Source organism: Sphingomonas sp. (genome assembly GCF_965227385.1).
Taxonomy (GTDB): Bacteria; Pseudomonadota; Alphaproteobacteria; order Sphingomonadales; family Sphingomonadaceae; genus Sphingomonas.
On the sequence record NZ_OZ245750.1, the window covers coordinates 3,039,539 to 3,094,984 of the forward strand.

A 55,446-nucleotide genomic window follows, 5' to 3' on the forward strand; every position below is an offset into this window, starting at 1 on the left:
GACGCCGGCGCCTCAGTCCGCAAGGTCCAGCCCGTCCGCACCACGCGCCGCCATCACAACACCCGCGCGATCAGCTCATCTGACGTCATCGGTGACGTATCGGAGACGCGCACCGGCTGTATCGGATCGCCGGTCCGAAGAACAAACTGGTCCTTGCCAGTCGCGAGACGCAGCCGTGTGGCGACAGCATAAGCGTGCTCGAAAGATGCAAGGCGCGCTCGCAAGGGCGAGAAGTACGACGTGGGCATGTCCCTATTCTCCAACAGGCGCATCAACAGCCTGAGCGTCCAGTGCGCTACCGATCGCCACCAGGGCCGCAGCCAGGTGGTCCTCGACCTCTACAGTAGGGATGGTCAATTCCTGCGCCACGACAGAGATTTTCCGGCCGAGCATGCAATGAAGCCAGAACACCGTCCTGGTACGGGCGGGCAACGCCTGGAACGCGGCGCGGTAGCGCGCCGCAATGTCATCACGGTTCATCACACTATCCACAAGGGAGGGGCAGATTGCCGCGCCAGGCTCGACTCAATGCGCTCGCCCGAGGCATTACTGGGTCACCGCCGCACGGATCAGCCGACTGCCGGCACCATTCCGCCAGCTGACGCCGTCACCACGGAAAGACCGGAAGTGCGCTGGATTGCGGTCCGTCGCAGTCGAGCAGCACATAGGCGCAGCCGTGCCGCCGGCCGAAAGCGAGAATCGCATGAAGCTCGGCCGGCAGCGGGTCGCCCCGCCCAGGCACCCGGGTCGGCAGGAACCAGCCGCAAGGCGTTATGGAAACCGCCAGCGGCTGATCAACCGCCGGCCACCCTGCCCACTCGCTCAGTTGCTCAGCCGTGGCGCAACGGACATGCATGGTGCCCAGCACGACGTAATGGCCGACCTGCATGTCGCTCTCCATGATCCAGGCACCCGAAATAATGGCAGCTCAGCCGTGCCGCGCCGCCAGCCACCACGCCCGAAGGCGTCAGTTGGCGCGCTCGAGCAGCTTGCGGGCCTTGCCTTCAAGATCGAGCCGGTCATCTTGATGTGCTTTACCGCGGGCAATGGCCGTGATGCCCTGAACGAAGTCGTAGAGCGATTCCGGCGGATGACCCTCCTCGGCCAGCACTGTGGCAATCACCTTGCCGGCATCTGATTTGGAGAAGCCGCGATTGCGCAAAAAGACTGAACGGTCCTCGTCGGTACGAGCGACGATGCGTTCGCGGGCGGTCTTGATCCCGCTGATGAACCGCGCCGGCGAGGAGTCCGCGAACTGGGCCAGCGCCGGCTCGGCCTGATGGGCGAAGCGGTTCGCCGCGAACTTCGAGTGACGAATGTTGATTTCCTCGAAATTCTCGACGCCCCACAGATTTCGGTTCATGCAGACCGCGCGGAGATAGAAGGTAGCGATGCCAAGCGTCTTGGAGCCCACCTCCGAATTCCAAGAGTAGAAACCGCGGAAGTAGAGATCCGGGTCGCCATTCGGCAGCTTGCCGGCCTCGATCGGGTGCGTGTCGTCGACGAGGAACAGAAACACGTCGCGGTCGGATGCATAGAGGGTGGTGGTGTCGCGCGAGACATCGACATGCGGGTTATAGTGCATCGTGCTCCAGTCGAGCACGCCGGGCACCTTCCAGCGCGTGTCGCCCGTTCCATTGCCGGCAATGCGCATCACCGCCGCGACGAGCTCATGGTCCCAGATGCGGCCATAGTCGGGCCCAGTCACCGCCCGCAGCTCGGCCCGGCCATCGCTCGTCTCGAGCAGCTTCACCTGCTCGCCGCGATGCGCGATGAGACCATGCTGCATGTTGATGCCGGCGAGCGCGGCAGGGAGCGTTCGGAGATAGGAAGCCGGCGCGCCGACGAGGCTGCAGAGCTGGCCGAACGACCAGTTGGTCGGCGCGACCGGTTCGCCCCGGTCGGGAACATGGAGCGTCAGCCGCTCGGGGTCGTCGCTGCGCGCCTCGACCCGCACTGCCCGGCTTTCGACAATGCGCGTGGTGGCGCTTTCCGCACGGGCGCGAACGCGGTCGTACAAGCTGTCGAGCGAGAGGAAACGCTCGTCATCGGGCCGCGAGAACCATTCAGACGAAACGCGGCTCACATTGTGGCCACGGCTGATATCGACCTTGTACGGCGCTGAGGCGGGGTGGCCGACGGGAGCGAGCATGTTCATGGAAGGATCTCCTGAATGTCATGAGATCCACACGCCGGACCTCGCATCCTTCCTTCCCCCTCCCCTCTGGTCGTCGCGGCGAACATATGGTGGGGGCGGCGGCGATCGTTCCACCGAGAAACGCATCCTGAGGCATTCTATAGCGTGCTGCCGACGTCTCGATCACGATGTGACCGGATGTGAAACAGGTCTGGATGGCTGCTGGATGAGGGACAGCGGAAACGCCGTCGTCCGCCGGACTGTGTCAGGCGACCCACCGGCGAGCGCTGGAATTGAGCAACAAAGCAGGTTCTCCGCCGGCAAGCGGTTCAGCCCGGACAGCGTTCGCGCAACGATAGTGTTTCCGAAGGGGCAAGCGGCTCCGTGGGCGCGACACACGCATCGTAGCGCAGCTTAAGCGCTCCGTGCTTTCGAGCTGCGGCAGCCTTCATCGTCACGTTCACGAACCGCCTCAAGTGCCGCATCGGCGGCTCCTGCGGTGACCTTGGAGTCTCCCGCCGGCTTTACAAGGATCGGCCCGCGCTGAATGAAGCGACCGTTCTTTCTGGCTGCGTTTTGTGCCGGGTGATTGCGCATTAGTGATGACTAGCCATAGAGAAAGTCCTGACTGTGGGCGGCGTCAGGCCCCGGTATCGCCTTTGCCCCACCCGACCGACGAACCGCTTCAATCAAGTCCCGGCGAGCCATTTCGCTCCTGGCCTTGCTAACCGGTACCAGCTGCACCACCGCCTGCCCGTGACGCGTGAGGATGACGTCGTCACCCGCCTCGGTACGGCGAACGAGTTCGGTTAGCTGGCTCTCGGCATCGCTGAGCGGCACTTGCACGCGTTCATCCCCGAACTCCAATATGTGATTTAGTTTGATCCAAATGATGGTTCAAGTCGAGCCACAGGTGAGCGGGGTGTGCTCTATGCGGCAGCGCGAACGAATAGTCGCATGCGACAATGAGTGCTAGAAATGGATGAACCGGCCGCCGGGAGCGAGTTGCTGGATAAGATCGAATTCGTCGCGGTTCGAAGTGAGCACCGGCAGCCCCGCTTTGGCAGCGGTGAGAAAAATGAGCGCATCGTTCAACGCTTCCTTGCGCTGGTGCCGCTGGTAATTTTGGATCCGCGCTAGCGTGCCGGCGATGAGTCCAGCTTCGACCCATATCTCCGGGTCGGGCGTCAGCAGCCGCGTGGCCGGGATACTGGCGATTAGGCCTGCATAGTGATCCCGGAGGGTCTTCCATCCAGAATGCTCAGGGTCGGCATTTGCTACGCCGGTGCTCAGTTCCGCGACGCAGACTGTGCAGTGAAACAACAGGCCCCTTTCAACAAGAGCCTCGGCCGCAGCGGGCAAGGTGCCCGCCGCGGAGCGGATATAGACATTGGTATCGGCCATGATCGCCGCACGGCCTTCACCAGCAAGGTCGGCAGCGGCGACAAGCTCATCTTCTGGCCGCCGCGAGAACTGCCGGATCGTCTTCTCTGACTTAATGCGCCGCAGATGCGATCGCAGATCAATAGTCAAGCTGATGATCCGCCCCGAGCTTACCGCGAGTCTTCTTCAGGAAGCTCGCCGCCGGATCTGGCTGGGCCAGCATAGCCAGGGCAAGCAGGCCAAGCTCGGTTGGCCTGGTCGCACCGCTTTCCCGCTTTGCCGCTTCGAGCAACGCCTTGGGGGCCCGGAAGCTCACATGCTCCGTCGAATCTCCATCGAGCAGCCCGGCCCTTCGCGCGTCTTCCATAATGACCGACGCGCTCGAAATGTGGCCACTTGCCGCCGGGTGACCCTTGGACGCTTTGCGGGCCGTTGCGGGGGGTGCTGCATGGGCTGCCATATTCGACTCCTTTGTGTGCAATATAACCAGGTCTGTCACACAGACAAGAATCATGCGGCCCCAACTGCTGGATGCGCATCCATGATGGCGGTAACGATCGCCTCCGCGCGCTGCGCCGGCACGAACAGCCGTGTCTTGTAGGCGATGATCTCGGTGAAGCATCCGAGCGACTTGAGCCATTCCCGGCGCTCGGGCGGAAAGTCCCTGATCTCCAATCGCACATCGTCATTCACATGGGAGCGTGCGAGCCGCGCGAGTTCCAAGCCAGGTATCGCAACGCCTTCGCGGTTCTGGCCGGCGGCGACGATCTCCGCCGGGGACAGCTTGATCGCCATCGACACGCCAAAGGCTGCCGCCAGCTTCTCGAACCCAGCGGGCGTCACGATGCGACCGATAATGGCCGCGCCCTGCATATCGGAAATGCGCCAGACCCTTACATCGTCATCGGGCAGACGGTTCCAGACCGGGAGCAGCAGTCCGGTCGCGATATTGATCGTCTGCACGTCCAGATGCGCGACGATCTCCTCGCATTCGCGCTGCCATAGCTGCTGCGCCAAGTCCTCCCCAACCTCCTGCCAGCTTGACTCGGCAAGCCGTTCATCCCTGACGCGCTCGCTTCCGTTCGGCCTCACCAGGCGCCAGACCGGGATTGACCGCCCCTCGTCGTCAAGGATCGACCAGGACGGCACGCGTAGCGCCACTCGACCCGAGCGCTCGTTGCGCAGATATGCAATGCTGGCGATGCCCGCGCACTCGGCAAGGACTCGCTTGAGCGGCGTTGCGCGCCGGCGTTGATGAAGCTCGAGCCGGCACAGCTTGGTCTCAGCGCCGGTCACGGGGTCGCGCCGCAACAACTGCTCTTCGAGGACGGAGACCCGCTCGGCGATGATGGTCTCGACACCGACATCGAACGTCCCCGCTTCCCGCGCGGCGTCGATGCGCGCTTCGATTAGCGCCAGATATTCCTCAAAAATGGCGTTCTGCGTGTTGATTCGGAGCGCCAGCAGACGGTTCAACCAGCGCTGGATCGGCGGAAGATTATCGAGCAGCGCGCCACCCTCACTTTCCACCAGCTTGAGGCCAGTCATCTCGACGAATTCGGCAAGGCTGGTGCTCATCAGCTTGCCGCGGTGAAGCAGATGATACCACTGCGTCAGCGCGTCGCGCGCATAGTCGCTTTCCAGATTGTCCGCCGGATCGAAAAGGTTCTGCCCACCCGTCTGGCGCTGACCGCGGGTCAGGGCACCCAGGCTGTCGAGCCGGCGCGCGATCGTGCTGATGAAGCGCCGCTCGCCGCGGCAATCGGTTGTCACCGGCCGAAAAATCGGGGCGCTGGCCTGATTGGTTCGGTGTGATCGTCCGAGCCCCTGTATTGCGCTCGATGCGCGCCAGCCGGGCTCAAGCAGGAAATGGACGCGGCGACGGTTAGCCGACGCGCAATTACGGTCGGCATGATAGCTGCGGCCGGTACCTCCGGCGTCCGAGAATATCAGCACCTGCTTGCGGCCGGACATGAAGGCGTCGGCTTCGCCAAGATTGGATCGCGGGCTGCGGCGCTCAACCCGCTGTCGGCCACCGGCATCCGTGAGCAAGCGCTGGGTGCGGCCGGTGACCTCGGCGACATCGTCGGGACCAAAATGGCGGATGATCGCGTCGAGCGCGCATGGAATCGCCGGCATCGCGCACAATCGTTCGATCAGGTCATCGCGGGCGCGGATCGCTTCCTGCGAATGAACGGGGTTTCCGGCGTCATCGCACATCAGTTCCGAGCGGGGTTCGCCATCAGTGCCCGTGAACACCCGCAGCATGCGAGTCGGGAAGGCAGTCTTCAGATAATCGATCATATATTCGCGGGGGGAGAGCTCGATATCGAGCATCGCGCGCTCGTCGGCGTCGAGGCCGGCAAGCCGGCGATCAAGCATCGCCTCGGCGGTCGTCACCAGCTGGACGATCACATGCTGGCCCGCCTCGCGATGCCGCTCAATCGCGTGCAGCAGCGTCGGCAGCTTCATCGCGAGGAGCACCTGGCCAAAGAAGCGCTGCTTAGCGCTCTCGAAACGTGACAGTGCGGCGCCCTTGGCCTGCCCGTTCAAGGCCTTGCCGCTCATCCGATCGACGATGTTGGTCGCTTCGAGCACAGCGTCGAGGTGACGGTGGATCACGCTCCAGGCGTCGGCATAGGCATCGTAGACGGCGATCTGATCCGACGAGAGCGGATGTTCGAGTGGGTTGTATTCCACGCCCTGGAACGTGAGTGCCCGCGCCGTGTAGAGCCCAAGCGCCTTGAGATCGCGCGCCACGATCTCCATTGCCGCGATCCCGCCGCTGGCGATTGCCGCCATAAACGCGTCGCGACTCTCGAAGGCCGTGCCCTGCCCCCACAGGCCGAGGCGCGTGGCGTAGCACAGGTTGGCGGGATCGGTTGCGCCAGTCGCCGAGATGTAGAGGACGCATGCACGCGGCAGCAAATTCTGCAGGCGCACGCCGGCGAGGCCCTGCTCGGAGCCCTTCTGGGTCCCGCGACGGGTCTCGGTTCCGGCGGCATTGGCGAGTTCATGCGCCTCGTCGAACGCGATCACGCCCTCGAAGTCCTTGCCAAGCCACTCGACGACCTGATGCAGCCGCGCCCTCGCATCGTCGCGCTGGGACCGGAGCGTCGCATAGGTCAGGAACAGGATGCCGCTCTGCATGGTCACCGCCCCCCCGAACGGGAATGCATCCAGCGGCTGGATGTCGATCGGCAACCCGCCAAGCGCCGCCCAGTCGCGTCGCGCGTCCTCGATCAGCGCACTGCTCTTCGAGATCCAGACGGCGCGCCGGTGGCCGCGGCACCAGCGATCGAGAATACAGGCGGCGACCTGCTGCCCCTTGCCCACGCCGGTCCCGTCGCCGAGCATGAAGCCCATGCGATAGGCACGGCCGGTCTCGTTCGCCGACAGCAGCGTGCCTGCGTCATTGGGCTGATGCCGTCCGGCCAGATCGCGCTCGAAAGCCTGGCCCGCATAGACGACTGTCTCGAGCTGGGCATCCGAGAGCGCCGCAACCGCTCGTGGTGGAAGCAGCGGTCGGTAACTCGGTTCAGGCGGTAAAATCGAAGACATGGCCACGGATTCCACGAGCTGGTCGGGATGCGGCGCTGCGCCGGGGATCGTCATTCGTGCGAGGCGCCACGGCACATAGATGCCGATCTGTTCGCCGGCCGGTGCAGGTGCACCGAGGACCTCATAGTCAAGCAGCTGCGGCTCGCTCTGAATCGGCGCAGGTGCGATCGGCCTCGCGACACTGCTGCGGCTCAGGGAGGCGAACAGCCCTGTCGAACGCGGCGTAGGAGCGCTGAGCCGCATGGCAGGCGGCGCGGGCGCGGGCGGATCGCCGGGATGGAGACGAGCCGGAAGCGCGAGTACCAGATCCAGCGCCTTGTCGAGTGCATTAACCGTCGCCCGCTCGGCCACGCCCTGCCAGCCTTTGTCGAAGACACACAGCCTGACCGAGATCGACGTGCCGTGCTTGGCATAGGGCTGACCCGTGATGGTGATCTCGGCGCGCGGCGGCACAAGGCTCGCAACAGCGTCATAGCTGCTGGCCGCGGTGCCATCATGCGCGAAGGCCGGAGACATGATCGCGACGCATCGTCCGCCCGGGGCCAGGCGCGCAAGCGCGGACCTCAGGTGCCGCGCGCCTGCGTGGCGGTCACGGCCGCGTCCCTCGCTGCGGGCGAAGGGTGGGTTGATGAGGACGACGGTGGGTCGCGCCTCCATACCGAGCAAATCGTCGACGAGCTCGGCGTCGTGCGTGGTGACCGGTTCATCGAATACCTGCTCGATGAGTGCGGCACGCAGCGGGTCGCGTTCGTTCAGGATCAGGCCAGCACCCGCGCACCGAGCGTGAACCGCGAGCATTCCTGTCCCCGCCGATGGTTCGAGCACCGTGTCGGATGATCCGATCAGGGCGGCACGCGCCGCCAGCCAGGCAAGCGGCATCGGTGTCGAAAATTGCTGCAGCTCGACCTGCCGCTCACTGCGATAGCTCTGTGTGGGAAGTGCCAGGCAGCCAGCCAAAATGGAGGCAAGCGCCTCGTAAGGATCCTCGGGCAAACCATCCCGGTCGCGAAGCAGCGCCCGCACCTGCGCCAGCTCGAGCGCGTCATAAGCGTCGCGCAAACTCCACGCCCCGGACGCATCGCTCACACCGAAGCGCTCGGTCATCAGCCGGGTCAGCGAACGGCGTGAAAGGGACCGGTGCTCGACGAGACGTTCGGCGAGCAACCGCGCCGCCGCGTCGAGCAGGCGAGCCTTCTTGTCGATGGGATCGTATCGTGCATCGATATCGGGATCGATGGCGGCGAAGAGCGGATAGGACATGAAGTGCCTCCAGAGCGATGATGAAGGCTGCTGCCTTCAGCAATTCGCTCCCCACTCCCCTTTCGCGGGGCAGGTCGGCATGCCTGACTGATATGATGCAGGGGCTCACCGGGGCCGGGCGAGGCGTAGCGTAGCGTGACGTGGCGGCCTAAATCACTTCAGGGCGATTGATCCTAGGGAACGGTCTCGAGATCGGTCTGACGAAACTCATCATCTGTCGCGAGGATGGGAACGCGATAGAATTTGGCGCAGGCATAGTGGAGGCAGTCGCCCAGATTGAGACCAGAGCGGCCAGCACTAAATCGATGGGCCGCGTACAGCGCCAGCCGCGTCGTTTCGGCAGCAGCGGGCATGTCCCTCAGCTCAATCCCACGCTCATCCAGAAACTCGAGAATGACCTCCCCGGCTTTCTCTACTGATGTATTGAGTTTGTCCGGTCGAGCCAGGCCGATTGCAGCCTCCAGGATGGCGATCGGCGAGGTGAGCGCACTACTAGCCTTTGCAATCGCATCGGAGATGCGCTGCGCTTTCCTTTCATCCGAGAGAATCGCGATGATCGCGCAGGCGTCTAAGTACATCAGCGCTCGTCCCACATCTCGTCAAACACCTTGCGGGAAAGCGGCTTCTTAGCGACCCCGGTTGGCCCGACGCCATGTTTTTGCAGAAGGCGCGCTGCCGTCTCGCGAGGCGTTTCCTCCTGGCGTCGACGCTGGATCGCCTCTCTCATCGCGATGACGATGGCATCGGTAATCCCCACACCGGCGATATCAGCGAACTTGCGTGTGAGCGCATCAGCCTCAGCATTGTTGACGTTGATCGCCATTTCCACCTCGTGTAGATTTCTAACTATCAAAATGTAGATATCGCAATCCCACCTTGCAAGGAAAACAGGGGTGCCTGCCACAATGTCTGGACCGGCAAGCGCGCGATCAATTGGCGCGCTATAACGATGATTTCGAGCGGTGTTGCAGATGCCAGGGCCGGGCGAGCACCCGGCCCTGGTAAGGTTCACCAAGTTCAGGCCGCCTGCGCCAGCGTGTCCGGCTCCGCGCCCATGGCCCCTTCGTCCTGCTCGCTCGCCTCGACGGTTGGCGCGTCGGCGATCACCGCTTCCTCCGCCTGTGCCACGCCCATTTCGCCATTATCGAACCGCATCGCCGCAGGCAGCCAGGCGAGCGCGCGCGCCTTGATGTCCGCTTCGGCGATAATTTGGCCGGCGAACAGCTTCTCGGCGGATGCCGCCAGATCGAACTTGCGCGAGGACGCGTAACGGCTCTTTAGTTCGACGCCACCAATCTCCTCGAACAGCTTCAGAATCCCTGGCTTGGTGATCCGGTCGAAGAAGTTGCGCGCCGTCGGACGCCACCATGCCGCGACATCGATCCCCAGCTTCCGGCCAAGGTGAACGACGAACGAGCTTCCGGTCATTCCATCAGGCACCGCGTGCAGCGTGCGCGCCACTGCCCAGCCCAACCAAGCGGCTCGCGCCCCCTGGTCGAGTTCGCAAAAGGCATCGTAGCGATCCTCGACTTCCTTGTGGCTGATCCACGACCGGTTGAGTCCTTCGTCGAGCTTGGCCCAGGCCTCCGCCGCGGGCGTGCCGCTCTCGAAGCCATGCACCCGCGGGCTCGGCGCATTCGCGCGGAGCTCGCTCGGCATGCCGTGATAGCTGGTAAGCCGCGTGGCACTATCGACCATGATAAAGGTGCCGAGGTCGAGCGCGAAATGCGGATCGTTCGCGACGTGGACGGCAAGCAGCTCGGTCTTCATCATCGCCAGCTCATCGCTCAGCCGCTGGCTGAATTTGACCTGGACGGTGTCGTCCGTGTCGTCGTCGGCTTCGCTGTCGCCCTCACCAGTTTCACCGACCTCCGCATCGGCATCGGCCTCCGGCGCCGGCTCGACATAGAGCTGCTCATGGATGCGGGGCTGGCCATCAGCGCCGATCACGACATAGGCGATCGCCGCGGCACGCTGTTCGTCGCTGATGACCTCACCGGTATCGCCGATCGCCTCGAGCTCGCTTTCGAGCGCCTCGATCCGCTCGGTCTGTACGTCGGAATATTCATCGGCTTCCTCGGCGGCGGCCTCGATCTCGCTCAGCTCCGTTTCAATTTCCGACTTGCGCGCCGCTGAGTCCTCGCTGAGCGGTACGGGTTCGCCATGAATGCGGCCAAGCCCGCAGGTCGCCATATAAGGGACGTGGAGCGCAGGGACGACTCGAACTTCGGCAAAGCCCTCGCGTTCGCGCAGTGCGGCAGCGGCAGTCTGCAACCGCTCTTCAGCGAGACGATCGACAAGCTCGCCATCGAGCCAGATCTCGCTCGCCGCGTCAGTGAACAGATCGCCATCGATGCGGCCGCCGGCAGCTTCATACGCTTCCCGGCCGACCAGCAGCGCCTTGGGATCACTGCCCTTATAGCCACCGTCCACCAGCATGCGGCGGATTTCGTGGACGTTGGTGGCGTGATAGCCGGCGCCAAGACGCTCGAACACGCTGGCCTGCCGCGCCGTGTCTGAAGTGCTGGCGTACGCAATCGCGACATCGAGGGTGATGGACCCATCACGCAGTGCCTCGAACACAGGTTCTGCGAGACTCGCGAGGCGGAGGCGACCCCGGACGAAGCGTTCAGTTAGTCCAAAGCGCTTGGCGACATCGGCCGGCGTCTTGTTCTCGATGTCGATGATATCCTGAAATGCGCGACAGGCGTCGGCGGGGTTCATCTCGAGATTGAAGAAATTCTCGGAGAAGCTGATCTCAATCGAGTCCTTGGCGTCCTTCAGCACCAGGACGGGAATCTCGTAGTCGGCGGGGAAGATGCCCGCCGTCATATTTGCGTGGACGCCGTCGAGTCGGCGCCCTCCAGCAAGAATGCGGTAATGGCCTTTCTTCCGCGCCACCGGCAGGGCCACCAGGTTCTGGATCAGGCCATTCGCGGCGATATTGGCTGCCAGTTGGGCATCGGCCACCGGGTCGGACGACTTGCGCACATTGGATGGCGATTTGGCGCAGTTGGCCGCCTTGACGAAGATGATGTTGGTCATGAATTCGAACTCCAGTGCGGACGGCCTGACCTTCAGACCGCATGCCGCACCGGCCCCGCCTCCCTCTCCCCTTCCATCACAAGTGCATCGTTCCAGTCCTTCTGGCCAAACCAGGGCCAGATTGTCTCAATCACGATATCCAATCTGGCGTAGGCGTCCCGGGCCTTGCGCTCGGCGCGTCTGCCACTGAGATCAGCATCGGGCAGAAGGACCAGGCGTCGAACACTCGCGGGAATGGCTATGTGAGACAGGCGCTCGCCGCCCAGCGTCGCCCACACCGGGATGCCAAGCAGCCGAATGGCGGACAGCGCGGATTCGACACCTTCCGCCAGACCCAGCGCAGGACCTGCTGGTGCGAGTTGCACCGCACCTCTGAGCGGCCGACCCAGTGTCAGCTTCGGCCTGACAAGGCCGGTCGCCAGTCCAGCCCCGGCGGGATGGATGAACGAGCGTTGCACCGCCACGAGCGAGCTATCCTGGCGCACCGCGGCGATCAGGGCTGGCCGAAATCGAACTGCCGGTCTCCGGCCCAGGGGCGTCGAAGCATGGTAGCGCAAGGCCGATGAATTCGCGTCGAGCGTGCGGCCCGCGAGATAAAGGGCAGCCGGGGTACCGACGAGCGGCGCGGACTCGTTCCAGATCTTGCGGGCTTGGTCTGCGAACCCAGCTGATGGAATGCCCGGTTCGACGCGCATGCGAGATCGATCCGCTGGAACGGCAAGCCGGCGCTGCCGAATTTCGCGAATCACATCAGCGGTTTCGCAACCGGCAAAGCATTTGAAGAGCAGACTGACGGTGCCGACACGGACCGACAGGCTGGGCGTGCGATCGTCATGCGCGGGACAGTGACACATGGCCCCTCCCCGCCGCCAGCGGCCGCCAAGGCTGTGCAGAATGCGTGCGGCTGCTTCTTCAAGCTCGGGAATGGTGCGGACGATCGGCATAGGTGGCTCCTCGCCACCTCACTCCCCCTTCCCATTTACCGCTTCGAAACGACCCGATTTGAATGATTATCATTCTCAGTCCGCCACAGAATATGCTAGAATGCGTGGCTGGACTGGAGAGGAGGTAGTTTGCCCCCGACCGACGAGGCCGTCCAATGCACAGCAAGTTTTACGAAGACATCAATCGGTTTCTCTCCATCCAGGACAGTGGCCAGCTTCAAGAGCGTCTCGAAGCCGCCACGCACGACCTAGGCTTCAAATGGTATGCGATGGGGCACCATGTCGATCTTCGCGGCTCACCCGAGGACGCGCTGCGTCTCAGCAACTATCCCTCAGACTGGATCGAACACTCGCTGGCGGAACGCTTCTATGCCAGTGATCCGATCCATCGGGCCAGCACGCGGACCGCTACTGGCTTTCTGTGGTCGGAAGTCAGCTCGCTCATCGACCTGACCCGCCGTGACCACGACATTCTTCAAGCAGCAAGCCGGCACGGCCTTGGCGAGGGCTTCACCGTCCCAGCTCACGTCCCCGGCGAATATCGCGGCACTTGCTCATTTGGCACCACTTCGCTCGACGATCTCGGGCGTCGCGCATTGCCCTTGGCCAGCATGACCAGCAGCTACGCATTCGAAGCGGGGCGACGCATCCTGCGGGCGGAGCGGCGGACCGCAGAACCGAGCGGCGATGTCCCGCTTCTCACCGATCGACAGCGCGACGCGATCGTCCTCGTTGCGCGCGGAAAGGCGGATCCCGAGATCGCTCAGCTGCTCGGCATCTCGCAGGCCACCGCGCATGAGCACGTCGAAAATGCCCGCCGCGCCTATGGCCATGCCCAGCGCCCGTACTTGGTCGTCCGGGCGCTGTTCGATGGCCAGATATCGTTCAGTGAAGTGCTTCGCCGGTGAGCAACCCTCCGATCAGAGGGTGTCCGCTTTGCTCACTCTCCTAGAACTGAGCTGCCGCCACATGGCGGGAGCTAAACATGATCCAGATTATCAAAGGGAGCCGCGCGCTGGGTGCCTCTCCCATTCTCGACAACATGCACCGGGCGCGCAAACACGTGTTCGTCGATCTGCTGAAATGGAATGTGCCGGTCGTGCGAGGCGAGTTCGAACGCGACCAGTTTGACACCAGCGACGCGATCTATCTTGTAAGCACCGACGACAAAGCTGCGCACCTTGGGTCATTCCGGCTGCTGCCGACCGACCGGCCACACCTGCTGGGCGCGCTGTTCGCGGAATTGTGCGATGCGCCAGTTCCAACGGGGCCTGACATTCTCGAGATCACGCGGGGTTGCCTGTCACCACGGCTGCGCGCCGCGGAGCGGCTGCGCTTGCGCAATCGTTTGATCAGCGCGGCGGTGGATTATGCGCTCGACAACCACATCTCCGCTTTCACTTGTGTCGCCGATTCAGGCTGGCTTTCGCAGATCCTGGCGATGGGTTGGGATTGCGAGTTGCTCGGGATGCCGCGTCTCGTCAACGGGGTGACAACTGGCGCGCTGCGGATCGATATCGAACCCCGCACGGTCGATGTCCTCCGGCAGGCTGGCACCTATATCGCAAGCGGCCTCCGCAACGGCGCTGCCGCGTCGCTCGCTGCGTGAGGCGGGCGCGATGACGGTACAGCAGCAGCGCTTCTCGCCAGAAGCAGTCGCTTCGTGGTCCGCCGCGCTACGGCGCGACGGCTATTGCATCATCCCGGATGCGGTCGATACCAGCGCGGTCGACACCCTGGCCGGCGATCTGGCCGGCGCGTTCGAGACGACGCCTGCCGCCTCTGGCCCCTTTTACGGCCCATGGACCAAGCGTTTCCACGGGCTCCTTGGCCGCTCGGCGGAGATGGACAGCTTCGTGCGAGACCCCCTGATCCTGTCGATCGCCGAGGAGATCCTGCTGTCTGGATGCGAGGTAATTCAACTCAACCTCACTCAGGCGATCGAGATCATGCCTGGCGGTCGCGAGCAGCCGCCGCACCGCGATCAAGACATGTGGCCAGTCCGCCAGCCCGGCCTCGAATATCTCGTCAATGTAATGTGGCCGTTTACGCCCTATACGGCCGAGAATGGCGCCACGATCGTCTGGCCTGGCAGCCACCTGCGGCAGGATGAGATCGTACTCGATTCGAACGAGGCAATCGTCGCCGAGATGGCTCCGGGCAGCGCGCTGCTATTTCTCGGATCGACCTTGCATGCGGGTGGCGCCAACCGCACTACGGAGTCGCGGCGCGGCATGATCGTGAGCTACAGCCTTGGCTGGCTCAAACCCTACGAGCTGCCCTGGCTTGCTTATCCGCCCGAAATCGCACGAACCTTTCCTCGCGAGCTGGCGAAGCTGGCGGGTTATCGCTCCCACCGGCCAAATCTCGGTACCTTTGAGGGGCGCTGTGCCTCTGACCTGCTCTCCGAAGATGTCACTCCCAAAGGCGCAGTGGACGCCTTGCGACCGGAGCAGGAAGCGTTGATCGAGCAATATTATACCGGTCCGTTTGACGGTGGGCAGCATGGTTTCGCAGCTCCACCGCGCAAATGAGGCGCAGACCGCAGCGCGGCTGGACGGGCTTCGTGCGATCGCCAAGCTCACCTTGCGGTTGCACCAGACGATCGGCGGACGCATTGGCCAGGACCTGTTTTCAGCCCCGGCAGTCGACATGCTGTTCGACCTCTACATGCAGACGGACCGGCAGCCGATTTCATTGACCAGCCTGTGCGGGGCGTGTTCGGCGCCGCCCCGTACAGCGCTCAATACAATCAACCGGATGGTCGCGCGCGGCATGCTCGAACGATCGGCGGATCCGGATGACGGCCGTCGAATTCTAGTGTGCCTGTCGGGACAAGGCGTCGCATTGCTCGACGCTTGTTGCGCGGAACTTCGATCATTGTTGATCCAGTTCGGATCACGCTGAGGCTGCCGGACTTGCCCTGCGCAGTTCCTTGAGGCAGTCTTGACGCACGAAGCGGAAACTGCCGGCGGCCGCTTCATGGATTATCTCCGCCAGGCATCACGAGCGCTGAACCGCGAAGGTTCGCCGCAAGCATCGGCTCTCCTGTCGGCATCCCTTGGATGCTGTGCTCGTGTGTTTTTCGCGCACGCATGTCGAACGTATCGACGTGCCTCGCAACTCGGCCGGCGCCTGAGGCCATGCTCGATCCCGTCGGGCCGGCCCTGGGCGTTTCGTCTGAGGATGACCGCCGCCTCGCCGCGATCTATCGTGAGCGGGCGCCTCAACTCGTCCGCTATCTGCGCACGCGGCTGCGTGGGGGCGAAGGCGAGGACCTTGTACAGGACGCCTTTGCCCGCCTCGCTCGCCGCGGTTCGCTCAGCGCGTTGCAAAATCCCGAGGCGTATCTCAAGCGCATCATTCGCAATCTGCTCATCGACCGCAAACGCAGGGCCGCGGTTCGTCCGCAGCTTGTCGAACTGGATGGCAACCAACTGCATGTGCGGGCTGAACAATGCGACGGGATCGAGCTAGCGCAGTTGCAGGCAGAATATCGTAGCGCCGTGGAGAGCTTGCCGCCGCGCACGCGACAGGTCTTCCTTCTGCATCGAGTCGAGGGCCAGAGCATGAAGGATATCGCCGCTGATCTCGAGATCAGCACACGAACCGCTGAATGGCATGTTGCACAGGCGATCCTGAAAATCGGCGAGGCACTGGGCCGCCCATGACTGATCAGGCACGATCCGACGGGCCGGGGCGCGGCTCGCTCACCGAGGAAGCGGCAGTTTGGTTCGCTCGCATGCGCGGCCCCGATGCCGAGGCGCACCGGCCCGCCTTCGAGGCGTGGCTCGCACACGGGGCGCCGCATCGCAGCGCCTATAACCGCGCAGCCGAGATTTTCAGCATGGGCAAGTTTCTCGAGATCGAACGGTTCTCGCCAGTCCTCAACTACGGGGTCGAGGCGGAGGGGCGGCAGCCCTCGTTCTTCAGGCGGGGTGTGCTGGTCGCCAGTGTCGGGGTGCTCGCAATGCTCACCGCATGGTTTGCCGGCGGCCCGGCGCTGATCGGCATTGAACAGGCACCTGAGGTGGCTGAGCGGGTGTCAGCTGGAACCGCGGTCTATTTACAGACCGCCGCTGGCGAGAGCAGGATCGAGCGATTGGCTGACGGCTCGGTGGTGACGCTGGGCCCGGCAAGCCGGTTGCGTGCCCGCTTCGGCGTCATGCGCGAACTCACGCTCGACCAGGGACAGGCACGGTTTCAGGTCGCGCACGAGGTCCGGCCCTTCGTCGTTGACGCGCGAGGCACGCTGGTAACTGCCAGGGGCACGGTGTTCGACGTGAGCATCGGCGCTCAGCAGCGGGTGACGGTTCGCCTGCTCCAGGGCCTGATCGACGTCGAACGCCCGATCCGCAGTGCGAAGCCGGTAGTCGAGCGATTGCGGCCCGGCCAATCACTCGTGATCGATATGCTGTCAGCGGGCGTTTCCAGCGGCACCTCGCCGGTCGATTCGCGAGGCGCGGCGTTTTCAGCGCCGAGAGTCCAGTATCATGCTGGCGTTCGGGAATTCGAAGCTGCTCGACTGGGCGATCTGGTCGCCGAAGCGAACCGTTTGGCCCGCATTCCGATCTGGCTCGCCGATCCTGAGCTGGGTAACCTCAAGGTCTCGGGACGGTTCGATCCTAAGGACAGCATCGTGCTGGCCACGCGAGCCGCCACGATCTTTGATCTCGAGATCGATCGCAGCGATCCTTCGCGGATCGTCCTGGCGTCGCGTCGATAAGTCGCAAGGCCCGTACAATCTTTGATTTACCCCGCATTCGCTCGAAAGCCGCGCTTTGCAGGGTAAATGTTGATTTTAGCCATTAGCCCCGAGCGAAATCCCCAAAAGAAGCCTAGGGACGAGAGACAAGGCATGGCCTTGCTTAATGCGGTCTGGCAGACGATGACGCATTATGCACTCGATAGCGGCTTCCGAGACGAACTGCCTCAGGAGCTTCTACCCCATTTCGATCGCTGGGACGGGCAGAATCCTGCGCGATGAGATGAACGCGATCAAATGTCTGAAGACTTCCAATGCCTGATAGCGATGCCATCGAGGCCGCGCTGCGGCCGCTTCTCGACGCGTTCTACGCCAAGGTGCGCCAAGATGCGCTGATCGGGCCGGTGTTCATCGAAGCAGTACATGACTGGCCCGAGCATCTGGCGCGGATCGCCGATTTCTGGTCGTCCGTCATGCTGTCGAGCGGCCGCTACAAGGGTGATCCCGTCGCCAAGCATATGGCGCATGCATCGCGGCTCACGCCAGAGATGTTCGACCGTTGGCTCGCTATTTGGGCGGAGACCACGAACGACTTGCTGGCGCCGCCCGTGGCCCAGGCGCTGCAGGGCAAGGCAAGGCGCATCGCCGAAAGCCTGCAGCTCGCGATCCGCTACCCGTCTCCGACGCAAAGGGAGCTGATGAAACGCTCGCACCACGACACACGCTGATTGTCTCCCAAGTGCAGGCCTGGCGGCAGCCCGGCACTCGCTAGTTTTTTTTGATCGCCAACCCCGTAGTTCGCGTCTGCCTGCGTCCTTTCCGACAGCGCTCAATTTGGAAGCGTGTTGACGGGGGACCTCAAATGGACACGACCTTACAGCGGCGGCTTCTCGCAAGTGCTGCCTACGCACTCATCCTAACTGCCACCGTGGCGGGCGCGCAAGGCGGACCGCGCCAGTCATATGTCATCGAGGCAGGGGATTTGGGCAGCGCGCTGCAAAAGGTCGCGCGCCAGTCCGGCAAGGAGATCCTGTTCTCGGCCGATGCAGTGGCCGGCAAAGAAGTCCCGGCGCTGAGCGGCACTTACACGGCGGAGGACGCGGTTCGGCGGCTGCTTCGCGGATCTGGTCTGATCGCCACGTTCGACGAACGCGGGATTACGATCCGGGGGCGATCGGAAGCGCCGGACGAAGCAGCCGAGCGTCCGGCGGACACGGACGGGATCGTCGTGACGGGATCACGGATCGGCGGCCCCACACTGATGTCCCCTACGATCATCCTCAAACAGCGCGAGATCGCCGATGCAGGCTTTTCCAACCTGGGCGACCTGATCAGATCGATTCCACAGAACTTCTCGGGCGGACAAAACCCCACGGTTGCCGGCGGCGGCAATCAGGGCGGCACCAACCAGAACACGACCTCGTCCTCCACCCTGAACCTGCGCGGGCTCGGCCAGGATGCAACGCTGACGCTGCTCAACGGCCATCGCTTGCCCTATGATGCGGTGTCCCAAGGCGTCGATATCTCGGCCATACCGCTCGCGGCACTCGACCGGATCGAAATCGTGACCGATGGCGCGTCGGCGATTTATGGCTCGGACGCAGTCGCCGGCGTCGCAAACATCATCCTGAAGCGCAGCTTCGATGGCGTGCAGGCCTCTGCTCGCCTTGGCCTGTCGACCGATGGCGGCAACGAGCAACAGCAATATTCGCTGGCGACCGGCACCGACTGGCAGTCCGGAGGCTTTCTCGTGAGCGGCGACTTCAGCCGCTCAACATCGATTCTGGCCGGTGATCGCAAATTCACACGCGTGCTCCACCCGACCGCGACGCTGGTCCCAAGCCTGAAGCAATATACCGCGATCCTGAGCGGCTATCAGCAACTCGGGAATGCCGCCCGCTTCGAAATCGATGCCACCTACATGCATCGCGACTCCCGCCTCCAGCTGGCCTCGTCGACCACGGCCAGCTATTTGACGAACGGCGCCCTTGCTCAGCCGAAGATTACCAGCTTCTCGGTGTCGCCGTCATTGGCATTCGAGATCGCCCCCGGCTGGGAAGGCTATGTCGAGGGCACCTATGGCGAGAGCCGCACGGCGGTGCGGACAGGCGTCTATTCTGCCGGGAACCTGATCCAGACGGCGCTCGTCGACTATAACAACATCCTCAAGGCCGGCGAAGCCGGGTTCACGGGAACGCTCCTGTCGCTGCCGGGCGGCCCACTCAAGATCGCGCTAGGCGGTGGCTTCCGCTCCAATACGCTCGACTTGTTCACGCGTTCGATCGTTGCGGGCACGCAGCGCGTATCGGCCGATTTCATCCGCTCGCGCGACAGCCGCTATGGCTTTGCCGAACTTCGCACGCCGCTCATCGAACCTGACAATGCGATGAGTTTCATTCACCGGCTGACGCTCAGCGGCGCGATCCGCTACGAACATTATGATGGCTTCGGTGGAGTCGCGACCCCCAAGGTTGGCATCCTTTATTCACCCGTGCGTGACATCGACCTGAAGGCCAGCTGGGGCCGGTCGTTCAAGTCGCCCACCCTGTTCCAGGAGTTCCAGTACAAGTTCGTGGCGCTGCGGCTGGCCACGGCATATGGCACATCGACCTTCCCATCCGGATCCACCGTGCTGCACGTCACGGGCGGCAATCCGGAGGGTCTCCAGCCGGAGCGCGCCCAGAACCTGAACTTCACGCTTGCATGGCGCCCAGCTTTTCTGCCGGGCGCCGTGATCGAAGCCAGCTATTTCGATGTCGATTACAAGGACCGGATCGTCGCGCCGATCAGCTCGTCGCTCGGTCTGTTCGCCGATCCGAACTACGCCCATCTGATCACACGGACACCGACAGCCGAGCAGGTCGCGGCGACGTTAGCCGATGCCCCGGCGGGACTGTCGAACCAGGCCGGCGTGCCATTCGACGCTTCGCGGGTTGTGGCAATTGTCGATGGCCGTCAGCGCAACTCCTCGCGGCAGGCGATCAAGGGCGTCGATCTGAGCCTCCGCTATATGTTCGGTATCGGATCGACCAGCACGCTCACGCTGCTCGGCAGCGGCAGCTATATCGAAAGCGAGCAGATACTGGTGGCAGGCCAGCCCACGGTTCAGCTCGCGGGAACGATCTTTCGAGCTCCGCACTGGCGCGCCCGCGGCGGCATGAGCTGGCAGGATGGCGGTCTCACCGTCACCTCTTACCTCAACTATGTCGGCGGGACGCAAGATCGCCGGATCACCCCGTTCGCCGATGTCGGATCCTTCACGACGCTCGATGCCACGATCACCTATCGCGTCAATGCCGAACGGTCGCCGTTCCATCAGCTCGAACTGGCGCTTGCCGCGTCGAATTTGCTGAACTCGCCGCCTGATCTCATCCGCCAGTCGCTGGCGATCGATCCGACTTATGACTCGACCAACTACTCGCCGGTCGGCCGCTTCTTCAGCCTGACGGTGCGCAAGACATGGTGATGGAAGCGCAAACTTGCCTGCGCACAAGCCTCAGCGCCGTTCTTCTCGGCACTTTGATCGCCGCGACGCCGGCTGTCGCCAAGTGCGAGGATATCGTACCGCCTGAGCAGGTCGCCATGTCACGCCGTGACATCGTGCCCCTGGACCTTGTGCGATTGCGCGATATCGGCACGACAGCCGACATGATGGGGAACGGGAGCGCGATCGGGATATCGCCCGATGGCACCAAGCTCGCCGTCCAGTTGCGCCGTGCCGAGCCGACGACCAACAGCTACTGCCATGCGCTCATCGTGATTGATCTCGCCAAGCCGTCCACGCCGCGCGTGATCGATCGCGGCGGCGACTATATCCGGTATCGCTTCCAGAGGGGGCCAATCGCCTATTACACTGCCGGTGACCCGTTGCTCATCGAACCGACATGGTCGCCCGATGGTCGTCATGTTGCGTTCCTCAAACGGGTGTCCGATCATGTTCAGGTCTGGATTGCCGCATCGGACGGATCAGGCAGCCGCCAATTGACGAACGCGCCCGTTGATGTGGAGGCGTTCGACTGGGTCGAGGGTGGGCAGGCGGTGACGTTTCAAGCACGCCCGAAGCGTATCGAAGCCCTTCGCGAGCTCGATTCGGAAGGCCTGACTGGCTTCGTCTATGACAAGCGCTGGTCGCCCATTGCACGGAACAAGCCTTCACATCGCGAGCCAACCGACACGCTGATCGAAACGATCAGTTTGGACGGTAGACTCAGGCCAGCAACCCCTGTTGAGCAGCGTTCGATCACTGAAAAGCAGGAGCGGCCCGACGGGGCATACTGGCTCTCAACGAGTGCCAGTGGCGCCGCCTGGTCGTCCCCGCGCGACCGCAGTCGCTCATATGTCGATGGCGCACTGAACATCCGCTTCAAATCCGGCGAAATGATCGGATGCACGGCCGACAGTTGTGAGGGGCGCTTTAACGGCCTGTCGTTGAGCGAAGATGGCAAGAACTTGCTCTTCCTGCGCCGGACTGGCTGGGCCAACAGCCAGGATGCGCTCTACATCTGGCACCCGGGGAAAGGATTGCCGCGGCATCTGCTGACCACGCGCGATCGCTTCCTGGGATGCCGATGGGCAAGGCAGCGGATCATCTGCACGCTTGAGCAGTCCTCCCGCCCACGTCGGATTGTAAGCCTTGACTCGGCCACTGGCTCGATCAGCGAGATCTTCGATCCCAATCCCGAGTTTCGGCACCTGCGGCTTGGACCTGTCGAACGCCTTGAGTGGCGCAACAACCGAAACGTGCCGGTTTATGCGGATCTGGTCCTGCCACTATCGCGCAAACCAGGCGAGCGCGTCCCGCTCATCATCGTTCAGTATCGCACGCGCGAGTTCCTGCGTGGGGGAACAGGCGATGAATATCCAATCTTTGCCTTGGCCGCGCAGGGTTTTGCCGTACTCAGCTTCGAGCGGCCGACACAGCTCTCGCTGATGCAGCCGACAAAGAACCATGTCGAGCGGGCGAAGCTCGATTACGGTGACTGGGCCGATCGAAAGAGCGTCATGTCGGCGTTCGCATCGGGCATCGAACTGCTCGATCGCCGCGGTCTGATCGACCCCAAGCGAGTGGGCATCACTGGCCTCAGCGATGGCGCCGTGTCGGCCAAATACGCCATGCTCAACAGTCGCCTCTTTGCTGCAGCCGCACTGAGCGGGTGCTGTACCGAACCAAAGACCCACGCGCCGCTGCTCGGTCAGAACGGTTGGGATAATCTGCGGACGTATCTCTACCCCCGATATATCGATGACGCTCCGGCGTTCTGGAACACATTCTCGATCGCGAGAAACGCGGAACGATTTCGGACGCCGCTGCTGGTCCAGGCATCAGATGACGAGTATCTCGCTGCGCTGGAGACGTTTACGTCGCTGCGAGAGGCGGGCGGCATCATGGATCTCATCGTCTTCCCCGATGAGCATCATATGAAATGGCAGCCGGCGCACCGCCTTGCCATGTACAATCGCTACATTGCGTGGTTCAGCTTCTGGCTTAAGGGCGATGCCGGCCTGTATGCGCGGCCTGAAGATTTGGAACGGTGGCGCGAGCTGCGTGACCGAGCGGGCAAAGCCGAACCTAGCTGAGGCAATTGCGGGCCCAGGATTCCGCATCGCTCAGCGTCAGGATGCGCACATAGGCATCCCCTTGCTCGTCGACCGGGCGCTGGAAGAAGGCTTCGATTGCTGAGCGATCGATGAGCTTGCGAGCGCTCAACTCGCCGTCCAACAGCTGCTCCTTGATCGCCGTTCGGTAGCGATCGACGATCTGCCGGTAGAAGGCGCCCGGTCCTCCTTTCGTACGTCGGTCGCATATCGCCTCGGGAAGCATGTTGGCGAAGGCATCTCGGGCGGCCGCCCGGTCTCGGCCGCCCTCAACCCACTGCCAGGTCTGGATCGCCAAGCACAGTTCAACGATCGGTTGCGCCAGCATCGGCGTGATCAACTCGATCGGCTCGGCGCGAGGAAAGCCTTCGCTGAAATTCTGCGGGCGCAGCAGCGCTGCAATGTGAGCGGCCCGCCCCGGCAAAGCGCCGGCAGGTGCAGCAAGCCAGCTATGGTGCGCCTCCGCAGACCCTTGCGCAGCCGCCAGCTCGGGATGAACAAAGCGCAGATCGCTCGCCCAATGATAACGGGCAGCGCTCTTGGGTATTTTGCGGAGCGCCCGCGACACGGCCTCCCACACGCTGCATCCCGTCAGTTCGCAAATGTCCGCGACGGTACGCCATGCGCCTATCCGCTGTCCCCTTGACTTCAACCGGTCAGCGATCGGCGTGGCGGACTGCGTGAAACAGAATACATTGTCGCCGCCATTTCCGGAGAAGACCGCTTCGGCCGAGATTTCGTTTGCGAGGCGGCGGTTGGCCTCGTCAAAAGCCTGGCGCCCCGGAGAGCCAACCGGTCGTGGTAAATGAAGCGCGCTTGAGCGGGTGATCGCGATGTCGTCCAGCCTGTAGGACCTGTCGACCAGTTCCAGCTCGACGTGATCGGCGACGATCCTGGCGAAACCGCGTTCGTCCCCTTCCGGCCCTGGTGAAACCAGATTGAAGCAGACTGTGTTCGTGCCAGCCAGCGCCGCCGCGACGATCGAGGAATCGACGCCGCCGGAAAGGCAAAGCTGGATTCGCGAAAATTCACTGGCGAGCGCACGAACGGTACCGACCACGGCAGCTTGGAGCGCATCGCGAAGATCGGATCGATGCAGACCAGTCGGTCGCACGTAGTTCCAGGGTGACCAATGCTGCCTCAACGCCGCATATTTCGCGCCGCCGACACCAAGAGCCCAGCCTTGAGGGATCTCGTACACATCGCGGACCACCGTCTTTGTGCATCGAAGCGCGGGTCGCAGCAGGCATGCAGCCATCGCATCCCAATTGATCGTCGGAACGACGACGCCCGCCGCGATGGCCAGATCGAGGTCCGAGAACAGGAAGATTTCGTCAGCGGTCTCGCGAACATAGCATGGGATCGCGCCGCTGGGATCTCGATAGACCTGCACCGATCCCAGCGCGCATCGCGATATGGTGACATATTGTCCCCAATACCGGTCTGTAAGCAGCGTCGGCAGACCATCATGCTGCTCGAAAGTTCGATCCAGCGCCCTAACCCGTTCGGGTTGATCCGATCGAGTGAACAACCGGCCAAGCACGAAAGCTCGGCCGGATGCGGTGTTCATCACCGAAGCTGTATCGTTAGTCCAGAGCGTCAATTGCGCGGGCGTTGGCACAGGCTTAAGGCCGAGTGCCGCCAACCGAGTGGGTCCGACAGAGATGCCTCTGCCATTGCGGCGCTCGATGACGGCGAGGAAGCGAAGCGTCATTAGACGGCCAGAATTGGCCGATAGTGCGCGACCCGCTCCTGCTTGTCGCCGATCACCATGTCGCCAAGCTGGACCCAGGCATGCGCCGTGAACGGATAGTCGCGGACACCCATGATGAAAGTTGGGCGGTGGCCGCTTCGAATTAGCAGGTCGAACAGTCCGACGGACTTCATCAGGCAGCGCTGATGCGGGGAGATTATCAGATCAGCGGCTCGATGGGCCGCGGCAACATCTTCGATCGCTCGACTCCGGGTGCCCGGACAGGTGTGCATTCGCGCGGCAATGATCGTAGCCAACCCGCCGCGGCGCAGTTGATGTTGCGCGCGAAGTTGCAGCATCGTTGCGAGGCAAATGAGGTCCAGTGAAGGGACTCCTTTTTTGCTAAGGTCGCGCGTCGCCTTGGCGGCGATGGTCTCGCCCAGCGGGCGTGAAGGATCTTGGCTGAGGCACAGCAAGCCTTGGTTGAGCAGCGGCTGGAGCCTGGCCTCGTCGGATCCCAGCAAAGATGTTCCGTTGATCGCCCGAACCAGCGCCTGCGTCGTCTCAGGCGAAGCGGCGAAATAGCGGTCACGCTCGACGTCGAGGAAGATGGAGCGCTCGCCCAGCAAGCAGAAATGGACACCATCTGGACTGGTGAGATGCATGAGCGGGCGCTCCGGAAAAGAGGCGCACGGCTAGCACCGTGCGCCCGCTCGATCAGTCGTCGGAAAGGCCGGCTTCGAGCTTCTGCAGGCCGAACTCGTCCGGCTCACCGACAACCGGGATGCCCTTCGTTTCTTCGCTGGCGATGCCCAGCTCGAACACTTCCTTCTGCATGGTACTTCTCCTTGCATTGCCTGACGGAATGTCGGCAATCGCAAGTGTAAGCCTGCGGAAGGCTGCTCCCGCTGAATATTCCGCGCAAATTCTGCCGAGTATACGCGGCGGCCGGGCGTAAATTACTGCTTCACTATGTCATCACGCAGCTTACCGGCGCTTGAGCTCTTTGAATATCGTTCCGACATGGTCAATTCGACGCCGATGATATGCAATGATGCGCCTTCGAAGGTTCGTCCGTACGTCGATATTGCCATTTCGCAGGAAGGTACGAAGCTCCCTGTCAGAGTCGTCGAACAGGCGGGCCTCGGCGAGTCGTGAATAATGAAGCCGCTCGCTCATACGCTGGATCTGACCGGGGAACTCCGCATTGCCGGTCGCTTCACCGATCGCGCGGAACAGGATTGCGGTGAACGCTGCATGGTCGCCGGGGGCTGAACCAGGCATTCGATCCCGAAAGAAGCGCAGTGATGCACGCAGCATGGCCGTGTCGACAAAACGCAATGTTCCGAGCAGGTGCTGAGCGTTCCAGATATAGAGGCCAGCCAGCGTGTCGAGTTCTGGGCAGATGACGCGGATACCGCCGTCGGGATGGGCTTCGAGGAGTTGCTCGCCCACCATGCGCTGGATGGCCTCCCGCACCGGCGTGGTGCTCGCGCGATGCCGATCAGCCACTGCATGCAGGTCCAGGCGCATGCCGGCATGGAACATCCCATCGAGATATTCTTCCTTGAGCGCGCGGTAGACGCGTTCCTGCGTGCTGCCCTCGAACGACATGTCATCCGGACGCTGCGAAGGGCGTCCGCCATTTCGGCGTCAGCGCCGCGGTCAGTTGTTCGAGCTGGCGCTTGGCGATGATTTCGACGCAGAGCCGTTCGAACTCCCGCAGATCGCCGGCCGCAAGCTGCCGCGGGAACGCCATCTTCTGGCTGGCAAACATGAGCGGGATCAGGATGTGGCCGGTCGAGATATCGAGCTGATAGGCGCAGCGCAGATGATCATCGAGCCGCACCTTAGGGTTGCCCGACTCGATTTCGCGGAGCCAGCGCACGCCGATGCCGAGCGCCTTGGCGAGTTCGCGCTGGGTAATCCCTTCGCGCTTGCGCGCCTCTTCAATGCGCCGGCCCGATCGTTCCTTCACGAAATCGAGTGGAGCTTCGTCATCATAAGCTTCGCGACTAAACGACATCTTCGCGCCTCCTCAGTGGAGTACGCCCTGCCAAGGCCCGTCCTGCACCCAGCTATGGTGTGCATCACACCTGCGTCAAACGGAATTGCCGCAGATTTTTCCAGAGCTGCCGCATTACGACTGCGCGGAAGGTCCAACCTGGGTAGCGATTTTACTGCACACGAGCGCTCCGCCACCGAAGTACCGCAATGGATCACGCTCTTTGGTCGACGCGCTCTGCGAGTTGGAGTGGGGGATTGCGGGTTCAGCGTTGCTCGCATGTCTATGTCGAGACTACGCCCGCGAACGCAGGCGCATTTTTTGCGCGACAACCCAAGCCAAACAGCGGAATCAGTTGTCGGCGACGCCAGCTTGCCACGGATCGACGATCGGGACGCCCGTCGCCGTGAAGTCCGAAACATTCTGTGTTGCCAGCGTCATGCCGTGCACCAGTGCAGTGGCTGCAATCCATGCATCCCGCTCACTTTTCGGGTCGGGGGCATGAAGCTGCGCGCAACGCGTCGCAATTTCCGCTGACATCGCAAGCACCCGCCCTTCAAATGTCGGATACACCGTATTTATCAGCCAACGGCGGAGCATGGGACCTTGCACAGGATCCCGACGCTCCATCCTGAGCACTCCATGTTCCAGCTCGAAAATGGTCATGGCAGAAAGGTACGTCGTGTCCGGGGCGACCGCTTCCAGCCATGCCACGAAACCCGCATCTGCCCGGCCGCTCCCGAGCTTGCGGCTTTCGGAGACGACATTGGTATCGAGTAAAATCATTCCTCGAGGATCGCCTCGTCCCGGCTCGACATGCTGGCGCGAGGCGGCTCCCAATCAAAGTGGACCGGCTCGGACGGCCGCAGCGCCGCCGCCAGGGACCGTCGTCGGTCGGCCATATGTTCAAGCGCTTCTTCGATTATTTCCGCTTGGCTGCGTCCCGAGGTCGAGAGCAAGCGCAACAGTTCGACCGCTTTTGATGAGCGAATCGTGATTGGCGGTTGCTGGCGGCGGACAGTGGCGACCATTACACTTCTCCTTCGCCTGATATAGGCGCGTGCTTGTACGCGTGCAGGCACGATGACATTGCGCCTACCTTACGCCTCTCACGCGAGCATGGAGGTCGCGCAGAAGAAGTGGCTCCGCCTGACGCACCTGGTAAAGTGCTGCGATGTAGATGCTCAAGATGGTGGGCGCATCGCCGCCAGTGAGTTGCTGGACACGCCCCGCGATGCGAGCGGCTGTTTCGTTCACCCCGCGCGGCGCGCCCAGGTGATGCTCTTCGCGACCGCTCAGCCCAGCCGTCGCCAGTTCTTTCAATCGCTGGGCAACCGCCGCAGCTGGCACCAGATCCAGATTCTCGACGGCCACCTGAAGCGTTGTGCCCCAAGCGAGCAGTGACCGCGTACTGCAGATCAGGTGACAATGCGCCTCGATCAGCAGATCCATGCCCGAAGGCGATAGCCTCAATTTGAACGTGCGTGACTGGCGCGCCATAGCCGTCCGTCTCCTACCGATCACGCCCGGCACTGCTCGCGTGCCGCCGCGGCGAGCCGCCCAATCGCGCGAGCGGCACGTCATTGCCGCTCACGCGACTGAGCAGCGCTTGTTCGACACCCGCGACTTTTTGCGCCCGGCTGCGCCCTTGCAAGTGGTTGCGCGACCGCTTCGGCCGGTCACTGCCCTGCTCATTGTGCGGCCGTTCCGCACCGACCATGCATTGCCGTGCATCGAGAGGGCGCGAACTCACGGATCGCCCAACTCGAGCTTCCATTCGATCAGCGCGCCGTAGCGGCGCGATGAGGAGACACGTCATGCCGATCCGGTCATGGTGCATAGCTTCGCCTGCCCTTCTACCGACTATTCTCATTCTCCCCTCCCCGTCCCAGGCGCAGACCTATCGTCCGGACGCGGAAGGCTATCCCTGTGCGGCCCGCACGCCGCTGGCGGTCGCATCGACCGATCAGGGCTTCACGATCGAGCCACGTCGGCAAGTCCCCACGCGGGTCGCGGCGCAGGTCGAACGACAGGCAGTAGCGATCGGAAGCTCGCTCAAGCTGGACCGCTCGATCTTCGTGACCGCCGGCAACACCGACACGGAGGCGGAAGATGCTGCGCGTCGTTGAGGTCGCCATCGCCGTTGCGCTGCTCGGACCAAACCTAGCCAACGCTCAAGGGGCACCTGCCGCCGATACGGAATCGTTCGCTGCCGCGGCAGCCGAAGCGCAACAAGCCCTACGCCAGACCTTCACGAACCTGCAGTTCGAGGACTTCGGACCGGCGCCTGTGAAGGGTCCGCTATATCAAGCCAATGCCGGCGGGAGAATGATCTATTTCGCGCCCGAGAGCGGTCATCTTCTCTTCGCCGCGGTCTATGACCGGAACGGAGTCAATGTGACCGCGCTGGCGCAGGATGCGAGCGCGCGAAAGCGGTTCGGCGCGATCGATACCAGCCAGGCTCTGGCGATCGGTCCGCCTGGCGCTCGTCAAGTGATCGAGTTCACCGATCCCGACTGCCCCTATTGCCAGGCGCTAGACCGATATTGGTCGGCCAAGGCCGCCGAAGGCAAGCAGGTCCGCCGGCTGATCTTTTTTGTGAGCGGGATCCACGCGCAGGCGGCGGCGAAGGCGGAGCATATCCTGTGCTCGCCCGATCCGGCGGCGGCGTTCAAGGCGATCTATGCCGGCACGGCACCCAAGACCCCGCTCAAATGCCCCGAGGGCGCCCGCAAGGTCGCGGCGCAGGGCGAGGCCGTGCGCAAGCTTGGCATCTCCGGCACCCCGACCCTGTTTCTCGACGGCAAGATGATCTCCGGGTTTCAGCAGGCCGAGATCGAGGCGTTTCTCGAGGCCAGCCAGCGCGTCGCCGAGCCACCCGGCTGATCGCAAAGCCGCGGCCGGAGCGCCACTAAAACCTCAATTGGCGGGTCTCGTCTCAGCCTGCGCGGCGTCATGCCGCTGCGGCGGGAGGAGCACCGGGATGCCGGCGAGCGTGCCCCTCTTGGGGGCCGTCCAGCGCGCCGCCGGCCGGCAGCGATCTCATGTCGAACCGGCAGGCATATGCGGACGGCTCTCATCGCCAGGAGACCATCAATGCTGAAACTGATCCATCATCGCGGGCTTCGTACCGCCGACAATTTGCTGCTGCTCATGCTTGCGTTGGGCGTCGGCGCGGGCGCGGCGCATGCCTTCGCCCAGCCCCAGGTCGGCGATCTTGGCTACGACATCTACAACATCGTCGTGAACCAGGGCGTCAAGGGCCCGCTCGGCTTTGTCGGCGGTGTCGCCGCCTTCCTGTTCGGCGTCTCGCGGCTGTTCTCGAACATCATGATCGGCATCCCGACGATCGTGGCTGCGGTCTGCCTGATCAAGGCGGACTCGATCCTGCAGACCTTCGGCATGATCATCTGAGGGCATGTGGCTGCGGCTCACGCGGCTGCTCACGAGCTGGGGGCGATGGTCGCCTCTTGGAACTCACGCTTGCGCGTGACGAAGCAAGGAGAAGGGCGTTGGATGAACGTCTTCCACAATTCCTGCACCGGCCGGTCCAGATCCTCTGGTTCGACAGCCAGGAGTTCATCGTCGTGATGTCGACCATCTTCGTCGCCGTAATCGTCGGCGGGCTGGTCGGTTGGGCGCTCATCGGCGCTCTTCTCCTCTTCATTCCCTGGAAGCGCACCAAGCCGCGCGGATTCATCCCGCACGCGGCCTGGCGCTGGGGCCTGCTTCGCTTCCGTCATTATCCGGGTCCGACCCAGACCCGCTTCTACGAGTAGCTCCGATGGCGCACCCATTTCAGCGCAAGGCTCCGGCCGACATGATCGGCGACACGCGGCCAAGCTGGCACCTGCATCGCTATCTGCTCGGCTCGGCGAACCTGTTCGAGGAGAACCGGCTGCTCAAGTTCGCGATTGCCGGCACGTTCGGCATCACCGCGGTGCTCGGCATGCTGCTCTATACGTCGAACCTCAACCAGCGGACGGTCATCGTCCCGTTCGGCGCTGGCGGCGACCTTTACGTCACCGGCAACAAGCCATCCGAAGCCTATCTGCGCACGATCACGCGCAACATCGTCAGCCTGTCGGGCACCTATTCCGCTTATTCCGCCGACCAGCAGTTCCAGGAGCTGCTGAGCCTCGTCCACCCGACATCCTATAACAATTTACGCGACAGCCTGAATGGGTTGCTCGACGAGCTTGCGCGCAACCCGACCCTGTCGATCGCGAGCTATGTCCGGACCGACAAGCCGGTCACCTACACGACCACCGAAATCGTCGTCCCGGTCGAGAAGGTGCGCGTGATCGGCGGCGTGATCCGCAAGTTCCAGGGCATGCTGCGCGTCCGGTACGTGATCGACAATGGCCGTTTCTGGCTGACCGCCCTCCAAGAGGAGAATTTCAATGCCGATCCTCGGTAAGCGCTCGAGGCTTGCCTCGAGCCTGGCCGCGCTGTGCGCCGCCTCCCCCGTGCTGGCGCAGTCGATCGCGGCGCTGCCCGACCAGACGAGCCGCATCCGATTGTCCAACCGGGACGTCAATCACATCGTCTGCGTCGGAGGCGAGATCGAGGACGTGAAATTCTCGGCCGAAAAAGGCATCGCGGTCGAGCGTGGCGGCTCGGACGCGTGGATCAAGTTCCTGGTCAAGGAGATCGACGAGGCCGGACTCAAGACGCGCAGCTTCGTCACCGTGCCGGCGGAATTCTACGTCGCCTGCAACGGCGCCATCTACCCGCTCTATGCCGAGCCTGCGGACATCGCTGCGCAGACCGTGACGCTCGTGCCCGGCACGACCCAGCGCGGGCGGGTCAACGAGGCGCTGCTCGGCCCGTTGGTCGAGGAGGAACGCGCCGTGTCGATCGCGCTGTCGCTGCTGCAGGACCGGGTACCCGGCTCGTTCAGCGAGGTGGCGCCGAACCAGTCAGCGCTGACCGTCGCTGACCTCCCCGGCACGGTGATCCGCGAACGGCGGCGTCTGGCGATCGAAGGCGCTGGACTGTCGGCAAGCGAATATCTCGTGACCAGCCCCGTCGCCGTCACGCTCGACGAGCGCAACTTTCTCGACGGAGCGCTTGGCGCCGACATCTTCGCGGTCACCCTCGACCGCCTGACCCTTTCGGCTGGCGACGCCGCTCGGCTGATCGTCATCCGCCGGAGCAATGCGTCGTGACGGAAAACCTGGAAACGCCTTCGAATGAGCCGCCTCGCGCGATGCGCGGCTCGTCCCGGTCCGAGGTCGATCATGAGACCGTTGCCGAGCGGCCGGCACTGCTCGACCTGCGCTCGCAATGGCAGCGGCTGACCTCTGACCAGAAGCTGCGCGCCAAGCAGTTCAGCGTCGCTGCGGTGATCGGCGTCGTCGGGGTGGGCCTCTACACCGCAAGCTCAGGCAATAACGACGACGCAACGCCACCGCCTGAGGCGACCAAGCTCGACATGGGCGCCGGGCTTCGCGGCGACAGTCTCGAGGTCAAACTGCGCGGCGACCTGCAGAAGATCCTCGACGGCCAGAACCTGCTCGGCGACCGCGTCACGGCGATCGAGGAAGGCAAGGTCGCGCCCTTGGCCCAACCAGGCACGCCGAGCCCTTCGGGAGAGGATCTTCCCCCTGCTCTGCCGGGTGACGTGCCAGATTATCCGCCAGCCCCGCCCGACGCATCGGCAGGCGCCAATCCGCCGCCCATGCCGCCCGTGGCCCCGGAAGCGCCGCCTGCCCCACCAGTCGAGCGCCAAGTCGGCGCGATCGGTGCGGCCACCAGCGCGCCGGCGGCGGCACCCGGAGCTGAAGGCTCAAAAAAAAAGCTGCGCACGATCTATTTGCCACCTGGTTTCATGAAGGCGCGGCTGCTGACCGGGATCGACGCGCTGGCGAGCAAGGATGCGACCAGCAATCCCGAGCCGATCATCGCGCGTGTGCAGGCGCCCGCCGTGCTCCCAAATGACGTCAAAGCCAATTTGGCCGGCTGCTTCGTGATCGGGAACGCGACCGGCAGCCTCGCCAAGGAGCGGGTCGAGGTGCAGCTCGTCTCGATTTCGTGCATCGATTTCGAGGAGCGCGCGGTCGTCGACCAGCCGATCAAAGGCTTCTTCGTCGATGCCGACGGCAAGAAGGGCCTGTCTGGCAAGGTGGTGACCCGGGCCGGCGCGACGCTCGCGCGCAGCTTCATCGCCGGGACGATCGCCGGCATTGCACAGACAGTGGAGAGCAGCGTGGGCGACGTGTCAACGTCAGCACTCGGATCGGTGCGCAGCCTCGATCCCGCAGATGCCGCGAAAGCGGGCGTCGCCGGCGGCTTCGCCAAGTCATCCGACAAGCTCACCGAATTCTACCTCGATCTCGCGCGCCAGGCCGGGCCCGTTGTCGAGGTCGGCGCCGCGAAGGACGTGGTCGTCGTCATCCAGGAAGGTCTCGCCCTCGAGATCAAGCCGACCATCGGGAGCAAGTTTTGATGACGCCTCATCATCCAAGTTCAGGAAGCAACCAGATGCGCAACGCGCCAGTGCGAGCCTGCGCCCGGGCCACTCTGCTCGCCGCGACGATGCTGTGGCTGCCGGGCTGCGCCACGCTCGGCTCGGTGATGTCACCTTACTCCGAGAAGTTCAGCTGCAAGAATGACGATCACGGCCAGTGCGTCCATCCTGAGCAAGCCTATGCCGATGCCGTCGCCGGCGTCATCTCCAAGTCCGATCCCCGCGTGACCAACGACAGGACGATCCTCCGCGATCAGGTGGGAGCGGACATGAAGCCGCGACGCGGCAGGGCGCCGGCCACGGCTTATGGCAGCTATCGCGACAGCCTCTATGCCGAGATGAAGGGGCTGCTCGAAGCGCCGGTAACGCCGATGCTCAAGCCGGCGCGGACCGTGCGCACCCTGATCCTGCCTTATGCCGACCGCCAGCGACCCGACCGGCTGTACATGCCGCGTTATATCTACTCGATCCTGGACAAGCCCGCCTGGGTGGTCGGCGGAACGCTCGTATCAGCGCCATCGCGCGCCGCCCAGGCGCCGGTGCTTGGACAGCTGCAGGAAACGCCTGCCGATGCCGCGGAGCGTCCGGCGCCGGAGCTACGGCGATGAGCGCGCGCGCCTCCACGCTCAGCTATTCGCGGCTGCGCAACAATGTGCGCCGCGACAGCTTCTCCGATTTCCTGCCGCTGATCGCGTGGGACGCGGAAGCGGAAGCGTTTCTCTGCGTGGACGATTGTTGGGGCCACGCCTGGGAGATCATCCCGACCGCCTATCTCTTCACGCATGTGCAGAGCGCGCTGCAGGGGCTGCTCAACATTCATTTCCCGGACGGGACAGTGCTTCAGCTTCACACCTTTGCCGATCCGCTGATCGACGAGACGCTCGACGCCTTTCTCGACCTCAAGACCCGCGACGACCCGCTGATCCAGGCTTCGGCGCGGCAGACCCGAGCTTATCTCAGCGAGGGCCGACACGGCCTCAAGGCGTTGCATGGCATTCCGGTGCGTAACTTTCGCACCTTCCTCTCGATCAAGACACGGCGGCGCCTTGATGAGGATCTGCGGCGGCAGGTCGAGGAGCAGCTCGCCAAGCTTGGCATCCGTCGGCTCGCGCCCGAAGAGCTGGTCGCCTTCTACCGTCGCATCTTCAACGGCATCAGCCAGGCCGCACCCGGCGTTTTCGCCGACGGCACAGCGCCAGGCGCGCCGCCGATCGCCAAGCAGATCATCGATGCCGGCCCAGATTTGAGCTTCGAAGGCCCCGAGGTGTTCCTTGGCAATCAGGTCGCGCGCTGCCTCACGCCCAAGGCGCCGGCGCGGCGCATTACCGCCGAACGGGCGAACCGGCTGCTCGGCGGCATGCGCGGCAGCGCCGAGGATAGCGACCAGGTCGGTGGTCCGTTTCTCTACACGCTCAATATCCTGTTCGATCATTCGCAGTTCGAAATTCACAAGCGCGCGCAGATCCTTTCCGCTCAGAAGGCGGCCGGATCGTTCGCGGTCGAGGTCGGCAAGCAGATCGAGGAGATTGGCTGGATCCTCGACGAGGCGGGCAACTCCAAATTCGTCCGCGTGATCCCGACCTTGTGGGTGTTCGGCCGCGACCGCCACCATGCCCGCGAGCTCGCCGCCCGCGCCAAGCGGCTATGGGAAAGCGAGCCACTGCCCTTCTCGATGCAGGAGGAGAGCTATCTCAACCCGACGCTGCTCGTGATGAGCCTGCCGTTCGGGCTTTATGCTGACCGCACGACGCTGCGCATGCTCGAGCGCGACTTCCGCATGCCGGTGAAGGCGGCGGTGCTGATGTCGCCGATCCAGACCGATTTTCGCGGCGGCGGCCGCCCGGCACTGCTCTATACCGGACGCAAGGGGCAGCTGGTCACGCTCGACTTGTTCGACCCGCGAATCAACAATTACAATTTCATCGTCTCGGCGGAGAGCGGCGCGGGCAAGAGCTTCCTGCTCAACAATCTGTGCCAGCAATATTATGCCTGCTCGGCGCTCATCCGCATCATCGATATCGGGGGCAGCTACCGCAAGCTCTGCACGCTGTGCTCGGGCCGCTATATCGACATCGGCGAAGAGCGGATGGTGCTCAACCCCTTCGACATGGGGCTGGCGCTCGACGGTGACGACAAGCAGTCGGCGATCACCATGGCGGTGGCGATCGTCGCTGAGATGGCGAACGCTTCGACGCGCACGGGCGTGACCACCTCGCAGTGGAATCTGCTCAAATCGGCCGTGCAATGGGCGATCGACAGCGGTCGCGCCGATCGCGGCGTCGATGCCGTGCGCGAATGGCTCGGCACCTACCCCGCCCAGACCCACAGCGATCTCGATCGCGTCGATCATCTCGTACCGATGGCGCGCGAGCTCGCCTTCAACCTGCGCGATTTCGGGTCGGACGGCGCCTACGGCCATTATTTCAACGGTCCGTCGACCTTCGACATCCGCAACGACGAGTTCGTCGTGCTCGAGCTCGAACGCCTCAAGTCGATGCCCGACCTGTTCAACGTCATCGTGATGGTGGTGGTCAACGCGGTCACGCAGGAGCTGTATCTGTCCGCCCGCGACCGTCCGCGCTTCGTGCTGTGCGACGAGGCCGCGCAGTTCATGACCCGCACCGAAGGCCAGGATCTCTCGCGGCTCGCCGAGGCGTTCGGCCAGGGCTATCGGCGCGCGCGCAAATATCGCGGCTCGTTCGGAATCGTGCTGCAGTCGATGAACGATCTCCAGCTGTTCGGCGGCACGGGGCAAGTGATCCTCGAAAATGCCGCGACCCGGTTCCTGCTGCAGGGCTCGACCTACGACAAGGCGGTCGACAACAAGATCCTCGATTATTCCGGGTTCGTCCTCGACCTGCTGAAATCGGTCCGCAACTCAAAGCCCAATTACAGCGAGGTGTTCGTCGACTCGCCCTTGGGGCTCGGCATCGCGCGCTTGGTCGTCGATCCCTTCTCCTACTGGATCAACACCTCGGCGCCCGAAGAGGTCGCCGCGTTCGATGCGCTGATCCGGCAGGGACTGTCACCGCTCGAATCCGTCTGCCGCCTGGCCGGAGTCGATCCGGCGACTATCCTTGGCGCTGGCCATTTCGCCGGCTCGGCGCGGGAAGCGTGAGCGTCATGCGCCAGAAATCGATCGTCCATCCCGACCAGCTGCCGCTCCGCTTTGACTCCCGGGCCGATCTCGATCGGCTGGTCGAGCAGCGCGCCGCCGAGCGCCTCGAAGCCGATGCGTTTCTCTGGCGGCTCCGGATCATATCGATTGAATCGCTGCTGCTGGCTGGGCTCGTCGCCGGGCTCGCGCTTGCCGCTCGTCAGCCCAGCGAGACGATCGTCCGCGCCGCGACGCTTGCTGGTGCCGCCTGTTTCGCTGCGGGCATGCTCGCGCTTGGTCTGACGGCCGGCATTGCTCGGCTCGTCGATCGCATCCGACAGTGGAGGTGCAAGTGAACGGCCTGGCTTCGCCCGATCCGTCGCCCGCCGCGCTGCGGCTGATGATCGGCAGCTATGTGCTGCTGTTCATCGAGCTGTACCTCGTGATGCTTCGCCCCGATCTGGCGCTCGACCTGCGCTGGATCATCTGGCTGGTGACCTTTGTGTCCGGCGCATCGTTCCTGGTCGCGCTGTGCGGGCTGCCGACCGCCGAGGATTTCGGAGGCGGCGATGATCGCTGAACCGAGCCTGCGCCTCGCCATCCTCCAGGGCCTGACCGTGGCGGCTTTGCTCGCGGGGGCCGCCGTGATCGGGATCACCGGCGTGGCGGCAAATACCCCCCAACCTGCTAAAACCGGAACCTCCACCATCGGGCGCGTCTGGCCGATCGCCGAGCCTGATGCCCTGGCGGAGATCGAGGCGAAGGTCGCCACCCTGCCAAAGGACATGAGCCGGCAGTTCGGTCCGCGCGCCAATTGGTCGGCGCTACGCGCCGCGTCGCTCGGCGTCGCGTCGGTCGATCGTACCCGCGCCGTCGTGCCCTTCCACACGCTCGAATTCGACATCAAGTTGCCCGATGGTCGGCTCATCTATCCCAAGGGCTACAGCTTCAACCCGCTCAGCTATGTGAAGCTGCCGCAGCGGCTGGTGGTCGTCCACCCGCGGGATCTGCCCTGGGCGCTGCGCACCGCGCGCACATCGGACTTCGTGATCGTCACCGCGGGGGACGCAATCGAACTCGGAGAGCGCACCGGACGCGCCATATATTTGCTCGAGGAGCGGGTGAAGGAACGGCTTGGCTTGACGGTCGCGCCAGTGATCGTCGCTCAATCAGGTCACAAGCTCATCCTGACCGAGATCGGCCCGAAAAGCCGCTCGGCCGGCATCGCCACCCCGCAGCGGGAGGCAGCGAAATGATCGCTCGAACTCGTGCGCTGCTGGCGGCGCTTGCACTTGGCATTGCCGCGCCGTTTGCACTTCCCGGCGAGGCGCAAGCTTCCAAGTGCAAGGCGGGGACGATGTTCAACCCGATCACCAAAGTGCGCTGGAACTGCATCTTTCCGATCTCGATCGGCGGCGTGCGGGTCGGCACGCACGACAAGCTCGACAAGGCGCTCGACGCGCAATCAGCGTCCAAGCCGCTTTGCGCGTGTCGCAAGGGACTCGAAGTCTGGTTCGGAGTGAAAGTCTCCTACTGGTCGCCCAATCGCATGATCGATGTCGTCACCGAGCCCGGCTGCATGATGGCGCTTGGCGCCGATCTGATGGCCACCGGCGGCAAGCTCCAGGGGAGCCAGTCCTCAATTTCTGACGGAACGAACACGCGCAAGATGTTCGCGCAGCTGCATTATTATATCTCGCCGGTCTGGGCGATGCTCGACATGTTCACGGATCTGCCGTGCCTCGAGAATGACGGGTTCGACGTCGCGCTGATCACTGAAGTACTGCCGACCTGGCAATCGGCGACGCTCGGCGCGATCATCCAGCCCGAGGCGATCCTGTTCGGCAATCCTGCAGCTGGCCTTGCCTGCATGGCGGACAGCGCCGCCGCGGCAGCGGGCAAGGTCATCGATCCGCTCTTCTGGTGCATGGGCAGTTGGGGCTCTACCTACCCGATCGCCGGCGACATCCATTTTGGCGACAGCGTCGAGGCTTGGGCAGGCCTGGCCGCGCGTGGCACCTTCATGATGGGACGGCTCGGCGCGCTGACGATCAGCTCGCCCGATGGCTGCTCGTTCACGCCGAGCCCGATCTGGACCAAGTCCCGTTACAAACTTCAGCTGATGGAGCCGGTCAAGGCCGGCAAATGCGTCAATATCGGGCGGCCGGGCGCGCTCTGGACGAGCGGCAAGCACGCGCCCGGTGAAGACAATGCTCAATTCATGTTGTTCGAAAAGGTGATCTGCTGCGCCGGAATTCCGGTGCCATGAGCAGGTTGCTTCCCCGACGTCTCGTGTGCGCAGCCGGTAACGTACGGTCTGCCCGCCAAGGCCTGGACGGCCGCTGGCGCGCATGCGGGACAGGAGCGGCGCCGCTTCCCCCCGGCGGCGTCGCTCCACCCCTGGCCAGCGCGGCCGCACCTTTCCTCCCACGGCCAAGGCTCGCCTCCCCGGCCTGCGCCGTTTCGGCGGCCGCGCTGGTCCTTCTTGCAGTTTCAGACGTCGCACTCGCCCAGAGCATGGAAGACCGAGCGCGCGCGGCCGCGGCAGCCTCGCGGGCAAGGTCGAGCGATAGCGATGCGATCCAGCGCAACTATGTGACGCCGGGCCTTGCCGGGCAGCCGATCAGCACGGTCGATGCCAAGCGCAGCTTCGAGACCAACCTCGCCTGCCAGAAGACCGCGAGCCTGCTAGAAATTCTGGTCCAGCCCTCGCCGACCGGCGACCTCGGCGCGGTGCAGGTTGCGCGCGACGTGGATCTCGACGGCACGATCGACAGCCGCTCGACCCTGCCGGTGCCGGTCTCGGGCTTGTGCGCCAACGGCATCATCTCGTGCCAGCCCGGCAGCTGGAGCGGCTGCCGCACCTATCGCTGGGACGTGGACAGCGCACGGAACCTAAAGCTCGCCGAGGCCGCCATGCCCGAACTCGCCGGCTGCTACTGCATCAACGCCAGCTGCGGCGCGAACCTCGCCTGGAGCAATATGCCCGGCGTGCTGCGCGACCTGGGCGGCGGCATGATCGGCGCGCTGACCACCGCCGATCCGCGAATCGGTGTCGCGCAAGCGCTGATCGAAGGCGCGATGATCCGCTATGTCGGGGCGCAGGCGACGGCCTGCACGAACAGTCCCGCCTTGTCCCAGCTCGCCTATCGCGCCACGCCCACGACCATTGCCGGCGATGCGCAGGCGGTCTCGGCGAGCAGCTCGGTGTTTCAGGCACTCTCCGGTTCGCCCGCTGGACTTGGGAAAGCACAGCAGCTGCGGCAATGCACGATCGAGCGGCAAGTCAGCGTCACCGGTGCAAGCATCGACGTTATCGTGCAGCGCGTTTCCGGCGGCTATGCCACCAACCGCTATGGCAAGTCGGTCGAGTTCCTGATGGGGTCGCCCGCCAACAATTCGCTCGAGGGCGGCAACTGCAGCCTGTTCGACTTTCGCATGACGCTGCGCGTCGAACAGCCCGAACGCATCACCTCTGCACGGCTCATCGAATATTTTGGCGATGACTGGGCGCAAGTGCGGATCGATGGCCAACTCATCGCCTCAGGACCAAGCCCTTGGACCAGCGAAGGCCTCCCGCCCGCAAAATGCGAGCGCAACGGCGCCTTCCATGCAGCCCCCAATGTTGATCTGAAGCCTTGGCTCAGCAAGGGCGATCATGAGGTCTGGCTGCGCGTCGCGGTCGCCGATGGCGGTGAGGCCATGGCGCGCATCCAGCTCGAGCTCGACGACAGCTGCAAGTTCGGCGAACGGCTCGTCGACCGCTGCACTGCGATTGCCAGCGATCGCAAGTGCCGCCTCGACAGCGAGCATGTCGATAGCGTGCAGACATTTCGCAACGGCGTGAAGACGGGCCTCCATCCGCTGCCGCAGCGGCGGCAGTTCGGCACCTCGGCCTGCCCGGTCGAGCTGCAGCGAGATTTCTTCCAGCGCGACCGCGTTTATACCTGCGAAATTGACAGCAGCGCACTGCCGGCACCTGATCTTAGCCGTGGCACCTATATCCTCGACCGCTCGACCGAGGCACTGCTCGCCGATCGCGTGCGGACCGCAGATGGCGGCACGCAAGAGAGCATCAGGCCCTTCAGCCTGCCCGCGCGAGGCCCAGTCCCGGCCTGCGAACCCATCTGCAAGACCCGGGCACCGACGATCAACACCGCCGCCGCGCCACAAGGTGTGGTTGGCAGCCGCCAGAACGACCCGGCGTCGTTCGACACGTTCTACCATAGTTGCGGAGACGATAATCGATGCCCGCTCGGACCCGGCGAGGAACTGGTCTCCGCCTGTGGCTGCCTCAATGATTTTCCCGAGGCGGTAGTGATGATGCAGACCGTGCGCCTCGCCGGCGCCGATCTTACCTGCACCGCGGCGCCGCAATGATGGAGCGGCACTGGTTCACGCCAACCCGCGTTGCCCTGCTCCTGCTGGCGTTGATGGCGTTCATCGTCATGACCCAGACCGCTTGGGCAGCAGCCAGCGCTGACACAGGCGCGTTGTCATCGCGGCCAAGCTCGTTCGCGCTCCAGGTCAATCCGAGGCTCCCGACGGAAACCGGCCAGAGCGGTCCGAAAGCGCCGGTGCTGCCCGCCCTATGGAACCCCGATCCAGATTCACAGCCGGAGCCGCCGCCTGCGACGGCCCCAATGCCCAAGTCTTACTCTGCGCCCGCCCCAAGCCCTGCCCTTGGACCTCAACTGTCGTCTGGCGGAGCAAGCCAGATCTGCGCCGCTGACCTCAACGGGAATGGCGATGCGGCCGATGCCGGCGAGGTCGCATCATGCATCGCTACCTTGCCCTCGGGCTGGCAATGCCCGCTCCAGCAGACGGCCTGCGTCACCGACGTCCAAGGCCAATATGCCTGCCCGCTCGGACCCCAACATGGTTGCGCGGTGCCGATCGGCGGATCCACGCCGACCTGTTCGCCAAACCAGTGCGCCGACCCCAGCGTCACCCCGATCGAAGAAGTACCGCCGATCGACGATCCAGGCACCCCGGCTGACGGCGGCATCGATGCCGATGGCAACTGCATGGGCCGGATCGAGATCTTCAGCGGGCGCGCGATGCGCTGTCGACCGCCCGGTCTCAGCGTGACCTTCGCCAGCTGTTGCCGTGACAAGGGCAAGATCATCAAGGATGGCATGGGCTCACAGCTGACCTCGCTGAGCACCAAGATCGCGGTCGCCAAGGGGGTGTTCAACGGGATGAGTGCCGCGTTCGCAGCGTTCAAGGCGGGTGCGACCGCCAGTCAGGCGGCCAACGCCGGCGCGAGCGCGTTGATCGCCGGGTTCGACCCAACCTCGCTCGCGATCAGCCTGGCGATCAACTTCATGATCGAGTTCCTGTTCAACGGCTGTGACAGCCAAGATATGGAAACGGCCATGCTGCGCAGCTCTGGCATGTGCCATGAGGTCGGCAGCTATTGCACCTCGAGCTTCCTCGGCATCTGTCTGCAAAAGGCTCGCGGCCATTGCTGCTTCAACACCAAGCTTGGCCGCATCATCCAGGAGCAGGGCCGTCCGCAACTCAAATCGTTCAACGGCGTCGGCTGGGGCACGCCCAAAAAGCCGCTTTGCCGCGGCTTCACACCCGAGGAATTCCAGGCGCTCGACTTCAGCAAGATGGATCTTAGCCAATATTATTCCGAGATCGAGTCGCGCGCGCAGGACCAAATTCAGATCCAGATGAAGGACAAGATCGATGCCTATCTCAAGGCCATCGGCGAGTAGCGCGTTTGGGCTCGCGCTCACGCTGGTTGGCGGAGCGGCGCTTGCTCAGGACACGGCGAAGAGCCGGATCGAGCGCGAAGGCGGCACCGCGATGCAGCGGCTCGAGAAGGCCGTCGGCAAGGCGAAGCTGCAGGAGTCCACAACCCGCGGCCCCAACCTGTCCGCACGACCCGACCCCCACTCGCGCCAGCGCGCCTTTGAAGGGTTGCGCAAGCATCGCATCTCGCCCGAAATCGACCAACGCGCACGCGCCGCGCGGGCCGCGGCCGAAACGCAGTTTGCGGCGCAACGCGAGCATATGGCCGAGCGCTTGCGCGAAGCGCTGGGTCTTCAGCCGGCCGAGATGGATGCCGTCGCCAAGGCGGTCACGCGACCGCCATCGAGCTGGGTGCCGGTGCTGTTCGTCTCCTCCTCGATGCCTTTGCCGGTCCTGCGCGCCTATGCTCAGCAGCTCGAACGAGCCAAGGGCGTGCTGGCATTTCGCGGCATGCCGGGCGGCATGCGCAAGATGGGGCCAATGGCCAAGCTCAGTACGCAGATCCTTCGGATCGACCCTGGCTGCGAGGGTCCGGCCTGTGCGATGCGCAACGTGCAGATCATCATCGATCCGCTCGTCTTCCGCCAGCATGGCATTGCCCGTGTGCCCGCGCTTGCCATGATCCCCAGCGATCCAGCGCAGCCCTATTGCGAGCGCGAGGCGGATAGCCCGCGCGCAGCCCATATCGTTTATGGCGATGCCGCGCTTTCGGGCCTGATTGAGGAGTATCGCCGCATCGGCGGTGAAGTCGAGGTCAAGAATGTTCAGGCTCTGCTGGGCGGCGCTTAGCCTGATCTTCGCACTGGCTCGGGCGCTCGCCCGCCTACCGCGGCAGGCGGCGGTTGCGCTCGGCGGGGAGCAAGCAGACCAGCCCGCTCGGCCCCGCCGGCTGCTCCTCGCGCTCGCCACGGCCCTGCCGGTGTCCCTCGGCGGCGCCTGGGTACTGCCCCGGATTACGCTGGTGATGAGTCCGTCGGTCGATGCCTGGATCGTCAGCCCGGCCCCCGGTACGATCCACAAGGGGGATCTCGTCCAGTTCATGCTCTCGCATCCAGCGGTGGGACCCCAACCTGTCAGCGCGACCAAATATGCGCTCTGCCTGCCTGGCGAACGGCTCACCCTGGTCGAGCAGCCCGCCCCCTTTCCGGCGAACCGCCGTACCGGCCATTTCTACTGCAATGGCTCTCTCCTCGGCGTAAGCTTCCCGGTGGGCCCTAGAGGCTTGCGGCTCGAACATGCGCGCTGGCACGGCGTCATTCCCCCGGGATATGTCTATGTCGGTTCCAGGCACCCTCGCGGATTTGACAGCCGCTATGTCGGCTTGGTGCCGCTCACGGCATTGCAGCGGATGCGGCGGCTTCTTTGACGATCTGCCTGCGCGCGTGGTCGCCGAGATTTCCACCACATCCTGCCAACTGAAATTGCGATAGAGCCGCAACGCAATTGGCAAGAGCGAGCGCACCAAGCACGGCCTGTTCAAGGTGTCCCGTTTCGCCCGTTAGATTTTGCGTCGTGGCATCGCTGAGGAACGGGAGGGTTTCAACGCAGGCCATAGCCGTCGCTTAACGGGAACAAAGACACGTATCAGATGTCCTATGTCCTAAGGACATAGGACATCTGATACTGCGTTGCAACCACTTTGCAGCAGGCCGCAACTCGCACAAACTACTTGACGATTCCTGTATCGAACTCCATACGTCCTAAGGACGTATGGAGTTCGATACTGATGTCGATGTATCTTAGTCAGGCAATTATTCGACTGCTGACCGACGACAATCTGCCGCTGGTTACCGAGTATAGCCTTTATCAGCGCGTGCGCCCGATACTGGTGCAAGGTAGTTATGCCGGCGAGGCAATCATCCGTCTCCCCAGCTACTGGAAGCATACGCAGCTGCGCGCTATGATCCGTACGCTCGAGAAGAAGCGGATCCTCGCATCGGACGATGATTTCAAGGCCGGCGTCTGGCGTGTCATCCAGGCGTCTAACGCCCCGACCGCAGAAGAAGCGATCGTGATGGTCGACCCCTTCGCCTACATCTCGCATCTCTCGGCGATGCAGCGTTACGGCCTTACCGACCGCGCCCCTGAGGCATTGCACATGACCACCCCAGCGCGGCCGTTATGGACGGAATTGCGCGATGCGCGGATGGAAGATGATTATGAAGAAGAGTTCGACATGGTCAATTTGCCGCCGCTGACCCGTATCGGCGTCAAATCGCAGGTCCGCCGCCGGTCTGTCGTGATGCACGAATCCAAACACCCTGCAGATCCCACCCCAATTGCCGGCACCATTGCCAAGATTGCGCCGATCGGCCGGGTTTTTGTCGACATGCTCGACCAGCCGGCCTTGTGCGGCGGCATCCAGCACGTGCTGGATTGCTTCGAACGCCATAGCGAAGACTGGCTGCCCGATATTGTGGCAGCGGTTGATGCCGTCGATAGCCCGATCGTCAAAGTTCGCGCTGGCTACATTCTAGACGAAATGCTCAATCTCACCAATCCGCGTATCGCGCGCTGGACCGCGTGTGCGCAGCGCGGCGGTTCACGGAAGCTCGATCCCCAGGCGGCATATGGCAATACCTACTCCGAAAAATGGATGATCGCGCTGAATGTCTGAGCCCGTCCTGCCCTCCGACGCCCCGATCGATACTGTCGATGTCGATATTCGCGCCTGGGTGGAACGCGCGCGCGCCGATCCACAACTCTACCGCGATCGCCAGGTCACCGAGATCGTACTTGCTGCGATCGGCCTGTCACTCTCACTAAAGGAGAGCTTGGTCCTCAAGGGCGGCACCTTAATGGCGATCGCCTTCGGATCGCGGCGCGGAACAGGTGACGTCGACTTCTCGGCAACAGTGGAACCCGACGGGTTTGCTGAATTGCTACGTGCCGAACTCGACGCCAAATTGCCTATCGCGGCAATCAAGCTGGGATATCTCGACTTAGTCTGCCGCGTGCAGGGGCTCAAGCGGCGCCCCAAGCCCGAGCTGTTCGAAGGTGCCGACTTCCCAGCACTCGAATTGCGAATTGCCTCGGCCGAGCGCGGTACGAAACAGGAAACGGCGCTTGCGGAAGGTCGTGCCGGGCGGATCCTCATTGTCGAGGTCAGTTTTCGCGACCAAGTCTATGCCTTTCAGGAACTCAACCTCGGCCGCGCCGACGTGGCAGTGCAAGCCTTCACCGCAGAGGAACTGATTGCAGAAAAGCTCCGGGCATTGCTGCAACAACCGATCCGCAACCGCAATCGGCGTCAAGACGTCTATGATATCGCCTTTCTGATCGAAGCCAATCCGCCAAGTGCGGAAGCGCGTGAGCAGATCCTCGCTACCTTGCGTGAAAAATGCCGGACTCGCAATATCACGCCGGACAGGAACTCCATCAACGATCCTGAAGTCGCGGAACGGGCCGAGCGCGAATGGAATACGCTCAAGCTCGAAATCGCAGATTTGCCCGTATTCGCTCCGCGCTTCGCTCTCGTCCGCGACCTGTATCTGGCGCTGCCTTGGGAGGTTGAAGGCCAATAGCTGCTCACGCCTGAGAGCAGAACTACCCGCTCAGCCATCCTTACGCAAGATTGACGAGCGTCAGAACCAGGGCAAGGTCGCTTACCCATGCGAGTGGCGTGTGCGACTTTCTCAAAAGCACGCGCGGCAGCGATATCATCGCCTATTTACAGTTGCCGGCATCCACGCGGATTTGACGGCCACTATATCAGCTTGTGCCGCTCGCGGACTTGCAACGATGTGGCGGCTACTTTGACCAACTGTGCGCGCGCTCGCCCGCGTTTCCACCACACCCGGTCAATGAAAAATCTTTAAAGGCTCAATGCGATTGGCAAGAGCCGGCGTGCCAAGTACGGGCCGGATCAAGGCGTCGGGAGGGCTTTAGCAAGTGCAGAACCGCTCATGACGTCGCTCGGACAGCTCAGACCAGGCAGCATGATCGCGCCATTGCGCTATGCCCGCTTCCGCAACATCTGGCTGGCGAGCCTGCTCTCCAACCTCGGATTGCTGATTCAGGGCGTAGGCGCGGCTTGGGCAATGACCGAATTGAGCAGCAGCGCGACGCTCGTGGCGCTGGTGCAGACGGCCACGATGCTCCCGGTGCTCCTGATCGCTATCCCGGCCGGGGCGATTGCCGACATGTACGATCGCCGTACGGTTTCGATCGTTGCGCTGTTGATCTCGCTTACGGCGGTGAGCCTGCTCTTCATCCTGTCACTGCTGGGCGAGGTGTCCGCAATTGCCATCCTGGCGTTCTGCTTCGCCATCGGCTGCGGCATGGCCTTGTTCTGGCCGGCATGGCAGTCGTCAGCTGGCGAGCAGGTGCCGGTCGAGAGCCTGGCCGCTGCCGTGGCGCTCAACAGTATCAGCTTCAACATCGCGCGAAGCTTCGGCCCTGCCCTGGGCGGCGTCATCGTCGCCGCTGCCGGCGCGGTGGCATCCTTTGGCGCGAGTGCGCTGCTGTATCTGCCGATGCTGGGTGTGCTTCTTGCCTCGAGCAAGACGCATGAGCCATCCCGCCTGCCCCCCGAACGGCTCAATCGCGCCCTGATCTCCGGCATTCGCTACATCCTGCACTCGCCGGCCATTCGCATCGTCATCGGCCGAGCGCTGCTGCTCGGCTTGCTGGCGGGCTCCGTAACCGCGCTGATGCCGCTGGTTGCCCGAGACCTTCTCAATGCGCAGGCGAGCACCTTTGGCGTGCTGCTCGGCTCCTATGGCGTGGGCGCGGTCGTCGGCGCGTTCAACGTCGCGCGCCTCAAGCTTAGGCTTGGCTCCGAAGGCGTCGTCCGCGTCGCCACCATCATTCTGAGCGCCGCGACTTGCACGATCGCGTTCAGCCGGAGCGAATTCCTGACCTGCGTGGCGCTTGCGGTGGCAGGCGGCGGCTGGATGCTCGCGACGACGGCGCTTAATATCGCAGTGCAGCTGCCGGTGCCGCGTTGGGTCGCGGGACGCGCGCTCGCAACCTTCCAGGCGAGCATTGCCGGGGGCATTGCCATCGGAAGCCTGGGTTGGGGCGCGGTCGCCGATTCAACCGATGTCCAGACGGCGCTGCTGATCTCGGCGGCAGGCATTCTCGCCTCGATCCTGTTCGGACTGCGCTGGAAGATGGAGGAGGCTCGAAGCGACGGCGCGAGTGCGTCCCCGGATTTGCCCGATCCGACGGTAAAGCTGGCCGTGACGCATCGCAGCGGACCCGTCGTGATCGAGCTGGAATATCGCGTTGCGCTTGACGACGCGCGTCCCTTCTACCGCATCATGCAGCAGGTCCAGCTCAGCCGGCAGCGCAATGGTGCCTACGCCTGGTCAATCGCCCGTGACCTGGCCGAGCCCGAGCTGTGGGTCGAACGCTTTCATTTTCCGACCTGGATCGACTTCCTGCGCATGCGTAACCGGCCCACGGCGGGCGAGCGATCACTGGAGGACCAGGCCAGCGCGTTTCAGATCGGCGGTGAGCCTGTTCGCATCCGGCGTATGCTCGAGCGACCGTTCGGATCGGTGCGGTGGAAAGCGGAAGCTCGCGACCGTGGCCTGCCCGAGACCTTCATAACTGGCGCCGGAGGTGGCGCGTAGCGAGTGTGGCACTCTGGCACTCGGAAGGACCTGGCTTTTTTCTCCCCGATCTGATTGCCGATGCCATAGGAGAGGTGACTGTCGCAACCGGACGGCAAGCTGGTGATCGGACTTGATCTCCGCCGAGAGACGACCAGCAACCGGAGTGATCAGCCTTTGAGATCGAGCAGCGGCAGCGGTTCGGAGGCCTCACGCTCGAAGTTGGAGACCGTCACACCGACCAGCCGAATGCCCATCGTCAGCGGGTAGAGCGTACGGATGAGTTCGACGCTGGTGCGCCGCAAGTCGCCCGGATCACGCACTGGACGCGCGGCAGTCCGGCTGCGCGTGACCTGCCGGAAGTCAGCGAACTTGGCTTTGACCGTCACGGTGCGCCCGAACATGCCGCGATCGGCGCACCAGGCCGCGACATCGTCGGCCATGCGCAGCACGCCCGCCTCGATCTCGGCTGGGTCGACCAGATCACGCTCGAAAGTCGTCTCCGAACCTGACGACTTGCGCTCGCGGTTGGGGTTGACGGGCCGGTCGTCGATCCCGCGCGCTATGCCGAAATACCATTCGGCTGAGCTCCCGAAATTGGCGACCAGGAACTCGCGCGATTGCGCCCTCAGATCGCCGCCGGTCTCGATGCCGAGCCGTTTCATCTTCGCCGCGGTCACCGGTCCAATGCCATGAAATTTAGTGACCGGCAGGTCCTCGACCCAGGCGGCACCCATGTCAGGTGTTACCGCAAACTGCCCATTGGGCTTGCGGTGATCCGAGGCGAGCTTCGCCAGGAACTTGTTGTAGGAGATGCCGGCTGAGGCGGTGATACCAGTCTCCTCAAGGATGCGCGCCCGGATTTCCTTTGCGGTCGCCCATGCGGTCGCGATGCCGCGGCGATTGTCCGTGACGTCGAGATAAGCCTCGTCGAGCGATAGCGGCTGGATGAGTTCAGTGTAGTCGGCAAAGATCGCGTGGATCTGGGCAGACACCGAACGATAGACGTCGAACCGGGGCGGCACGAAGACAAGCTCGGCGCAGCGGCGCAGCGCCGTGACCGACGGCAAGGCTGAGCGCACGCCAAAGGCCCGCGCCTCATAGCTTGCTGCCGCAACGACACCGCGCCGCCCGCCATAGCCGACCGCTACTGGGCGGCCGCGAAGCACAGGATCGTCGCGCTGCTCCACCGACGCGAAGAACGCATCCATGTCGATGTGAATGATCTTCCGGACAGGTGCATCGCTCACATGAGCCACATAGCAAGGCTCGAACAAAATGTGAACTCGCCGCGATCACGACCGATCGAGCGCCCCTGCCCGACCTGCTCCTAACCGGCAGCGACGATCGGCCGCTCGAGCCGCACCGTGTCCAGCAGGCGCTCGACTTCCCCGATCTCGCGCGAGGTGCCTGAGGGCGCGACCGACCAGTTACAATGCGCATGTGTGGCGGCGTCGTGCACCTTGATCGGTCCGATAACGGCGCGCCACCGCCGCTGGCTGCCGCCGGCCTTGCGCATGAGCTGTTTGACAAGAAGATCCTGAAGCTGGCTCGCCGTCATGGCCGACGCTCTGCATTGGGCAGGGCTGCATCGCAAGAGCGACGATTTCAGGACGCGCCCCTCCCTGGCCTAGCGGCAGGTCGGGCAGGCTGAAGATACGCGCAGTTCGGCTGCCGAACGCCATTCCCAGCGGTGTCGGCCCGCGATACTGACTGGCGATGCTTGCTCGCTTCACAGTCCTCCTCCTCGCCACGTCATTGACGAGCAGCTGCATGAACGCGCCCGCGCCGGTCGCGGCCAAGACGCCGGGATCGCTGAAGCTCGCCAGCTGGAACCTCGAACATCTCGCCGAGCGTGATGGCGTGGGTTGCCGCCCGCGCAGCGAGGCCGACTATGCCGCGCTCCGCCGGCATGTGTCGGCGCTCGACGCCGATGTCATTGCCTTCCAGGAGGTCGAGAGCCGCGCCGCGGCGCAGCGCGTCTTCGATCCTACGCGTTACGATGTGCTGATCTCCGGACGCCCAGCGAGCGGTCGGGGTGGCAACTGCTATGGCAATCCCGGCCAAGTAATCGGCCACCAGGCCGTTGGCTTCGCAATCCGCAAGGGCGTGCACTGGAAGCGCAATCCGGACCTGACCACCCTCGCCCTCGGCAATCCCGACCTGCGTTGGGGCGTCGACATCACGGTCGAGGGCGCTCGGCCGATGCGGCTGCTCGCATTGCATCTCAAGTCCGGCTGCAATTCCGGTCGGACGTCGACCGACGTGGATTGCCCGGTGCTGTTCAGCCAGCTCCCGGTGCTCGAGCAATGGATCGATGCGCGTGCTGCAGCTGGTGAGACGTTCGCGGTGCTCGGCGACTGGAACCGGCGGCTCGCCGCCCGCGGCGACACCTTCTATGCCGAGATTGATGACGCCGATCCGGGCGATGCCGACCTGGCGCTTGCAGCTGGCGATCGTCAAGCCGGCTGCAAGGCGCGCTATCGCGAGTTCATCGATCATATTGTACTCGGCGCCCGCGCCGCTCAGCGGCTCGTCCCGAATTCATTCGAGGAGTATCGGTACGGCGACGTACAGGAGGCTGAGCACCCTTCCGACCATTGCCCGGTGTCAATAAGGCTCGGCCGGCCGTGAGAACATTTCGCTGCGCCTTTCGCGGAGGCTCGCCGACAATGTCCCGTGCGGAACGACGTGAACTGGACTGGTTGCTGACTGGTAGGTTTCAGAGGTGATTGATAGCAGCCGTCCGGCCGGGCATACCAATGTTAATCGCTCTAGCGACGCCGATGTTGCACACGTGCGAAGCTGACAAGCAGGGTGTTGCAAGCCTAAAGATGCTGGAAGACGTTGCGAAGAGTAAGCTCTTCTGACCAGACGTGCACATCGTCGCCCGCAGCCCGGTGGCGTAGCTGCCTCGCTTCGGCACTCCCGAAGCGAGGCATGGATTGATACTCAAAGGCCCCGATCGCGCGGAGCTTCTCATCGTTAGATAGCGGCTGCCCTGGCGCGGGAGGACGAATGACCGCCATTGCGGTAGAGGATTTCGCGTGCCTCGTCAGCATCGACACCCGAGGCGTGGACAGTCACCAGGACGCCGCCGCGCTTGAGTTGATCTCCGTAGTAGCTCGCATCTTCGTCGCTGACGCCATGCTTTTTCAGCGCTTCGTTGAAACTACCTGCGGCAGCGCCGGCAACCGCGCCGATCGCCATTGCTTCGGGGACCACCGAGGCAGCGATTGCGCCGAGCGCTGCCAAGGGGCCGACACCAGGTATCGCCAGTGCGGCAACGCCCAGCCCTGCACCAAGTGCACCGCCGCCGAGAATCCCGCGAAGCATGTTGGTATGTTCTTCGTCCGTTATCTCGCCGCCACCCTCGCGCGTGGTCATCGTTCCCTTAGACTGAGCAATGAGCGAAAGTGAACTGTCGTTGACACCAGCGCTGCGCAGTTCGGAAACGGCACGTTGTGCCTCATCGTTGCTGTCGAAGACTGCGGAAATCACGCCGCCGCCAGAATGACCCATGCTGGCCTCTCCGCCCATTGCGGCCGATACGCCGCCCGTGCCGCCCGTGACTGCATTCGCGGCGCGATCAAGCGGGCCACGGTTGGGATCATCTTGGCCTCCCAACGCGTTCTCCATCCGATCGATCGGACCGCGACTGGGATCGTCGCGTCCTTCAAGTGCGTTCTGAGCCCGATCCAGCGGCCCACGATTGGGGTCGTCGAAGCCAAAAGCGCCTTTGTTGTTATCGCTCATATCTGCTCTCCTGCACGCTTGGGACATGATCAACAGTGAAAAGTTCACTGGCGATCACGGCGAGGCAGGCTCAACGCGTTTCGATGGGGTAAGGTTCAACGATGCGCCCGTAACCGGCACTCATCGTCGCCGGCGCAGTCAATGAAGCGTGTGCTCGAAATAGTATCATCCATTGCCTGCTTCAGCGCGTCCGCGGGGGGCCAAATGCATTGCTCCCTCGCCGGGCAAACGGTGCCGGAACGAGATCGTTCTGAACCGTTCGAACGGACACGCGTAGTGTTGGGTGCCGCGGCGTTGCCGTAGCTGGGGGAAAAGTTGCGATGAACACAGAGACAGCGAAGCCGCTCGATGAGGCCTCGCGCCAGTTCGACGCGATCGTGAACAACACCACGATGGCCATTTTTGTCATGGACGAGCGACAGCAGTGCGTCGCTCCATGCGCAGTCGCCCAAGGTCCAGCCCTACGAGTTCGCGCCCATGGATGATGCGACAGCAGCGTTTTCGAAGGCCGCTAATCGCGCTTGTGACTGGCCACCATCCGCATCGCATGTTCGCGCACCTCCGGCGCAAACTTATTCGTCGTCGGCCCTTACAGGCTCCACCTTCTCGGGACTTAGAGCCTCGGGCAAATCCAGCGCGGTTCAGTGCTTGAACGCTCCCCAGTTCGCTGGGGAGCGCTCGCGTCTGTAGTTCAATCCGCCGACTTCTGGGACTTGGCGGTGTCCTTCACCTTCTCCCTTCCCCATCGCCGAGACGAGCACGTCGCCATCGGCACTGAAGTTGCTGGCGGGCAGCGTCGCGACACGGTCGCCGACGCGCACCGCCAGCGATTCGATCCGACCGCGGGCGTTGCGGTTGACCTCTTGAACCCGGCCGACCAGCCGCCCGCGGGCGTTCTCGATCCGCATGCCGGGATTGATCGCGGGCAGGCCATCGATGAGAACGCGAATCTAATCGCGGCGGGTGATCGCCTCGACGACTTGGCGGGGATCAGGGGGATTCGGCGTCTTGGTAAGGCTGTTGTAATCCGGCTTATCATATAGGCCTCTGTCGATCCTGCGGAGCTGCCTGATCGACCGGCCTAGCGGAGCGCCCAACCGGACCATTGCGGAACACAGTATATCCGTTATCCTAGATATATGGATAATGATTCGGCTATCACGGTACTCGGTGCATTGGCGCAAGCGACCCGCCTCGACGCGTTTCGACTGCTCGTTCGGCATGAGCCCGAAGGCCTTGCAGCCGGCCAGGTCGCGAAAGCGCTCGACGTGCCGCAGAACACCATGTCGGTGCATCTCGCGACCCTGACACGTGCCGGACTGATCCGGTCCGAGCGGCGCAGCCGCATCATCAACTACCGCGCCGATCTCGAACAGTTGAAGGCGCTCACCCTGTTCCTCGTGAAGGACTGCTGCGGCGGGAAGGCGGAGCTTTGCGAGCCGCTGATCGCCGAGCTCAACCCTTGCTGCTGACGGCCTCACATGACCGTCGATATCATCATCTACCATAACCCCGAGTGCGGAACGTCGCGCAACACGCTGGCGATGATCCAGAACGCCGGCATCGAACCCCACGTTATCGAGTATCTCAAGACCCCGCCGAACCGCTCGCGTCTCGTGTCGCTCATCGCCCGCATGGGGATCACGCCGCGCGCGCTGCTGCGCGAGAAGGGTACGCCCTATGCCGAGCTCGACCTTGGCGATCCGGCGCTGAGCGATGACCAAATTATCGATGCGATGATCGAGCATCCGATCCTCATCAACCGACCGCTCGTCGTCTCGCCCCTCGGCGTGAAATTGTGCCGCCCCTCAGAGGAAGTGCTCGATCTGCTACCCTCGCCTCAGCGCGGCGCATTCAACAAGGAAGATGGCGAGAAGGTCATCAACAACGCCGGCGACCGGATCGGAGCATGACCGCCGCCCTCCCGGCAAAGCCGACGATCAGCACATTCGAGCGCTATCTGAGCGTTTGGGTTGCGCTGTGCATCGTGGTCGGGATTGCGCTCGGCTATGCCTTGCCGGGCCTGTTCGGTGCGATCGCCTCTGCCGAGGTAGCGCGCGTCAACATCGTAGTCGCGCTGCTCATCTGGCTGATGATCATCCCGATGCTGCTCAAGATCGACCTCACTGGGCTCGGCTCGGTCCGGCAGCATTGGAAGGGCGTCGGCGTCACCCTATTCATCAACTGGGCGGTGAAGCCCTTTTCAATGGCGCTGCTCGGCTCGTTGTTTCTGGGCTGGCTGTTCCGCCCGTTGCTGCCGGCGGGCGAGATCAGCTCCTATATCGCCGGCCTGATCCTGCTTGCAGCCGCGCCCTGCACGGCGATGGTGTTCGTCTGGTCCAACCTCTGCGAGGGCGAGCCTACCTATACGCTGAGCCAGGTCGCCCTGAACGACGTGATCATGGTGTTCGCATTCGCGCCTCTGGTTTCCCTGCTGCTCGGCGTCGCCTCGATCACGGTGCCGTGGGACACGCTGCTGATCTCTGTCGTGCTTTACATCGTCTTGCCTGTGGTCGTCGCGCAGGTCATCCGCCGCGCCATGATCGGAACAGGTGGGCAAGCGGCACTGGACAGCCTGCTGGCACGCCTCGGGCCAGTTTCATTGCTGGCGTTGCTCACCACGCTGGTGCTGCTATTCGGGTTTCAGGGCGAGGCGATCATCGCTCATCCGCTCGTCATCGCGCTGATCGCGGTGCCGATCCTCATCCAGGTCTATTTCAACGCTGGGCTGGCCTATTGGCTGAGCCGCCGGTTCGGTGTCGCATGGTGCGTGGCGGCCCCGGCCGCGCTGATCGGCGCCTCCAACTTCTTTGAGCTGGCGGTTGCCGCGGCGATCAGCCTGTTCGGTCTCAACTCGGGGGCGGCGCTGGCGACCGTGGTTGGGGTGCTGGTCGAGGTGCCGGTCATGTTGTCGGTCGTGTCGATCGTGAAGCGGACCCGGCCGTGGTACGAAGCGCGCGCGACGGCATGACGGAGATCTATTTCTCGGAAGCCCGACACGCTGACGATGTCCTGCGGCTTGCGCTCGATGCGGCGCAGCTTCCGACCGACGATCTCGGATGTGCCGACCAGACGTTCTTCAGCCTGTCCGACGATGACGGACTGATCGGGTTCATCGGGCTGGAGGGCGACGGCGCCGACCGGTTGCTGCGATCATTGATCGTGCTGCCGACCCGCCGGGGTCAGGGTTACGGCCGCATGCCGGTCGAGCGTCTCGAAGGGATTGCCGAAGACGTGGTCGAGCGGCTGCACCTCCTGACCAGCGGCACCGGCGAGTTCTTTCGCAAGCTCGGCTATGTCGACGCCGATCGTGACAAGCCGCCGGCCTTCATCGCCGCGACCGCCCAGTTTACGTCGATGTGCGGCCCGCGCGCGACCTATCTCGTCAAGGATCTTGGATGACCCGCCTTCGTGACCTTACCGACCCCGACCATTTGCCCGCTCTCGATCCCAGCGCGGTGATCACCCGGCCGGGTGCCGGCATGGGCGGCGATCAGCCTCCACCGCGCATCCTGCTGCTCTATGGGTCGCTTCGCGAGCGCTCCTTCAGCCGGCTCGCAGTCGAGGAAGCAGCGCGTCTGCTGATCCTGTTCGGCGCCGACGTGCGGATATTCGATCCGAGCGACTTGCCGTTGCCTGACCAGGTGACGGGCGACGATCATCCCGCCGTGCATGAACTGCGCGAACTCGCCTTCTGGTCAGAAGGCATGGTCTGGTGCAGCCCCGAGCGGCATGGCCAGGTCACCGGCATCATGAAGGCCCAGATTGATCACCTTCCACTCGAGATGAAGGGGCGGCGCCCGACACAGGGCCGCACGCTGGCTGTGATGCAGGTATCTGGCGGCTCGCAGTCGTTCAACGCCGTCAACACCCTGCGGCTGCTCGGCCGCTGGATGCGGATGTTCACGATCCCGAACCAGTCGTCGGTCCCGATGGCCTACAAGGAGTTTGACGAAGCAGGCCGGATGAAGCCATCGAGCTATTACGACCGCATCGTCGATGTGATGGAAGAGCTGGTTCGCCTGACCGTGCTATTGCGACCGCACGCCGTGCAACTTGTCGATCGCTACTCGGAACGCAAGGCCGCCGGCTTGGCGGCTGAGCCGACTGCCGACCATTCGGCCATTGCTAACGCGCGCGCCTGACGTGTGAACCACAGGACGTTCCATCGAGCCGGCACTTAGCGGCGCACCAATGACAATCGTTCGACAATAGCCTCATTCGACTGCCGCATTGGGTATCCGACGGCTTGGCGGTACGACCGAAAATGCGGCGTATAACTGACGTGGCGCCGCTGAGCTGAATCGCGAGGACAGCTCCGTGGCGCCGCCTACTGGAAGCTGATAGTGTCGCGCGCATGAACCAGGCACGAAACAATGTGAAAGTCTCTGGCGCGGGCTCCCGCACCATGATGTTTTCGCATGGCTTCGGCTGCGATCAGCATATGTGGGGGCTAGTGGCGAAAGAGTTTG

General features: G+C 63.6%; 59 protein-coding genes (1 of these 59 running past the window's edge). 37 read left to right on the forward strand and 22 right to left on the reverse strand.

Translation table 11 applies throughout. From position 1 onward, the window contains the following. Positions 1-252: 252 nt before the first annotated feature. The 11 genes from ACO05N_RS14985 to ACO05N_RS15035 form a co-directional block, all read right to left on the reverse strand. Complete coding sequence (locus tag ACO05N_RS14985) at positions 253-480, reverse strand: sigma factor-like helix-turn-helix DNA-binding protein (protein ID WP_131818690.1); 228 nt, start codon at positions 478-480, stop codon at positions 253-255. Between the two features lie 127 nt (positions 481-607). Next, the gene (locus tag ACO05N_RS14990) at positions 608-889 is read right to left on the reverse strand and encodes a hypothetical protein (RefSeq protein ID WP_069321967.1); all 282 of its coding nucleotides are present in this window, start codon (positions 887-889) and stop codon (positions 608-610) included. 78 nt (positions 890-967) lie between these two features. Beyond that, on the reverse strand, positions 968-2,158 hold the full coding sequence (locus ACO05N_RS14995; protein WP_422057855.1) for a DUF932 domain-containing protein: 1,191 nt from the start codon (positions 2,156-2,158) through the stop codon (positions 968-970). Positions 2,159-2,743: 585 nt separating this feature from the next. Beyond that, positions 2,744-2,983, reverse strand: coding sequence for a type II toxin-antitoxin system Phd/YefM family antitoxin (locus ACO05N_RS15000; protein WP_069321968.1), 240 nt, complete (start codon positions 2,981-2,983; stop codon positions 2,744-2,746). Positions 2,984-3,109: 126 nt separating this feature from the next. Beyond that, positions 3,110-3,670: a type II toxin-antitoxin system VapC family toxin gene (locus ACO05N_RS15005; RefSeq protein WP_241527397.1), complete on the reverse strand. Its 561-nt coding sequence runs from the start codon at positions 3,668-3,670 to the stop codon at positions 3,110-3,112. After that, positions 3,660-3,980 (reverse strand): hypothetical protein, encoded by a 321-nt coding sequence (locus tag ACO05N_RS15010; RefSeq protein ID WP_422051107.1) that lies wholly within the window; start codon positions 3,978-3,980, stop codon positions 3,660-3,662. Before ACO05N_RS15010 ends, ACO05N_RS15005 begins: the two co-directional genes overlap by 11 nt. Before the next feature lie 50 nt (positions 3,981-4,030). Further along, entirely contained in the window at positions 4,031-8,341 is a 4,311-nt protein-coding gene (locus tag ACO05N_RS15015; RefSeq protein ID WP_422057856.1) for a strawberry notch-like NTP hydrolase domain-containing protein, read from the reverse strand. A 173-nt stretch (positions 8,342-8,514) separates the two neighbouring features. Beyond that, positions 8,515-8,919 (reverse strand): type II toxin-antitoxin system VapC family toxin, encoded by a 405-nt coding sequence (locus tag ACO05N_RS15020; RefSeq protein WP_069319561.1) that lies wholly within the window; start codon positions 8,917-8,919, stop codon positions 8,515-8,517. Then, on the reverse strand, positions 8,919-9,164 hold the full coding sequence (locus ACO05N_RS15025; protein WP_069319560.1) for a type II toxin-antitoxin system VapB family antitoxin: 246 nt from the start codon (positions 9,162-9,164) through the stop codon (positions 8,919-8,921). The genes ACO05N_RS15020 and ACO05N_RS15025 overlap by 1 nt, the downstream gene beginning before the upstream one ends. A gap of 194 nt (positions 9,165-9,358) precedes the next feature. Next, on the reverse strand, positions 9,359-11,386 hold the full coding sequence (locus ACO05N_RS15030) for a ParB/RepB/Spo0J family partition protein (protein ID WP_422057857.1): 2,028 nt from the start codon (positions 11,384-11,386) through the stop codon (positions 9,359-9,361). A gap of 32 nt (positions 11,387-11,418) precedes the next feature. Next, entirely contained in the window at positions 11,419-12,330 is a 912-nt protein-coding gene (locus tag ACO05N_RS15035) for a DUF7146 domain-containing protein (protein ID WP_069319558.1), read from the reverse strand. Between the two features lie 155 nt (positions 12,331-12,485). Between ACO05N_RS15035 and ACO05N_RS15040 the strand changes: the two genes are divergently transcribed. The 9 genes from ACO05N_RS15040 to ACO05N_RS15080 all read left to right on the forward strand — a co-directional run bounded on the left by ACO05N_RS15040 (position 12,486) and on the right by ACO05N_RS15080 (position 22,612). Further along, positions 12,486-13,238, forward strand: coding sequence for a helix-turn-helix transcriptional regulator (locus ACO05N_RS15040; protein ID WP_422057858.1), 753 nt, complete (start codon positions 12,486-12,488; stop codon positions 13,236-13,238). Between the two features lie 77 nt (positions 13,239-13,315). Beyond that, on the forward strand, positions 13,316-13,939 hold the full coding sequence (locus ACO05N_RS15045; protein ID WP_069319556.1) for an acyl-homoserine-lactone synthase: 624 nt from the start codon (positions 13,316-13,318) through the stop codon (positions 13,937-13,939). Positions 13,940-13,949: 10 nt separating this feature from the next. Beyond that, positions 13,950-14,864 (forward strand): phytanoyl-CoA dioxygenase family protein, encoded by a 915-nt coding sequence (locus ACO05N_RS15050; RefSeq protein ID WP_422057859.1) that lies wholly within the window; start codon positions 13,950-13,952, stop codon positions 14,862-14,864. Next, entirely contained in the window at positions 14,836-15,237 is a 402-nt protein-coding gene (locus ACO05N_RS15055; RefSeq protein WP_069319554.1) for a MarR family winged helix-turn-helix transcriptional regulator, read from the forward strand. The genes ACO05N_RS15050 and ACO05N_RS15055 overlap by 29 nt, the downstream gene beginning before the upstream one ends. A gap of 236 nt (positions 15,238-15,473) precedes the next feature. Beyond that, positions 15,474-16,001 carry an RNA polymerase sigma factor gene (locus ACO05N_RS15060; RefSeq protein WP_069319553.1) on the forward strand — a complete coding sequence of 176 codons (528 nt, stop codon included), beginning with the start codon at positions 15,474-15,476 and terminating at the stop codon, positions 15,999-16,001. Further along, positions 15,998-17,056: a FecR family protein gene (locus ACO05N_RS15065; protein WP_422057860.1), complete on the forward strand. Its 1,059-nt coding sequence runs from the start codon at positions 15,998-16,000 to the stop codon at positions 17,054-17,056. The genes ACO05N_RS15060 and ACO05N_RS15065 overlap by 4 nt, the downstream gene beginning before the upstream one ends. Before the next feature lie 293 nt (positions 17,057-17,349). After that, positions 17,350-17,763: a group III truncated hemoglobin gene (locus ACO05N_RS15070; RefSeq protein ID WP_069319551.1), complete on the forward strand. Its 414-nt coding sequence runs from the start codon at positions 17,350-17,352 to the stop codon at positions 17,761-17,763. A gap of 134 nt (positions 17,764-17,897) precedes the next feature. Then, a complete protein-coding gene (locus ACO05N_RS15075) occupies positions 17,898-20,501 on the forward strand; it encodes a TonB-dependent receptor (RefSeq protein ID WP_069319550.1) in 2,604 nt (867 codons plus the stop codon). Then, entirely contained in the window at positions 20,495-22,612 is a 2,118-nt protein-coding gene (locus ACO05N_RS15080; protein WP_079246945.1) for an Atxe2 family lasso peptide isopeptidase, read from the forward strand. The genes ACO05N_RS15075 and ACO05N_RS15080 overlap by 7 nt, the downstream gene beginning before the upstream one ends. On the opposite strand, the gene ACO05N_RS15085 is transcribed toward ACO05N_RS15080, so the two are convergent. The 7 genes from ACO05N_RS15085 to ACO05N_RS15115 all read right to left on the reverse strand — a co-directional run bounded on the left by ACO05N_RS15085 (position 22,605) and on the right by ACO05N_RS15115 (position 27,359). Then, positions 22,605-24,344: an asparagine synthase-related protein gene (locus tag ACO05N_RS15085; protein ID WP_422057861.1), complete on the reverse strand. Its 1,740-nt coding sequence runs from the start codon at positions 24,342-24,344 to the stop codon at positions 22,605-22,607. The two genes, ACO05N_RS15080 and ACO05N_RS15085, sit on opposite strands and share 8 nt — an antisense overlap. Next, positions 24,344-24,988 carry a lasso peptide biosynthesis B2 protein gene (locus tag ACO05N_RS15090; protein WP_069319548.1) on the reverse strand — a complete coding sequence of 215 codons (645 nt, stop codon included), beginning with the start codon at positions 24,986-24,988 and terminating at the stop codon, positions 24,344-24,346. The genes ACO05N_RS15085 and ACO05N_RS15090 overlap by 1 nt, the downstream gene beginning before the upstream one ends. Positions 24,989-25,040: 52 nt before the next feature. Further along, the gene (locus ACO05N_RS15095; RefSeq protein WP_119184548.1) at positions 25,041-25,160 is read right to left on the reverse strand and encodes a benenodin family lasso peptide; all 120 of its coding nucleotides are present in this window, start codon (positions 25,158-25,160) and stop codon (positions 25,041-25,043) included. A 150-nt stretch (positions 25,161-25,310) separates the two neighbouring features. Further along, the gene (locus ACO05N_RS15100) at positions 25,311-25,937 is read right to left on the reverse strand and encodes a GntR family transcriptional regulator (RefSeq protein ID WP_069319547.1); all 627 of its coding nucleotides are present in this window, start codon (positions 25,935-25,937) and stop codon (positions 25,311-25,313) included. Position 25,938: 1 nt separating this feature from the next. Next, entirely contained in the window at positions 25,939-26,349 is a 411-nt protein-coding gene (locus ACO05N_RS15105; protein ID WP_079246943.1) for a helix-turn-helix domain-containing protein, read from the reverse strand. A gap of 330 nt (positions 26,350-26,679) precedes the next feature. Then, positions 26,680-27,114, reverse strand: coding sequence for a type II toxin-antitoxin system VapC family toxin (locus ACO05N_RS15110; RefSeq protein WP_069319546.1), 435 nt, complete (start codon positions 27,112-27,114; stop codon positions 26,680-26,682). After that, positions 27,111-27,359 (reverse strand): hypothetical protein, encoded by a 249-nt coding sequence (locus tag ACO05N_RS15115; protein WP_069319545.1) that lies wholly within the window; start codon positions 27,357-27,359, stop codon positions 27,111-27,113. Before ACO05N_RS15115 ends, ACO05N_RS15110 begins: the two co-directional genes overlap by 4 nt. An 88-nt stretch (positions 27,360-27,447) precedes the next feature. Here ACO05N_RS15115 and ACO05N_RS15120 point away from each other — a divergent pair, with 88 nt between their 5' ends. From ACO05N_RS15120 to ACO05N_RS15220, 21 genes are all read left to right on the forward strand, one after another. Then, positions 27,448-27,732: a hypothetical protein gene (locus ACO05N_RS15120; RefSeq protein ID WP_069319544.1), complete on the forward strand. Its 285-nt coding sequence runs from the start codon at positions 27,448-27,450 to the stop codon at positions 27,730-27,732. A gap of 413 nt (positions 27,733-28,145) precedes the next feature. After that, a complete protein-coding gene (locus ACO05N_RS15125; protein ID WP_069319542.1) occupies positions 28,146-28,457 on the forward strand; it encodes a hypothetical protein in 312 nt (103 codons plus the stop codon). Beyond that, a complete protein-coding gene (locus ACO05N_RS15130; protein ID WP_069319541.1) occupies positions 28,441-29,214 on the forward strand; it encodes a DsbC family protein in 774 nt (257 codons plus the stop codon). Before ACO05N_RS15125 ends, ACO05N_RS15130 begins: the two co-directional genes overlap by 17 nt. A gap of 210 nt (positions 29,215-29,424) precedes the next feature. After that, positions 29,425-29,742, forward strand: coding sequence for a hypothetical protein (locus ACO05N_RS15135; protein WP_069319540.1), 318 nt, complete (start codon positions 29,425-29,427; stop codon positions 29,740-29,742). A 98-nt stretch (positions 29,743-29,840) separates the two neighbouring features. Next, complete coding sequence (locus ACO05N_RS15140; protein WP_069319539.1) at positions 29,841-30,107, forward strand: type IV conjugative transfer system protein TraL; 267 nt, start codon at positions 29,841-29,843, stop codon at positions 30,105-30,107. A 41-nt stretch (positions 30,108-30,148) separates the two neighbouring features. After that, positions 30,149-30,748, forward strand: a complete 600-nt coding sequence (locus tag ACO05N_RS15145) for a TraE/TraK family type IV conjugative transfer system protein (RefSeq protein ID WP_079246949.1) — start codon at positions 30,149-30,151, stop codon at positions 30,746-30,748. After that, positions 30,732-31,499 (forward strand): type-F conjugative transfer system secretin TraK, encoded by a 768-nt coding sequence (locus ACO05N_RS15150; RefSeq protein WP_069319537.1) that lies wholly within the window; start codon positions 30,732-30,734, stop codon positions 31,497-31,499. Before ACO05N_RS15145 ends, ACO05N_RS15150 begins: the two co-directional genes overlap by 17 nt. Before the next feature lie 41 nt (positions 31,500-31,540). Continuing rightward, the gene (locus tag ACO05N_RS15155; RefSeq protein WP_069319571.1) at positions 31,541-32,779 is read left to right on the forward strand and encodes a TraB/VirB10 family protein; all 1,239 of its coding nucleotides are present in this window, start codon (positions 31,541-31,543) and stop codon (positions 32,777-32,779) included. A 35-nt stretch (positions 32,780-32,814) separates the two neighbouring features. Then, the gene (locus ACO05N_RS15160) at positions 32,815-33,408 is read left to right on the forward strand and encodes a TraV family lipoprotein (RefSeq protein ID WP_069319536.1); all 594 of its coding nucleotides are present in this window, start codon (positions 32,815-32,817) and stop codon (positions 33,406-33,408) included. Continuing rightward, positions 33,405-35,918: a TraC family protein gene (locus ACO05N_RS15165; protein WP_069319535.1), complete on the forward strand. Its 2,514-nt coding sequence runs from the start codon at positions 33,405-33,407 to the stop codon at positions 35,916-35,918. Before ACO05N_RS15160 ends, ACO05N_RS15165 begins: the two co-directional genes overlap by 4 nt. Then, the gene (locus ACO05N_RS15170; protein WP_422057862.1) at positions 35,915-36,253 is read left to right on the forward strand and encodes a hypothetical protein; all 339 of its coding nucleotides are present in this window, start codon (positions 35,915-35,917) and stop codon (positions 36,251-36,253) included. Before ACO05N_RS15165 ends, ACO05N_RS15170 begins: the two co-directional genes overlap by 4 nt. After that, entirely contained in the window at positions 36,250-36,477 is a 228-nt protein-coding gene (locus ACO05N_RS15175; protein WP_069319533.1) for a hypothetical protein, read from the forward strand. The genes ACO05N_RS15170 and ACO05N_RS15175 overlap by 4 nt, the downstream gene beginning before the upstream one ends. After that, positions 36,467-37,153 carry a conjugal transfer protein TraW gene (locus tag ACO05N_RS15180; RefSeq protein ID WP_241527223.1) on the forward strand — a complete coding sequence of 229 codons (687 nt, stop codon included), beginning with the start codon at positions 36,467-36,469 and terminating at the stop codon, positions 37,151-37,153. The genes ACO05N_RS15175 and ACO05N_RS15180 overlap by 11 nt, the downstream gene beginning before the upstream one ends. Next, a complete protein-coding gene (locus tag ACO05N_RS15185; protein WP_069319532.1) occupies positions 37,150-38,166 on the forward strand; it encodes a TraU family protein in 1,017 nt (338 codons plus the stop codon). The genes ACO05N_RS15180 and ACO05N_RS15185 overlap by 4 nt, the downstream gene beginning before the upstream one ends. Before the next feature lie 248 nt (positions 38,167-38,414). Further along, positions 38,415-40,277 (forward strand): hypothetical protein, encoded by a 1,863-nt coding sequence (locus ACO05N_RS15190; protein WP_422051221.1) that lies wholly within the window; start codon positions 38,415-38,417, stop codon positions 40,275-40,277. Positions 40,278-40,540: 263 nt separating this feature from the next. Beyond that, complete coding sequence (traN, locus tag ACO05N_RS15195) at positions 40,541-41,623, forward strand: conjugal transfer protein TraN (RefSeq protein WP_069319569.1); 1,083 nt, start codon at positions 40,541-40,543, stop codon at positions 41,621-41,623. Further along, on the forward strand, positions 41,595-42,449 hold the full coding sequence (locus ACO05N_RS15200; RefSeq protein WP_069319530.1) for a type-F conjugative transfer system pilin assembly protein TrbC: 855 nt from the start codon (positions 41,595-41,597) through the stop codon (positions 42,447-42,449). Before traN ends, ACO05N_RS15200 begins: the two co-directional genes overlap by 29 nt. Beyond that, positions 42,421-43,026: a peptidase gene (locus ACO05N_RS15205; protein WP_422057863.1), complete on the forward strand. Its 606-nt coding sequence runs from the start codon at positions 42,421-42,423 to the stop codon at positions 43,024-43,026. The genes ACO05N_RS15200 and ACO05N_RS15205 overlap by 29 nt, the downstream gene beginning before the upstream one ends. Before the next feature lie 360 nt (positions 43,027-43,386). Continuing rightward, a complete protein-coding gene (locus ACO05N_RS15210; protein WP_422057864.1) occupies positions 43,387-44,277 on the forward strand; it encodes a type IV toxin-antitoxin system AbiEi family antitoxin domain-containing protein in 891 nt (296 codons plus the stop codon). Further along, positions 44,270-45,184 carry a nucleotidyl transferase AbiEii/AbiGii toxin family protein gene (locus ACO05N_RS15215; RefSeq protein ID WP_422057865.1) on the forward strand — a complete coding sequence of 305 codons (915 nt, stop codon included), beginning with the start codon at positions 44,270-44,272 and terminating at the stop codon, positions 45,182-45,184. Before ACO05N_RS15210 ends, ACO05N_RS15215 begins: the two co-directional genes overlap by 8 nt. Before the next feature lie 414 nt (positions 45,185-45,598). Further along, positions 45,599-47,239, forward strand: a complete 1,641-nt coding sequence (locus ACO05N_RS15220) for an MFS transporter (RefSeq protein WP_422057866.1) — start codon at positions 45,599-45,601, stop codon at positions 47,237-47,239. Positions 47,240-47,388: 149 nt separating this feature from the next. Here ACO05N_RS15220 and dinB read toward each other — a convergent pair whose 3' ends face one another. Together dinB and ACO05N_RS15230 are read right to left on the reverse strand one after the other, a co-directional pair. Continuing rightward, the gene (gene dinB / locus ACO05N_RS15225) at positions 47,389-48,468 is read right to left on the reverse strand and encodes a DNA polymerase IV (protein ID WP_422057867.1); all 1,080 of its coding nucleotides are present in this window, start codon (positions 48,466-48,468) and stop codon (positions 47,389-47,391) included. Between the two features lie 80 nt (positions 48,469-48,548). After that, positions 48,549-48,779 carry a hypothetical protein gene (locus tag ACO05N_RS15230; protein WP_069319525.1) on the reverse strand — a complete coding sequence of 77 codons (231 nt, stop codon included), beginning with the start codon at positions 48,777-48,779 and terminating at the stop codon, positions 48,549-48,551. A gap of 212 nt (positions 48,780-48,991) precedes the next feature. On the opposite strand from ACO05N_RS15230, the gene ACO05N_RS15235 reads away from it, so the two are divergent. Continuing rightward, positions 48,992-49,852 carry an endonuclease/exonuclease/phosphatase family protein gene (locus tag ACO05N_RS15235; RefSeq protein WP_422057868.1) on the forward strand — a complete coding sequence of 287 codons (861 nt, stop codon included), beginning with the start codon at positions 48,992-48,994 and terminating at the stop codon, positions 49,850-49,852. 351 nt (positions 49,853-50,203) lie between these two features. Here the strand turns inward: ACO05N_RS15235 and ACO05N_RS15240 are convergent, their stop codons facing one another. Together ACO05N_RS15240 and ACO05N_RS15245 are read right to left on the reverse strand one after the other, a co-directional pair. After that, positions 50,204-50,974, reverse strand: a complete 771-nt coding sequence (locus tag ACO05N_RS15240; RefSeq protein ID WP_422057869.1) for a hypothetical protein — start codon at positions 50,972-50,974, stop codon at positions 50,204-50,206. 641 nt (positions 50,975-51,615) lie between these two features. Beyond that, on the reverse strand, positions 51,616-51,882 hold the full coding sequence (locus ACO05N_RS15245) for a hypothetical protein (protein WP_422057870.1): 267 nt from the start codon (positions 51,880-51,882) through the stop codon (positions 51,616-51,618). Between the two features lie 231 nt (positions 51,883-52,113). Here ACO05N_RS15245 and ACO05N_RS15250 point away from each other — a divergent pair, with 231 nt between their 5' ends. From ACO05N_RS15250 to ACO05N_RS15275, 6 genes are all read left to right on the forward strand, one after another. After that, complete coding sequence (locus ACO05N_RS15250; RefSeq protein ID WP_422057871.1) at positions 52,114-52,446, forward strand: ArsR/SmtB family transcription factor; 333 nt, start codon at positions 52,114-52,116, stop codon at positions 52,444-52,446. A 9-nt stretch (positions 52,447-52,455) separates the two neighbouring features. Continuing rightward, positions 52,456-52,887, forward strand: coding sequence for an arsenate reductase (glutaredoxin) (gene arsC, locus ACO05N_RS15255; RefSeq protein WP_422057872.1), 432 nt, complete (start codon positions 52,456-52,458; stop codon positions 52,885-52,887). After that, the gene (gene arsB / locus ACO05N_RS15260) at positions 52,884-53,945 is read left to right on the forward strand and encodes an ACR3 family arsenite efflux transporter (protein ID WP_422057873.1); all 1,062 of its coding nucleotides are present in this window, start codon (positions 52,884-52,886) and stop codon (positions 53,943-53,945) included. Before arsC ends, arsB begins: the two co-directional genes overlap by 4 nt. Beyond that, positions 53,942-54,376 (forward strand): GNAT family N-acetyltransferase, encoded by a 435-nt coding sequence (locus ACO05N_RS15265; RefSeq protein ID WP_422057874.1) that lies wholly within the window; start codon positions 53,942-53,944, stop codon positions 54,374-54,376. Before arsB ends, ACO05N_RS15265 begins: the two co-directional genes overlap by 4 nt. Beyond that, the gene (arsH, locus tag ACO05N_RS15270; protein ID WP_422057875.1) at positions 54,373-55,119 is read left to right on the forward strand and encodes an arsenical resistance protein ArsH; all 747 of its coding nucleotides are present in this window, start codon (positions 54,373-54,375) and stop codon (positions 55,117-55,119) included. Before ACO05N_RS15265 ends, arsH begins: the two co-directional genes overlap by 4 nt. 212 nt (positions 55,120-55,331) lie before the next feature. Continuing rightward, positions 55,332-55,446, forward strand: partial view of an alpha/beta fold hydrolase gene (locus ACO05N_RS15275; protein WP_422057876.1) — the 5' end (the start) only. The gene runs 671 nt beyond the window's last position; the window shows 115 of its 786 coding nt (coding positions 1-115); the start codon lies at positions 55,332-55,334; the stop codon falls past the right edge of the window.

Excerpts from the sequence above, each read along its gene's own strand:
- ACO05N_RS14985 (WP_131818690.1), bottom strand. The coding sequence starts at position 480 with ATGAACCGTGATGACATTGCGGCGCGCTACCGCGCCGCGTTCCAGGCG.
- ACO05N_RS14990 (WP_069321967.1), bottom strand. The coding sequence starts at position 889 with ATGCAGGTCGGCCATTACGTCGTGCTGGGCACCATGCATGTCCGTTGC.
- ACO05N_RS14995 (WP_422057855.1), bottom strand. The coding sequence starts at position 2,158 with ATGAACATGCTCGCTCCCGTCGGCCACCCCGCCTCAGCGCCGTACAAG.
- ACO05N_RS15010 (WP_422051107.1), bottom strand. The coding sequence starts at position 3,980 with ATGGCAGCCCATGCAGCACCCCCCGCAACGGCCCGCAAAGCGTCCAAG.
- ACO05N_RS15015 (WP_422057856.1), bottom strand. The coding sequence starts at position 8,341 with ATGTCCTATCCGCTCTTCGCCGCCATCGATCCCGATATCGATGCACGA.
- ACO05N_RS15020 (WP_069319561.1), bottom strand. The coding sequence starts at position 8,919 with ATGTACTTAGACGCCTGCGCGATCATCGCGATTCTCTCGGATGAAAGG.
- ACO05N_RS15025 (WP_069319560.1), bottom strand. The coding sequence starts at position 9,164 with ATGGCGATCAACGTCAACAATGCTGAGGCTGATGCGCTCACACGCAAG.
- ACO05N_RS15030 (WP_422057857.1), bottom strand. The coding sequence starts at position 11,386 with ATGACCAACATCATCTTCGTCAAGGCGGCCAACTGCGCCAAATCGCCA.
- ACO05N_RS15035 (WP_069319558.1), bottom strand. The coding sequence starts at position 12,330 with ATGCCGATCGTCCGCACCATTCCCGAGCTTGAAGAAGCAGCCGCACGC.
- ACO05N_RS15040 (WP_422057858.1), top strand. The coding sequence starts at position 12,486 with ATGCACAGCAAGTTTTACGAAGACATCAATCGGTTTCTCTCCATCCAG.
- ACO05N_RS15045 (WP_069319556.1), top strand. The coding sequence starts at position 13,316 with ATGATCCAGATTATCAAAGGGAGCCGCGCGCTGGGTGCCTCTCCCATT.
- ACO05N_RS15050 (WP_422057859.1), top strand. The coding sequence starts at position 13,950 with ATGACGGTACAGCAGCAGCGCTTCTCGCCAGAAGCAGTCGCTTCGTGG.
- ACO05N_RS15055 (WP_069319554.1), top strand. The coding sequence starts at position 14,836 with ATGGTTTCGCAGCTCCACCGCGCAAATGAGGCGCAGACCGCAGCGCGG.
- ACO05N_RS15060 (WP_069319553.1), top strand. The coding sequence starts at position 15,474 with ATGCTCGATCCCGTCGGGCCGGCCCTGGGCGTTTCGTCTGAGGATGAC.
- ACO05N_RS15065 (WP_422057860.1), top strand. The coding sequence starts at position 15,998 with ATGACTGATCAGGCACGATCCGACGGGCCGGGGCGCGGCTCGCTCACC.
- ACO05N_RS15070 (WP_069319551.1), top strand. The coding sequence starts at position 17,350 with ATGCCTGATAGCGATGCCATCGAGGCCGCGCTGCGGCCGCTTCTCGAC.
- ACO05N_RS15075 (WP_069319550.1), top strand. The coding sequence starts at position 17,898 with ATGGACACGACCTTACAGCGGCGGCTTCTCGCAAGTGCTGCCTACGCA.
- ACO05N_RS15080 (WP_079246945.1), top strand. The coding sequence starts at position 20,495 with ATGGTGATGGAAGCGCAAACTTGCCTGCGCACAAGCCTCAGCGCCGTT.
- ACO05N_RS15085 (WP_422057861.1), bottom strand. The coding sequence starts at position 24,344 with ATGACGCTTCGCTTCCTCGCCGTCATCGAGCGCCGCAATGGCAGAGGC.
- ACO05N_RS15090 (WP_069319548.1), bottom strand. The coding sequence starts at position 24,988 with ATGCATCTCACCAGTCCAGATGGTGTCCATTTCTGCTTGCTGGGCGAG.
- ACO05N_RS15095 (WP_119184548.1), bottom strand. The coding sequence starts at position 25,160 with ATGCAGAAGGAAGTGTTCGAGCTGGGCATCGCCAGCGAAGAAACGAAG.
- ACO05N_RS15100 (WP_069319547.1), bottom strand. The coding sequence starts at position 25,937 with ATGTCGTTCGAGGGCAGCACGCAGGAACGCGTCTACCGCGCGCTCAAG.
- ACO05N_RS15105 (WP_079246943.1), bottom strand. The coding sequence starts at position 26,349 with ATGTCGTTTAGTCGCGAAGCTTATGATGACGAAGCTCCACTCGATTTC.
- ACO05N_RS15110 (WP_069319546.1), bottom strand. The coding sequence starts at position 27,114 with ATGATTTTACTCGATACCAATGTCGTCTCCGAAAGCCGCAAGCTCGGG.
- ACO05N_RS15115 (WP_069319545.1), bottom strand. The coding sequence starts at position 27,359 with ATGGTCGCCACTGTCCGCCGCCAGCAACCGCCAATCACGATTCGCTCA.
- ACO05N_RS15120 (WP_069319544.1), top strand. The coding sequence starts at position 27,448 with ATGGAGGTCGCGCAGAAGAAGTGGCTCCGCCTGACGCACCTGGTAAAG.
- ACO05N_RS15125 (WP_069319542.1), top strand. The coding sequence starts at position 28,146 with ATGCCGATCCGGTCATGGTGCATAGCTTCGCCTGCCCTTCTACCGACT.
- ACO05N_RS15130 (WP_069319541.1), top strand. The coding sequence starts at position 28,441 with ATGCTGCGCGTCGTTGAGGTCGCCATCGCCGTTGCGCTGCTCGGACCA.
- ACO05N_RS15135 (WP_069319540.1), top strand. The coding sequence starts at position 29,425 with ATGCTGAAACTGATCCATCATCGCGGGCTTCGTACCGCCGACAATTTG.
- ACO05N_RS15145 (WP_079246949.1), top strand. The coding sequence starts at position 30,149 with ATGATCGGCGACACGCGGCCAAGCTGGCACCTGCATCGCTATCTGCTC.
- ACO05N_RS15150 (WP_069319537.1), top strand. The coding sequence starts at position 30,732 with ATGCCGATCCTCGGTAAGCGCTCGAGGCTTGCCTCGAGCCTGGCCGCG.
- ACO05N_RS15155 (WP_069319571.1), top strand. The coding sequence starts at position 31,541 with ATGCGCGGCTCGTCCCGGTCCGAGGTCGATCATGAGACCGTTGCCGAG.
- ACO05N_RS15160 (WP_069319536.1), top strand. The coding sequence starts at position 32,815 with ATGCGCAACGCGCCAGTGCGAGCCTGCGCCCGGGCCACTCTGCTCGCC.
- ACO05N_RS15165 (WP_069319535.1), top strand. The coding sequence starts at position 33,405 with ATGAGCGCGCGCGCCTCCACGCTCAGCTATTCGCGGCTGCGCAACAAT.
- ACO05N_RS15180 (WP_241527223.1), top strand. The coding sequence starts at position 36,467 with ATGATCGCTGAACCGAGCCTGCGCCTCGCCATCCTCCAGGGCCTGACC.
- ACO05N_RS15185 (WP_069319532.1), top strand. The coding sequence starts at position 37,150 with ATGATCGCTCGAACTCGTGCGCTGCTGGCGGCGCTTGCACTTGGCATT.
- ACO05N_RS15190 (WP_422051221.1), top strand. The coding sequence starts at position 38,415 with ATGGAAGACCGAGCGCGCGCGGCCGCGGCAGCCTCGCGGGCAAGGTCG.
- traN (WP_069319569.1), top strand. The coding sequence starts at position 40,541 with ATGCCCAAGTCTTACTCTGCGCCCGCCCCAAGCCCTGCCCTTGGACCT.
- ACO05N_RS15200 (WP_069319530.1), top strand. The coding sequence starts at position 41,595 with ATGCCTATCTCAAGGCCATCGGCGAGTAGCGCGTTTGGGCTCGCGCTC.
- ACO05N_RS15205 (WP_422057863.1), top strand. The coding sequence starts at position 42,421 with ATGTTCAGGCTCTGCTGGGCGGCGCTTAGCCTGATCTTCGCACTGGCT.
- ACO05N_RS15210 (WP_422057864.1), top strand. The coding sequence starts at position 43,387 with ATGTCGATGTATCTTAGTCAGGCAATTATTCGACTGCTGACCGACGAC.
- ACO05N_RS15215 (WP_422057865.1), top strand. The coding sequence starts at position 44,270 with ATGTCTGAGCCCGTCCTGCCCTCCGACGCCCCGATCGATACTGTCGAT.
- ACO05N_RS15220 (WP_422057866.1), top strand. The coding sequence starts at position 45,599 with ATGATCGCGCCATTGCGCTATGCCCGCTTCCGCAACATCTGGCTGGCG.
- ACO05N_RS15230 (WP_069319525.1), bottom strand. The coding sequence starts at position 48,779 with ATGACGGCGAGCCAGCTTCAGGATCTTCTTGTCAAACAGCTCATGCGC.
- ACO05N_RS15235 (WP_422057868.1), top strand. The coding sequence starts at position 48,992 with ATGAACGCGCCCGCGCCGGTCGCGGCCAAGACGCCGGGATCGCTGAAG.
- ACO05N_RS15240 (WP_422057869.1), bottom strand. The coding sequence starts at position 50,974 with ATGAGCGATAACAACAAAGGCGCTTTTGGCTTCGACGACCCCAATCGT.
- ACO05N_RS15245 (WP_422057870.1), bottom strand. The coding sequence starts at position 51,882 with ATGCGGATCGAGAACGCCCGCGGGCGGCTGGTCGGCCGGGTTCAAGAG.
- ACO05N_RS15250 (WP_422057871.1), top strand. The coding sequence starts at position 52,114 with ATGGATAATGATTCGGCTATCACGGTACTCGGTGCATTGGCGCAAGCG.
- arsC (WP_422057872.1), top strand. The coding sequence starts at position 52,456 with ATGACCGTCGATATCATCATCTACCATAACCCCGAGTGCGGAACGTCG.
- arsB (WP_422057873.1), top strand. The coding sequence starts at position 52,884 with ATGACCGCCGCCCTCCCGGCAAAGCCGACGATCAGCACATTCGAGCGC.
- ACO05N_RS15265 (WP_422057874.1), top strand. The coding sequence starts at position 53,942 with ATGACGGAGATCTATTTCTCGGAAGCCCGACACGCTGACGATGTCCTG.
- arsH (WP_422057875.1), top strand. The coding sequence starts at position 54,373 with ATGACCCGCCTTCGTGACCTTACCGACCCCGACCATTTGCCCGCTCTC.